The sequence below is a fragment of the Halorientalis regularis genome (genome assembly GCF_023698535.1).
GTDB classification, from domain to species: Archaea; Halobacteriota; Halobacteria; order Halobacteriales; family Haloarculaceae; genus Halorientalis; species Halorientalis regularis.
Genome location: NZ_JALJCL010000001.1, coordinates 166573 through 219523 on the forward strand (window position 1 = coordinate 166573; position 52951 = coordinate 219523).

68 protein-coding genes and 1 pseudogene (2 of these 69 running past the window's edge) are annotated in these 52951 nt (G+C 67.3%); 33 read left to right on the forward strand and 36 right to left on the reverse strand.

Annotation, left to right across the window (positions count from 1 at the left end):
• A protein-coding gene (locus MU521_RS00870; protein WP_092686979.1) for an ABC transporter ATP-binding protein crosses the window boundary here: on the forward strand, nt 1-106 show its 3' end. 875 nt of this gene lie to the left of the window's left edge; only the last 106 of its 981 coding nucleotides appear in the window; its start codon lies beyond the left edge, outside the window; its stop codon occupies nt 104-106.
• A complete protein-coding gene (locus MU521_RS00875; protein ID WP_092686976.1) occupies nt 103-876 on the forward strand; it encodes an ABC transporter permease in 774 nt (257 codons plus the stop codon). Before MU521_RS00870 ends, MU521_RS00875 begins: the two co-directional genes overlap by 4 nt.
• Before the next feature lie 22 nt (nt 877-898).
• On the opposite strand, the gene MU521_RS00880 is transcribed toward MU521_RS00875, so the two are convergent.
• Genes MU521_RS00880 through MU521_RS00890 form a run of 3 tightly spaced genes read right to left on the reverse strand, consistent with a single transcriptional unit; the run spans nt 899 to nt 2484 of the window.
• Complete coding sequence (locus tag MU521_RS00880) at nt 899-1252, reverse strand: DUF7522 family protein (RefSeq protein WP_092686973.1); 354 nt, start codon at nt 1250-1252, stop codon at nt 899-901.
• Between the two features lie 56 nt (nt 1253-1308).
• The gene (locus tag MU521_RS00885; protein ID WP_092686970.1) at nt 1309-1968 is read right to left on the reverse strand and encodes a DUF420 domain-containing protein; all 660 of its coding nucleotides are present in this window, start codon (nt 1966-1968) and stop codon (nt 1309-1311) included.
• A 45-nt stretch (nt 1969-2013) separates the two neighbouring features.
• The gene (locus MU521_RS00890; protein WP_092686967.1) at nt 2014-2484 is read right to left on the reverse strand and encodes a DUF3592 domain-containing protein; all 471 of its coding nucleotides are present in this window, start codon (nt 2482-2484) and stop codon (nt 2014-2016) included.
• 120 nt (nt 2485-2604) lie between these two features.
• Here MU521_RS00890 and MU521_RS00895 point away from each other — a divergent pair, with 120 nt between their 5' ends.
• The 8 genes from MU521_RS00895 to MU521_RS00930 all read left to right on the forward strand — a co-directional run bounded on the left by MU521_RS00895 (nt 2605) and on the right by MU521_RS00930 (nt 9902).
• Nucleotides 2605-3024 (forward strand): cobalamin B12-binding domain-containing protein, encoded by a 420-nt coding sequence (locus MU521_RS00895; RefSeq protein WP_092686964.1) that lies wholly within the window; start codon nt 2605-2607, stop codon nt 3022-3024.
• Nucleotides 3025-3100: 76 nt separating this feature from the next.
• Nucleotides 3101-4147: a methylmalonyl Co-A mutase-associated GTPase MeaB gene (meaB, locus tag MU521_RS00900; protein WP_092686961.1), complete on the forward strand. Its 1047-nt coding sequence runs from the start codon at nt 3101-3103 to the stop codon at nt 4145-4147.
• Nucleotides 4148-4282: 135 nt separating this feature from the next.
• Nucleotides 4283-4903, forward strand: coding sequence for a nitrous oxide reductase accessory protein NosL (locus MU521_RS00905; protein ID WP_092686958.1), 621 nt, complete (start codon nt 4283-4285; stop codon nt 4901-4903).
• On the forward strand, nt 4903-6798 hold the full coding sequence (locus tag MU521_RS00910) for a NosD domain-containing protein (RefSeq protein WP_092686955.1): 1896 nt from the start codon (nt 4903-4905) through the stop codon (nt 6796-6798). Before MU521_RS00905 ends, MU521_RS00910 begins: the two co-directional genes overlap by 1 nt.
• Nucleotides 6795-7646, forward strand: a complete 852-nt coding sequence (locus tag MU521_RS00915; RefSeq protein ID WP_092686952.1) for an ABC transporter ATP-binding protein — start codon at nt 6795-6797, stop codon at nt 7644-7646. Before MU521_RS00910 ends, MU521_RS00915 begins: the two co-directional genes overlap by 4 nt.
• Nucleotides 7643-8452: an ABC transporter permease subunit gene (locus tag MU521_RS00920; protein ID WP_092686949.1), complete on the forward strand. Its 810-nt coding sequence runs from the start codon at nt 7643-7645 to the stop codon at nt 8450-8452. Before MU521_RS00915 ends, MU521_RS00920 begins: the two co-directional genes overlap by 4 nt.
• A gap of 60 nt (nt 8453-8512) precedes the next feature.
• Nucleotides 8513-9502, forward strand: a complete 990-nt coding sequence (locus tag MU521_RS00925) for an alpha/beta fold hydrolase (protein ID WP_092686947.1) — start codon at nt 8513-8515, stop codon at nt 9500-9502.
• Nucleotide 9503: 1 nt separating this feature from the next.
• Entirely contained in the window at nt 9504-9902 is a 399-nt protein-coding gene (locus MU521_RS00930; RefSeq protein WP_092686944.1) for a hypothetical protein, read from the forward strand.
• Here the strand turns inward: MU521_RS00930 and MU521_RS00935 are convergent.
• The 5 genes from MU521_RS00935 to MU521_RS00955 all read right to left on the reverse strand — a co-directional run bounded on the left by MU521_RS00935 (nt 9899) and on the right by MU521_RS00955 (nt 12578).
• The gene (locus MU521_RS00935; protein ID WP_092686941.1) at nt 9899-10285 is read right to left on the reverse strand and encodes a Zn-ribbon domain-containing OB-fold protein; all 387 of its coding nucleotides are present in this window, start codon (nt 10283-10285) and stop codon (nt 9899-9901) included. The genes MU521_RS00930 and MU521_RS00935 overlap by 4 nt on opposite strands.
• Nucleotides 10282-11451, reverse strand: a complete 1170-nt coding sequence (locus MU521_RS00940; RefSeq protein WP_092686938.1) for a thiolase C-terminal domain-containing protein — start codon at nt 11449-11451, stop codon at nt 10282-10284. The genes MU521_RS00935 and MU521_RS00940 overlap by 4 nt, the downstream gene beginning before the upstream one ends.
• A 112-nt stretch (nt 11452-11563) precedes the next feature.
• Nucleotides 11564-11782 carry a hypothetical protein gene (locus MU521_RS00945; RefSeq protein ID WP_092686935.1) on the reverse strand — a complete coding sequence of 73 codons (219 nt, stop codon included), beginning with the start codon at nt 11780-11782 and terminating at the stop codon, nt 11564-11566.
• 99 nt (nt 11783-11881) lie between these two features.
• Nucleotides 11882-12112 (reverse strand): hypothetical protein, encoded by a 231-nt coding sequence (locus MU521_RS00950; RefSeq protein WP_092686932.1) that lies wholly within the window; start codon nt 12110-12112, stop codon nt 11882-11884.
• Nucleotides 12105-12578, reverse strand: a complete 474-nt coding sequence (locus MU521_RS00955; protein ID WP_250864783.1) for a hypothetical protein — start codon at nt 12576-12578, stop codon at nt 12105-12107. The genes MU521_RS00950 and MU521_RS00955 overlap by 8 nt, the downstream gene beginning before the upstream one ends.
• 276 nt (nt 12579-12854) lie before the next feature.
• On the opposite strand from MU521_RS00955, the pseudogene MU521_RS21570 reads away from it, so the two are divergent.
• Nucleotides 12855-13382 (forward strand): annotated as a pseudogene (locus MU521_RS21570) (transposase); the annotation flags it as partial.
• A gap of 329 nt (nt 13383-13711) precedes the next feature.
• Nucleotides 13712-13897 carry a helix-turn-helix domain-containing protein gene (locus tag MU521_RS21780; RefSeq protein ID WP_432613030.1) on the forward strand — a complete coding sequence of 62 codons (186 nt, stop codon included), beginning with the start codon at nt 13712-13714 and terminating at the stop codon, nt 13895-13897.
• A 1-nt stretch (nt 13898) separates the two neighbouring features.
• Here the strand turns inward: MU521_RS21780 and MU521_RS00965 are convergent, their stop codons facing one another.
• Both MU521_RS00965 and MU521_RS00970 read right to left on the reverse strand, forming a co-directional pair.
• Nucleotides 13899-14180: a DUF7111 family protein gene (locus MU521_RS00965; RefSeq protein ID WP_092686929.1), complete on the reverse strand. Its 282-nt coding sequence runs from the start codon at nt 14178-14180 to the stop codon at nt 13899-13901.
• A gap of 123 nt (nt 14181-14303) precedes the next feature.
• Nucleotides 14304-14630, reverse strand: coding sequence for a hypothetical protein (locus tag MU521_RS00970; RefSeq protein ID WP_092686926.1), 327 nt, complete (start codon nt 14628-14630; stop codon nt 14304-14306).
• Nucleotides 14631-14818: 188 nt separating this feature from the next.
• Between MU521_RS00970 and MU521_RS00975 the strand changes: the two genes are divergently transcribed.
• Nucleotides 14819-15097, forward strand: coding sequence for a PadR family transcriptional regulator (locus tag MU521_RS00975; protein ID WP_092686923.1), 279 nt, complete (start codon nt 14819-14821; stop codon nt 15095-15097).
• A gap of 1 nt (nt 15098) precedes the next feature.
• Here MU521_RS00975 and MU521_RS00980 read toward each other — a convergent pair whose 3' ends face one another.
• The 9 genes from MU521_RS00980 to MU521_RS01020 form a co-directional block, all read right to left on the reverse strand.
• On the reverse strand, nt 15099-15434 hold the full coding sequence (locus tag MU521_RS00980; RefSeq protein ID WP_092686920.1) for a hypothetical protein: 336 nt from the start codon (nt 15432-15434) through the stop codon (nt 15099-15101).
• Nucleotides 15435-15515: 81 nt separating this feature from the next.
• Nucleotides 15516-16181 (reverse strand): helix-turn-helix domain-containing protein, encoded by a 666-nt coding sequence (locus tag MU521_RS00985; RefSeq protein ID WP_139171022.1) that lies wholly within the window; start codon nt 16179-16181, stop codon nt 15516-15518.
• Between the two features lie 103 nt (nt 16182-16284).
• Complete coding sequence (locus MU521_RS00990; protein WP_139171021.1) at nt 16285-16611, reverse strand: hypothetical protein; 327 nt, start codon at nt 16609-16611, stop codon at nt 16285-16287.
• Nucleotides 16612-16786: 175 nt separating this feature from the next.
• Entirely contained in the window at nt 16787-17002 is a 216-nt protein-coding gene (locus tag MU521_RS00995; RefSeq protein ID WP_092686914.1) for a hypothetical protein, read from the reverse strand.
• A 136-nt stretch (nt 17003-17138) separates the two neighbouring features.
• Complete coding sequence (locus MU521_RS01000; RefSeq protein ID WP_092686911.1) at nt 17139-18281, reverse strand: acyl-CoA dehydrogenase; 1143 nt, start codon at nt 18279-18281, stop codon at nt 17139-17141.
• Nucleotides 18282-18327: 46 nt separating this feature from the next.
• Nucleotides 18328-19233: an alpha/beta hydrolase gene (locus MU521_RS01005; RefSeq protein WP_092686908.1), complete on the reverse strand. Its 906-nt coding sequence runs from the start codon at nt 19231-19233 to the stop codon at nt 18328-18330.
• A gap of 71 nt (nt 19234-19304) precedes the next feature.
• Nucleotides 19305-20417, reverse strand: a complete 1113-nt coding sequence (locus MU521_RS01010; protein ID WP_092686905.1) for an ABC transporter ATP-binding protein — start codon at nt 20415-20417, stop codon at nt 19305-19307.
• A complete protein-coding gene (locus tag MU521_RS01015) occupies nt 20414-21391 on the reverse strand; it encodes an ABC transporter permease (protein ID WP_092686902.1) in 978 nt (325 codons plus the stop codon). Before MU521_RS01015 ends, MU521_RS01010 begins: the two co-directional genes overlap by 4 nt.
• A gap of 47 nt (nt 21392-21438) precedes the next feature.
• Complete coding sequence (locus tag MU521_RS01020) at nt 21439-22488, reverse strand: extracellular solute-binding protein (RefSeq protein WP_092686899.1); 1050 nt, start codon at nt 22486-22488, stop codon at nt 21439-21441.
• Nucleotides 22489-22555: 67 nt separating this feature from the next.
• Here MU521_RS01020 and MU521_RS01025 point away from each other — a divergent pair, with 67 nt between their 5' ends.
• A complete protein-coding gene (locus MU521_RS01025; protein ID WP_092686896.1) occupies nt 22556-23251 on the forward strand; it encodes a TOBE domain-containing protein in 696 nt (231 codons plus the stop codon).
• 32 nt (nt 23252-23283) lie between these two features.
• A complete protein-coding gene (locus MU521_RS01030; RefSeq protein ID WP_092686893.1) occupies nt 23284-23766 on the forward strand; it encodes a hypothetical protein in 483 nt (160 codons plus the stop codon).
• Between the two features lie 8 nt (nt 23767-23774).
• Here MU521_RS01030 and MU521_RS01035 read toward each other — a convergent pair whose 3' ends face one another.
• Both MU521_RS01035 and MU521_RS01040 read right to left on the reverse strand, forming a co-directional pair.
• A complete protein-coding gene (locus MU521_RS01035; protein WP_175452734.1) occupies nt 23775-23918 on the reverse strand; it encodes a hypothetical protein in 144 nt (47 codons plus the stop codon).
• A 76-nt stretch (nt 23919-23994) separates the two neighbouring features.
• The gene (locus MU521_RS01040) at nt 23995-24858 is read right to left on the reverse strand and encodes a 3-hydroxyacyl-CoA dehydrogenase family protein (RefSeq protein WP_092686890.1); all 864 of its coding nucleotides are present in this window, start codon (nt 24856-24858) and stop codon (nt 23995-23997) included.
• Between the two features lie 155 nt (nt 24859-25013).
• Here MU521_RS01040 and MU521_RS01045 point away from each other — a divergent pair, with 155 nt between their 5' ends.
• The gene (locus tag MU521_RS01045) at nt 25014-25832 is read left to right on the forward strand and encodes a class I fructose-bisphosphate aldolase (RefSeq protein WP_092686887.1); all 819 of its coding nucleotides are present in this window, start codon (nt 25014-25016) and stop codon (nt 25830-25832) included.
• Entirely contained in the window at nt 25833-26696 is an 864-nt protein-coding gene (locus tag MU521_RS01050; protein ID WP_092686884.1) for a class 1 fructose-bisphosphatase, read from the forward strand.
• Between the two features lie 13 nt (nt 26697-26709).
• On the opposite strand, the gene MU521_RS01055 is transcribed toward MU521_RS01050, so the two are convergent.
• The 3 genes from MU521_RS01055 to MU521_RS01065 form a co-directional block, all read right to left on the reverse strand.
• Nucleotides 26710-27342 (reverse strand): hypothetical protein, encoded by a 633-nt coding sequence (locus MU521_RS01055; RefSeq protein WP_092686880.1) that lies wholly within the window; start codon nt 27340-27342, stop codon nt 26710-26712.
• An 88-nt stretch (nt 27343-27430) separates the two neighbouring features.
• Complete coding sequence (scpC, locus tag MU521_RS01060) at nt 27431-28879, reverse strand: succinyl-CoA:acetate CoA-transferase ScpC (protein ID WP_245681122.1); 1449 nt, start codon at nt 28877-28879, stop codon at nt 27431-27433.
• Nucleotides 28876-29442: a MaoC family dehydratase gene (locus MU521_RS01065; protein WP_092686877.1), complete on the reverse strand. Its 567-nt coding sequence runs from the start codon at nt 29440-29442 to the stop codon at nt 28876-28878. Before MU521_RS01065 ends, scpC begins: the two co-directional genes overlap by 4 nt.
• 255 nt (nt 29443-29697) lie before the next feature.
• On the opposite strand from MU521_RS01065, the gene MU521_RS01070 reads away from it, so the two are divergent.
• A complete protein-coding gene (locus tag MU521_RS01070; protein ID WP_092686874.1) occupies nt 29698-30120 on the forward strand; it encodes a universal stress protein in 423 nt (140 codons plus the stop codon).
• 4 nt (nt 30121-30124) lie between these two features.
• On the opposite strand, the gene MU521_RS21575 is transcribed toward MU521_RS01070, so the two are convergent.
• The 3 genes from MU521_RS21575 to btuC form a co-directional block, all read right to left on the reverse strand.
• A complete protein-coding gene (locus tag MU521_RS21575; protein ID WP_342670334.1) occupies nt 30125-30829 on the reverse strand; it encodes a DUF5518 domain-containing protein in 705 nt (234 codons plus the stop codon).
• 80 nt (nt 30830-30909) lie between these two features.
• A complete protein-coding gene (locus MU521_RS01080; RefSeq protein ID WP_092686871.1) occupies nt 30910-32139 on the reverse strand; it encodes an ATP-binding cassette domain-containing protein in 1230 nt (409 codons plus the stop codon).
• A complete protein-coding gene (gene btuC / locus MU521_RS01085) occupies nt 32136-33236 on the reverse strand; it encodes a vitamin B12 ABC transporter permease BtuC (protein WP_092686868.1) in 1101 nt (366 codons plus the stop codon). The genes MU521_RS01080 and btuC overlap by 4 nt, the downstream gene beginning before the upstream one ends.
• 61 nt (nt 33237-33297) lie before the next feature.
• Between btuC and MU521_RS01090 the strand changes: the two genes are divergently transcribed.
• The 6 genes from MU521_RS01090 to MU521_RS01115 all read left to right on the forward strand — a co-directional run bounded on the left by MU521_RS01090 (nt 33298) and on the right by MU521_RS01115 (nt 38254).
• Nucleotides 33298-34422, forward strand: a complete 1125-nt coding sequence (locus tag MU521_RS01090) for a PGF-CTERM-anchored ABC transporter substrate-binding protein (RefSeq protein ID WP_175452733.1) — start codon at nt 33298-33300, stop codon at nt 34420-34422.
• 46 nt (nt 34423-34468) lie between these two features.
• Nucleotides 34469-34747, forward strand: coding sequence for a signal recognition particle subunit SRP19 (srp19, locus tag MU521_RS01095; RefSeq protein WP_092686862.1), 279 nt, complete (start codon nt 34469-34471; stop codon nt 34745-34747).
• A gap of 2 nt (nt 34748-34749) precedes the next feature.
• Nucleotides 34750-34977 (forward strand): H/ACA ribonucleoprotein complex subunit GAR1, encoded by a 228-nt coding sequence (locus tag MU521_RS01100; RefSeq protein WP_092686859.1) that lies wholly within the window; start codon nt 34750-34752, stop codon nt 34975-34977.
• A 198-nt stretch (nt 34978-35175) separates the two neighbouring features.
• On the forward strand, nt 35176-35466 hold the full coding sequence (locus MU521_RS01105) for a helix-turn-helix transcriptional regulator (protein WP_092686856.1): 291 nt from the start codon (nt 35176-35178) through the stop codon (nt 35464-35466).
• Between the two features lie 45 nt (nt 35467-35511).
• A complete protein-coding gene (locus MU521_RS01110; RefSeq protein ID WP_092686853.1) occupies nt 35512-36894 on the forward strand; it encodes a hypothetical protein in 1383 nt (460 codons plus the stop codon).
• Nucleotides 36895-37201: 307 nt separating this feature from the next.
• On the forward strand, nt 37202-38254 hold the full coding sequence (locus MU521_RS01115) for a presenilin family intramembrane aspartyl protease PSH (protein WP_092686850.1): 1053 nt from the start codon (nt 37202-37204) through the stop codon (nt 38252-38254).
• Here the strand turns inward: MU521_RS01115 and MU521_RS01120 are convergent.
• The gene (locus tag MU521_RS01120; RefSeq protein ID WP_092686846.1) at nt 38251-38448 is read right to left on the reverse strand and encodes a hypothetical protein; all 198 of its coding nucleotides are present in this window, start codon (nt 38446-38448) and stop codon (nt 38251-38253) included. The genes MU521_RS01115 and MU521_RS01120 overlap by 4 nt on opposite strands.
• A gap of 135 nt (nt 38449-38583) precedes the next feature.
• Here MU521_RS01120 and MU521_RS01125 point away from each other — a divergent pair, with 135 nt between their 5' ends.
• Nucleotides 38584-38781: a hypothetical protein gene (locus tag MU521_RS01125; protein WP_092686843.1), complete on the forward strand. Its 198-nt coding sequence runs from the start codon at nt 38584-38586 to the stop codon at nt 38779-38781.
• Here MU521_RS01125 and MU521_RS01130 read toward each other — a convergent pair whose 3' ends face one another.
• Nucleotides 38782-39789 carry an ornithine cyclodeaminase family protein gene (locus tag MU521_RS01130; RefSeq protein WP_092687478.1) on the reverse strand — a complete coding sequence of 336 codons (1008 nt, stop codon included), beginning with the start codon at nt 39787-39789 and terminating at the stop codon, nt 38782-38784. It lies immediately after the preceding gene.
• A gap of 108 nt (nt 39790-39897) precedes the next feature.
• A complete protein-coding gene (locus tag MU521_RS01135) occupies nt 39898-40125 on the reverse strand; it encodes a DUF8015 family protein (RefSeq protein WP_092686840.1) in 228 nt (75 codons plus the stop codon).
• Nucleotides 40126-40597: 472 nt separating this feature from the next.
• Between MU521_RS01135 and MU521_RS01140 the strand changes: the two genes are divergently transcribed.
• Together MU521_RS01140 and MU521_RS01145 are read left to right on the forward strand one after the other, a co-directional pair.
• The gene (locus MU521_RS01140; protein WP_175452732.1) at nt 40598-40762 is read left to right on the forward strand and encodes a DUF7331 family protein; all 165 of its coding nucleotides are present in this window, start codon (nt 40598-40600) and stop codon (nt 40760-40762) included.
• Between the two features lie 130 nt (nt 40763-40892).
• Entirely contained in the window at nt 40893-42188 is a 1296-nt protein-coding gene (locus tag MU521_RS01145) for an MFS transporter (RefSeq protein WP_245681121.1), read from the forward strand.
• Here the strand turns inward: MU521_RS01145 and MU521_RS01150 are convergent.
• Together MU521_RS01150 and MU521_RS01155 are read right to left on the reverse strand one after the other, a co-directional pair.
• Nucleotides 42154-42588, reverse strand: a complete 435-nt coding sequence (locus tag MU521_RS01150) for a DUF3054 domain-containing protein (RefSeq protein WP_092686837.1) — start codon at nt 42586-42588, stop codon at nt 42154-42156. The genes MU521_RS01145 and MU521_RS01150 overlap by 35 nt on opposite strands.
• 47 nt (nt 42589-42635) lie before the next feature.
• Entirely contained in the window at nt 42636-43217 is a 582-nt protein-coding gene (locus tag MU521_RS01155; protein WP_092686834.1) for a class I SAM-dependent methyltransferase, read from the reverse strand.
• 72 nt (nt 43218-43289) lie between these two features.
• On the opposite strand from MU521_RS01155, the gene MU521_RS01160 reads away from it, so the two are divergent.
• From MU521_RS01160 to MU521_RS01180, 5 genes are all read left to right on the forward strand, one after another.
• On the forward strand, nt 43290-43829 hold the full coding sequence (locus tag MU521_RS01160; protein ID WP_092686831.1) for a GNAT family N-acetyltransferase: 540 nt from the start codon (nt 43290-43292) through the stop codon (nt 43827-43829).
• Between the two features lie 45 nt (nt 43830-43874).
• A complete protein-coding gene (fen, locus tag MU521_RS01165; protein WP_092686828.1) occupies nt 43875-44855 on the forward strand; it encodes a flap endonuclease-1 in 981 nt (326 codons plus the stop codon).
• A 58-nt stretch (nt 44856-44913) separates the two neighbouring features.
• Nucleotides 44914-45375 carry a PH domain-containing protein gene (locus MU521_RS01170; RefSeq protein ID WP_092686825.1) on the forward strand — a complete coding sequence of 154 codons (462 nt, stop codon included), beginning with the start codon at nt 44914-44916 and terminating at the stop codon, nt 45373-45375.
• Nucleotides 45372-46976: a PH domain-containing protein gene (locus tag MU521_RS01175; RefSeq protein WP_092686823.1), complete on the forward strand. Its 1605-nt coding sequence runs from the start codon at nt 45372-45374 to the stop codon at nt 46974-46976. The genes MU521_RS01170 and MU521_RS01175 overlap by 4 nt, the downstream gene beginning before the upstream one ends.
• Before the next feature lie 63 nt (nt 46977-47039).
• On the forward strand, nt 47040-48452 hold the full coding sequence (locus MU521_RS01180) for a class II fumarate hydratase (RefSeq protein ID WP_092686820.1): 1413 nt from the start codon (nt 47040-47042) through the stop codon (nt 48450-48452).
• A gap of 18 nt (nt 48453-48470) precedes the next feature.
• Here the strand turns inward: MU521_RS01180 and MU521_RS01185 are convergent, their stop codons facing one another.
• A complete protein-coding gene (locus tag MU521_RS01185) occupies nt 48471-49025 on the reverse strand; it encodes a hypothetical protein (RefSeq protein ID WP_092686817.1) in 555 nt (184 codons plus the stop codon).
• Between the two features lie 253 nt (nt 49026-49278).
• On the reverse strand, nt 49279-49851 hold the full coding sequence (locus MU521_RS01190) for an SCP2 sterol-binding domain-containing protein (RefSeq protein ID WP_092686814.1): 573 nt from the start codon (nt 49849-49851) through the stop codon (nt 49279-49281).
• 145 nt (nt 49852-49996) lie between these two features.
• Between MU521_RS01190 and gatE the strand changes: the two genes are divergently transcribed.
• Entirely contained in the window at nt 49997-51874 is a 1878-nt protein-coding gene (gene gatE, locus MU521_RS01195) for a Glu-tRNA(Gln) amidotransferase subunit GatE (protein WP_092686811.1), read from the forward strand.
• On the opposite strand, the gene MU521_RS01200 is transcribed toward gatE, so the two are convergent.
• Both MU521_RS01200 and MU521_RS01205 read right to left on the reverse strand, forming a co-directional pair.
• Nucleotides 51875-52609, reverse strand: coding sequence for an RNA methyltransferase (locus MU521_RS01200; protein ID WP_092686808.1), 735 nt, complete (start codon nt 52607-52609; stop codon nt 51875-51877). It abuts the gene before it with no gap.
• A protein-coding gene (locus tag MU521_RS01205) for a DUF8114 family protein (RefSeq protein ID WP_092686805.1) crosses the window boundary here: on the reverse strand, nt 52609-52951 show its 3' portion. Its footprint extends 182 nt past the window's final position; 343 of the gene's 525 nt are visible here — the last part of the coding sequence; the start codon falls outside the window, past its right edge — the gene reads right to left on this strand; its stop codon occupies nt 52609-52611. Before MU521_RS01205 ends, MU521_RS01200 begins: the two co-directional genes overlap by 1 nt.

The following is a 52951-nucleotide window of genomic DNA, read 5'->3' on the forward strand; positions in this document are numbered from 1 at the left end:
GGCGGTCACGGCGAGCGGCGAGACGGTCAGCCGCGGGGAGACGCCGCTGGCAGACGGCGGGCGGCAGGACGGTGACGGCAGTGAGACTGGCGGTGATCGGCCATGACGGCAGTCGGCCGGATCGGTGCAGCCACCGTCGCGGCCGGGAAGTCGTTCCTGCGCCGGCGGACGGCCGTGTTCTTCACTTTCTTTTTTCCGGTCATAATCATCCTGATCTTCGGGGCGCTGGTCCAGACCGGCGGCGGTGGGACGGGGCTGTTCACCGAACCGGCGGCGTACTACGTGCCCGGCTATCTGGCCGTTGTCGTCCTGTTCACCCCGCTCTCGCGGGTGGGGAGCGAGGTCGCGCGTCACCGCGAGGGCAACCAGTTCGAGAAACTGGCGACGACGCCGCTCTCGCGGTCGGAGTGGCTGCTCGCCCAGACGCTGGTCAACGTCGTCGTCATCGGCCTCGCGGGACTGCTCTTGCTCGGCCTGATCGTCGTCGTCACCGGCGCGGACATCTCGTTCTCACCACTCCTGATCCCGTTCGTCTTCCTCGGCGTCGCGCTGTTCTGTGGCGGGGGTGCGCTGATCGGCAGTTTCGCCGGCTCACAGGACGGCGTCATCGCCGCGAGCAACGGCATCGCACTCCCCTTGCTCTTTCTCTCGGAGACGTTCGTCCCGCCGTCGATGCTCCCCGAGTGGTTCCGGCCCGCCATCCTACTGTCACCATTGACCTACTTCTCGCGTGGCGTGCGGGCGGCGACCTACGGTCCCGGGATCGAACCGCTGGCCGGGTTGCCGACGGGGTGGCCGTTCTACCTGGGCGTGCTGGCCGGGCTGACGCTGGTCTTTTTCGCCGGCGGTGCCGCGGCACTCCCGCGGACGGATTGAGACGGTCCGGCCGGCCAGCGATTCACATGTCCGCGTTTTTCGCGACCTCGAACACGTCTGCGATCGGGGCTGTCTCGTCCCAGTCGTACGAGACGACGACGGCCTCGTGACGGGTGGACGGGAACTGGAAGACGACGATATCCTCGAAGAAGTACATCTCACCGTGGTACTCGCCGCCGTCGATGGTCTGGCGGAGGTTACTGGCCGAGATTCGGTTTCCCATGTGCTCGCGGTACGTCGCCTCGAAATCCGACTCGGAATACGTGTCTGCCACGTCGTCCCTGACGTACAACAGATCCCACGAGACTTCCGAGAGTGCGAAGACGAGACGTAGGTTCGCGTCCACATCCTGAAACGCCCGAACGAGTTCGTCCATGCTATAGAACATTGACGGACAGATACATCAAATTGTCTCCAGATTCGGCCCCGGAATCACTCGCGGTCGAAGATCGGACGGGCAGCCGAGGAGGGCCGCGTGGAGAGCAGCAACAGGAGCAGACCGGCGCTGTGGCCCCGTGGCGTCCAGCCGTAGACGTGGTTCAGGAGGATGTAGGTCACGATGCCGAGCGCGAGCGAGAGGCCCCACGCGGCGACGGCGACCCGGCCGACCCTGGCGTGTATCGTATCCCGCAACTCGGCGGGCGAGTGCGTCAACCCGAGGACGACCGCGTGGAGGACGACTGGCACGGCCAGCGCCGACAGCAGGATGTGGATCGCGAGCATGACGATGTAGGCGATCCAGACCGCGCCCTGGGCGTCGATGGCCTTCTCGAATCCACCGCCGACTTTCAGGAGGTAGAGGACGAGGAAGAACATGATGAGGGTGAAGGCCGTCAGCATCGCCGCGCGGTGTTTCCGGACCTGGTCGTTCCGGATGAAGTAGACGCCGGCGACGATGGCGGTGAGTGCGAGCGTGTTCACGACGGCGATGGCATCACCCAGGAAGATGACCGTCCCCCGACTGAACTCCGGGAGCGGGAGGAAACCGCCGAACGCGCCGATCACGAGGGCGTATCCGATGATCGAGAGGATCGTCGTGACGGCGCGCGGGTGCGCCTTCGGCCAGCGCTGGAGGTCGTCTGCGACTGCCATATCCGGTCGTGAGGACGCCTCGGGCATCAGTCCGTCGGAACCCGCTCACTCGCCGGTCGAGCGCAGGCCCGAGACGGTCAGTTTCCCGCCGCCGACGAGAAGCGGTGCGCCGATCAGGATGCCGACGGCGTACCCGCCGAGGCTGACGATCCGCTCGCCGAGTGGCTGACGCTCCAGAAACGCCCGATCAGGGTCGTCTAAATCGACGAACATCGTGACGGTCTCGCCGGATTCGTACCCCGATATCCGATCCCGGGCTTTCGCTTCGGTGTACGGTGGGTAGGTGGACCCGGGGTAGAAGTTGTCGCTCCGGTATGTCTCGCCGTCGATCTCGTACTCGTAGACGACGACTGGCCGGTACTCCTCGTCGTCGTCGAACTCCTCGATCCCGGTTTCGACCACGGTCGCCTGCACTCTGTCGTGCCCCGACGCCCCGGTGACGGCCGGGACGATTCCGCCCACGCTGGCCGCCAGCATGGCGAACCCCAGAATCGCCAGTGCGATGCCACCCTTCACCGGACCCCCTCAGACATGTCAGTTCGAAATGCATTTCGACACATCAGTATTCCGTTCGCGACCGACGTGGACCGTTCCGTAACGGCAAGAGTGAAAGTGACCAACGTGTTACGAGGTGGCATGAGCGAAGCGCAGGAACAGCGGACGATCCGGTGTCTCGTCGGAAAGGTCGGGCTGGACGGTCACGACCGGGGCGCTCACGTCATCGCGCGGGCGTTCCGCGACGCCGGCTTCGAGGTTATCTACTCGGGCCTGCACAAAGCCCCAGACGAAATCGTTCAGGCGACGGTCCAGGAGGACGTGGACGTGCTGGGCCTCTCGATTCTCTCGGGCGCGCACAGCACACTCATCCCGAAGATAATGGATGGACTCGAGGAGTACGGGGCGAAAGAGGACACGCTGATCCTCGTCGGCGGGATCATCCCCGAGGAGGACCGCGACGAACTGCTCGATCTCGGTGTCGCGCACATCTTCGGCCCCGGAGCGTCCATGGACGAGATCGTCGAGTTCGTCCAGGAGAACGTGCCCGAGCGACGATGAGTTCCGTCAGACGTTCCGAGCCATGGGCACGGACTGCGACTGACGACGTCACGGTCGATCCACGGGGTGGTCTCCCGTGACTTCGCTCGTCGACAACTTACTCGACGGCGACCACCGTGCGCTGGCCCGCACGATCACCAAGATCGAGGACCGCGCGCCGGGCTACCGCGATCTGGTCTCGCAACTCCACGAGCACACCGGCCACGCCGACGTGATCGGCATCACCGGCAGTCCCGGCGCGGGCAAGTCGACACTGGTCGACAAGATGGCCGAGGAGTACCGCAACCGCGGGCTCACCGTTGGCGTGATCGCCATCGACCCGTCCTCGCCCTTCACCGGCGGCGCGGTGCTGGGCGACCGCATCCGGATGGCCTCGAATACGGGCGACATGGACGTGTTCTTCCGCTCGATGTCTGCCCGGGGGACGCTGGGCGGACTCTCGACGGCCACCACGGACGCGGTCAAGGCGCTGGACGCTTTCGGGAAGGACAAGATCATCATCGAGACCGTCGGGGCCGGGCAGAACGAGATCGACATCGTCCGGACGGCCGACACCGTCGCCGTGCTGGTCCCGCCGGCCAGCGGCGACGACGTGCAGATGCTCAAGGCCGGCATCCTCGAAATAGCCGACCTGTTCGTCGTCAACAAGGCCGATCTGGACGGGGCCAACAGGACGGTCCAGGAACTCCGGGAGATGATCGAGATGCGCCGGGACGAACTCGCCGTCGCCACGGGCCACCACGGAACGGTCGAGAAGACTCGCGACGAGGACGCGACGGGTGACGCGACCGACGAGGACGGACCCTCCTGGTCGCCGTCCATCGTCGAGACGGTGGCCAAGCGCGGCGACGGCCTGGACGAACTCCTCTCGGTGCTGGACGACCACCGCGAGTACCTGGTCGAGTCGGGCCAACTGGAGGTCAAGGCCCGGAACCGGTACGCCGCGGAGATCAGGCGGCTCCTGCGGGAAGACACCGCCGACCTCCTGGCCGAGGAGATCGAGGAACGCGGTGGGCTCGATCAGTTCGTCGACCGCGTCCTCGACCGCGAGACCGACCCCTACGCGGTCGCCGACGAACTCCTGGAGCCTATCGAGGAGTGCGTGGAAGAAAAGAGAGAGTGACCGTATTCTCACACTCCGGGAACCGTCGGCGGACTTTAGTCCCACCTACTTGTAACGATGTAACAAGACCATCCCGGCCACCGGACAGCGTATTCGGCAACGATATGGCTGTCCGTCGGGGTCAGGTGATACCACATGTGTGATAAGCACGCACACTCCAAGCGTTCGAACCGGCACGATCTGTGCCGCCGACGGACGGTCCTCGGCAGCCTGGGTGCGGTCGGTGTGGCCGCGCTCGCGGGCTGCTCGGAGCAACAGAACTCGGGGAACGGGACGGCGGACGTGCCCGCGGCGGTGACCTTGACGGAGGGTGACACCTGCGACGTGTGTGGCATGAACATCGTGAACCACCCGGGACCGTCGGCGGAGGTCTTCTACCCCGACCACCAGCCGTCTGGCCACGAGAACCCCGCGCGGTTCGACAGCACCTGGGAGGCGTTCCAGTACGACTTCGAGCGGGATGACCGGGGCTGGGAGCGGTCGGTGATGTACGTCACCGACTACTCGGCGGTGGAGTACGATCTGTTCGAGTTCAGGGACACCACTGGCATCTCGACACACCCGAAGGCGTCGGCGTTCGCGCCGGCCAGCGACGTGACCTTCGTCGCCAACTCCGAGGTCGTCGGCGCGATGGGCAGGGACCTGATCGGATTCGGTGACGGGGGTGACGCCTCGTCGTTCCGGGACGAGCATGGCGGGAAGCTCGTCACGGTCGACGAGGTGACCCCACAGCTGATCGCGCAACTCGGCCGATAATGGACGTCAAGTACGTCCTCGCCGGACTCGCGTTCGTCGTCCTCCTGACGGCGACGGGGTTCACGGTCGATCCCCACGGCGAGCGCGAGGTCGAGCCGGTATCGTTCGACTCGACGCTCACCATGGGGATGACCGGCGTGGACATCGAGGAAGCCGAGGAGCGAAACCTCTCGATCCCGAAGGCCGAGGTGTTCTTCTCCCAGTACGAGTACGTCGTCGGCTACTACGGCATCGAAGCCGTCGCGACCCACCTCCGCGGCCCCCGGACGACCGAACAGTTCGGCGAACCGGTCGGCGTCCTCGTGACCGATTACGCCGGGACCGACCCAGCACTGAACGAGAACGGCTTTCTAATCGAACGGAACAGCCTCGGCGGGGGCTGGGTGTCGGCCCGCGAAGCGTCGTTCGTCGTCGACAGCCCCGCCAAAACTCCGGGCGGACCCACGGTCGTCCCGTTCGGCGAGCGATCGGCCGCAGAGTCGTTCGCCGACCGGTACGGCGGGCGGGTCGTCGACTGGGCGGCGATCCAGTCCGGGAGCGCCGACCGAACCCCGCCGGAGACCCGGATGGAGCGGATCACGACGAACCGGAGCCAGTGGGCCGACCGGCAGGTGACGGCGACCGCTCGACTCCGGGACCGTCCCGTGTCGGTCGTCGTGGGCGAGGACGCGCCGACGCTGGCCGCGGCCATCGACCGCGCCCCCGCTAACACGACCGTCCGGCTCCCGCCAGGCACCTACGAGGGCAACGTCACGGTCGACAAACCCCTGACGCTGGTCGGTGCGGGGCCGGAGACACACGTTCGAGGCGACCGCGATGGGACCGTACTCTCGGTCACGGCCGAGCAGGTGGCCGTCACCGACCTGCGGATCAGCGACGTCGGGTCGACCGGCGCGCGGTCGTTCGGCGATACGTCGGGCGGCGACTGGGACCAGTTCGTCCGCCTGGCCTACGGCCGCGGCGACTCGGCGATTCGGTTCGTCAACGGCACCGGCTCGCTCGTGGCGAACGTCCGCATCGAGACGCGCGCCAACGGCGTCCTCGTGCGCGGCGGGCGGGGACTCGTCGTCCGTGACTCTCGCATCGAGGGCCCGCCGGAGTGGGAGGACGGCTTCATGGGCGTGCTGGCGATGTTCGACCCCGTCGTGGTCCAGAACGTCACGTTCGAGGGCGGCCGCGACGGCGTCTACACCCACCGGGCGAACGGTATCGTGGTCCGAGACTCCCGGATGACCGGCCTCCGGTTCGGCGTCCACGAGATGTACACGTCGGGCGCGCTGATCCGGAACAACACGGTCCGCCGGGCCTCGACCGGCGTGATCGTGATGACTCGGCCGCGGGGGAACGTCCTCCGAGGCAACGACGTGCGGGCGAGTGAGGCGGGGCTGATCGTCGCCGGGAGCGCCTCCTTCGTCGCCGAGAACGTCGTCGCAAACAACGAGGTCGGACTCGGCATGGCGGCCGCGCGGTCCTACGTCGCCCACAACGTCGTCGTCGACAACGGAATCGGCATCAGGGCGGACCTCCTCCTGCCCTCGCTGACGGTCACCGAGAACGACGTGGTGGGCAACGACCAGCAGGCCGAGGCCGACATGGGCCCGGTCCGGATCTGGACGGCCGACGGCCGCGGAAACTACTGGGGACGGCTCCCGGGCACCGACGCCGACGGTGACGGAACGCTGGACGAATCCTACCGGCCCACCGGACCCGTCGACGCCGCGCTCCTCACGGCCGAAGGGAGTCTCGCCCTCCGGGAGTCACCCGCGGTAACGCTGTTGCGGTCCGTCCGGGACCGTCTGCCGGGGCTCCGATCCAGCGGCGTCGTCGACACTGCACCGCTGACCGAACCGACGCGACCGGACGCGCTCGCGCGAGTGAACGGGAGCCAACCATGACCGACGAATCAGCCGACACCACGACCGACGGGACAGCCCAGACGGCGACAACCGACGACGGGGCGAACGACACCAGAGCGACGGAGACGGCCGACACAGCGGCGCCGGGAGAGACGGACGCCGCCGATCCGGCGCTCGTCGTCGAGGATCTGACGGTGGCCTTCGGGGACCTGATCGCGGTCGACGACGTGTCGTTCGCCGTCGCACCGGACACCGTGACCTGCCTCGTCGGCCCGAACGGGAGCGGCAAGACCACGTTGATCCGCGCAATCGCGGACCTGGTGGGGACCGATCACGGCTCCGTCGAGCGCCCCGAGAGCGCGACCCGGCCGGTCGGCTACCTGCCGCAGGCACCGGCGTTCCGGCCGCAGTTCACGGTCGCCGAGACCCTGCAGTTCTACGCCGACCTCACCGGCGAGGCGGTCGACGTGGACGCGACCGTCGAGCGCGTGGGACTGGGCGGCGTCCCCGACCGGCGAGTCGACGCGCTCTCCGGCGGGATGACGCGATTACTCGGCATCGCGCAGGCGACGGTCGGTGACCCGCCGCTGGTCCTGCTCGACGAACCGTCGAGCGGGCTCGACCCGATGATGACCCGGCACGTCTCGGACGTGATCACCGACCTCGCCGCGGGCGCAGCGGTACTGGTGACGAGCCACGACCTCTCGGCCGTCGAGCGAATCGCCGATCAGGTCCTCGTACTGGATCGGGGCCGGATCGTCGCGGCCGACAGCCCGGCGGGGCTGATGGCGTCGACGGACACCGACGACCTGGCGTCGGCCATGAGCGAACTGGTCGCCATCGAGTCCGGCCAGGTCGCGACCCGCGGCGAGGGGGTGGACGGATGAGTCGCGCCCGAACCGCGCTGGTCGTCGCCCAGCGGGAGTTCACCACGCTCCTCCGGACGCCGACGATCCTCGTCCTCGCGCTCGGGTTCGTGGTCGTCGTCGCCGGGTTCGTCGTCGCCGCGGGGACCGGGGGCTACCTCCCGTTGATCCTCGATCTCGTCGCGCCGATGGAGATTCTGGTACCCCTGCTCGCGTTCGCCTTCGGCTATCGGGCGATCCAGTCGGACGCGGATCGGGGGGAGCTGGAGACGATCCAGACCTACCCGGTGAGACGTCTCTCGTTCGTCGGTGGCGTCTTCCTCGGGCGACTGGCCGGGCTCTTGCCCGTCGTGCTGGTCTCGCTGGGGCTGTCGGCCGCCGCAGTCGTGTTCGCGCCTGGCGACGCCGTCTCCGTCGTCGTCAGGCACGGCACCGTCGACGCGCCCGTCCTCTTCCTGCGGTTCGCGACGCTCACCGTCCTGTTCACGGCGGTCGCGTTGGCCGTGGCGGTGGCCGTCTCGGCGGCCGCCCGGTCGGCCCGCGAGGCGCTGGCGATCGCCGTCGTCCTCGTGATCGCGCTCGTGCTGGGGTTCGACGCCACGATCGTCGCGGCGCTGTCGGGCGGGCTGATCGGCCCCGACGCGCTCGGGACGCTGACGGCGCTCAGCCCGAACAGCGCCTACCGCGGGCTCGTCTACACGCTCGCTGTCGGGGACGTGTATACCCGGAGCGCGCCGACACCATCGCTGGTCGCGGGCGTGGCCGGGTTGACCCTCTGGTTCGTCGGCGCGCTGGTTGTGGCCGTCGTCCGTGTCTGGCGCGGGTAACTCGGCGTGATCGCCACCTGCCCCATCACGTATAAACGCCTGTCGCCCCTTGATTCCCGTATGAAGCTCCGCAACGTCGCACTGGGGGCGCTGGGTACCGCCGGACTGATCGGCGCGGCCAATCGACTGCTCGGCCGGCGCGCGGACGACCTCGACTCGCCGCTGGACGGCGAGACCGGGACGTACCGCTGGCGCGGGTTCGACGTGGCCTACGCCGAAGCCGGCGACCCCGATGACCCCGACATCTGCCTGTTCCACGGGATCAACGCCTCCGGCTCCAGCCACGAGTTCCGCGGTATCTTCGACGCCCTCGCGGAAGAGTACCACGTGATCGCACCCGACCTCCCCGGCTTCGGGCGCTCGGATCGCCCCCCGCTGCTGTACTCCGGATCGCTGTACACCACGTTCGTCGGGGACTTCCTCGACGACATGACCGAGGACGCGACCGTGATCGCCACCTCGCTGGCCGGCGCGTACACCGCCGTCGCGGCCGCGGACGCCGACATCGAGGAGCTGATCCTTGTCTGCCCGGACGCGACCACCTTCGAGGGGCAGCGACCGCTGGTCCGGTCGCTCGTCCGCACGCCGCTGCTCGGGACCGCACTCTACAACATCGCGACCTGCAAGCCCGCGATCCGCTACTTCAACGCCGATCACGGCTACCACGACGAGGCCAACGTCACCGACGAACTGGTCGACTACCAGTGGGCGACGGCCCACCAGCCCGGCGCGCGCTTCGCCCCCGCCTCCTTCTTCGGCGGCTTCCTCGACCTCGACGCCGACCTCGGGGACGTGCTGGCCGACCTCGACGTGCCCGTGACGCTCGTGTGGGGCCGCCAGGCCACCGTCTCACCGCTCGACGACGGCGAGACACTCGCGAAGCGTGCGAACGCCCGCCTGCTCGTGTTCGACGAGTCCGACGTGCAACCACACGTCGAACACGCCGATCAGTTCGTCCGCCGGGTCGTCCGCGACGAGGAGCCCGGCGGTGCGACCAGCATCGAGATCGAAGTGCCCGGCGAGGGCGACCCCGTCGAGACAGAGGAGTAGCATGCGGACCGGTCCCCGTGCCGTCCTCGCCGCGGTCGTCGGTCTCCTGGCGGGCGGCGGTGGCTACTGGCTCGCGGGCGACGCCCTCGTGGCCGTCCACGTGCTGGTCGTCTACGCGATCCTGACGTGGCTGTTCGTCGGGCACCGCACCGCGATCCCGAAAGGCGAGTCGTGGGCGACGAACCGCTGGAACGGGCTGTTCGTGGTAATTCTCACGCTGGGGACGATGCCGTATATTAACAATCGGCTCGGCGTGACGGTGCGAGAAGGCGCGGCCCTGGCGATTCTGGCGTACGGGATCGCCGCCGCCTCGTTCTTGGTCGGCGTCGTGATGGTCCGGTCGGCGGTCGCGGAGGGTGAGTCGGACGCCCAGTCCGCGGGTGCCGGGGAACCCAGTTAGCGCGGCTCGAAGACGAGCAGCCGCTCCTCGCGCGTGACGGTCTCGCCGACGCCGATGCCGACGACCTGCCCGGTCTCGACGTCCTCGGGGTCGACACCCCGGACCTGGCCGGTGATCGACACCGGACCGAAGTCGACGACGGCAGTGACGTACGGGGCGTCCTCCTCGAACTGCGGCGTCGGGACGGTGACGACCGTGTAGGTGCTGATCTCGCCGGAGTCGGGAAGCGGTTCCTCCGAGAGGTCCTGCGAGCCACACTGCGGGCAGGCGAGTCGCGGCGGGAGCGAGCCGTGGCCGTTCGCACACTCGACGTAGAAGCCCTCGCCGTCGGCGATGGCGTCGAGCAGGTCGTCGAAGCCCTCGTCGCGCGGTTCGTCACTCATTGCTCTACCTCCTGAAGCACGTGGACGGTCGCACTCGCAACGGTGCCACCCGCGTTGTGGGCGAGGGCGGTCGTCGCACCCTCGACGTCCTCGGCACGGGGGTGACGTTCCTCCAGCAGTTTCGTGATGGAGATGAGCTGGGCGACGCCCGTCGCGCCGACGGGATGGCCCTTGGCCTTCAGCCCGCCGGAGAGATTGACCGGGAGGTCACCCTCGCGGGTAGTTTCGCCCCGGCTCGCGGCCCCGATGGCCTCGCCGGGTTCGTACAGCCCCAGTCCCTCCAGTGCGAGCACTTCGGCGATGGTGAAACAGTCGTGGACCTCCAGGAAATCGACGGAATCGGGACCGATTCCGGCGTCGTCGTAGGCCTCGTCGGCGGCGTCCTCGGTCGCCGGTGTACGCGCGAAGTACTGGCGGTCGTGCAGGGCCATCTTGTCGCCGCCCTGTCCGGTGCCGGTGACCGCGACGCTGGTATCCAGATCGTGGTCGGCGGCGTACTCCTCGCTGACCAGCACGGCGGCGGTCGCGCCGTCGGTGATCGGACAGGAGTCGTACAGTCCGAGCGGGTCGGCGATGGTCGGCGCGTCCAGCGCGTCCTCGGCCGTGATCGCCTGTTGCATCTGGGCGTACTCGTTGGGGAGCGCGTGTTCGTGGTTCTTGACGGCGATCTCGGCGAGGTCTTCCGTCGACCCGCCGTACTCCTCGAAGTAAGCGCGTGCCATCAGCGCGTACGCGCCGGGGAAGGTCATGCCGGCGCGGATCTCGTAGAGGTCGTCGGCGGCGATAGAGAGCGCGTCGGTCGCGGCGGCCGTCCCGATGTTGGTCATTCGCTCGGAGCCACCGACCAGCACCACGTCGGCCTCGCCCGACCGGAGGCGGAACACGGCGTCCCGGATCGCCGCCCCGCTGGACGCGCAGGCGGACTCGTAGCGCGTCGCCGGCACGTCGAGTCCGACGGCTTCGGCCATCAGCGGTGCTTGGTGGCCCTGGTGTTCGGCCAGTTCGCCCATGAAGTTGCCGTAGAAGAGCGCCTCGACGTCGTCGGGGTCGATCCCGGCGTCGTCGAGCGCGGCCAGCCCCGCCTCGGCGAACATCGCACGCCCTGTCCGCTCGGGGTGCTTGCCGAAGTGGGTGAGGCCGACGCCGGCTACGCGTGGGTCAGACATCACAACGGCTTACGAGTCGTTCAGCATTTAGGCTTGCCGGTGTGGCCAGTTTTCGCACACGACCGCCGACAGGAAGGGGCCGAGAGACGGGATGGAAGTGGAGAGGAACCGATCAGTCGAACAGCCCCCCGAACAGGCCGTCGTCCGGGTCAGTGACTTTCTTGCCGGTCCCGAGGGCGGCCTCTGGCACGTCGGCGACCTGCGTGACCATCGGGAACTCCCCGGTCGGGATCGTCGCGACCTCATCGGCAGTCTCGTACTCGATCACCGAGATCTTCGCCTCGTTTTTCACCGAGACGAAGGCGTGGTCGCCGTCAGGGGCGTTCGACACGATGCTAGCGGAAGCCCACCCCTTCAGGGGTGGGTGCAAGCGATAGGCACAGGGCAACAGTCCACCGTCTCGATGCCCGGGCCGTGATTCCCACGCCGACTACCCCTCGTCAACCGGCCACCAGACGACGGCCTGTGCGCCGACCTTCCATCGCTCCACATCTCCACGCTCTTCCAACTCCTGCAACCGCCGCAACACCGTCCGCTTCCCACAATCCAGCTCCTCAGCCAACACCCGAGCGGTCGCCACCGGCCGCTCCACCCCATCAAACGCCGCCAACACCCCCTCACACGTCACTTCGCGCGGCCGCCCCATACCATCCTCAGCCATACCTCCACGTACTCGTCCCGTCACTGTAAACACCAGCCCTTCCGCAGCCCTTATGCTTCAGACGTACATACGACATAACACGACGATGGCGGCCCAAACCGAGGAAGAACGCACGCGCACCAACACCTTCCGACTCGCCCCCGATAGCGAGTGGAAGAAGGTGTGCCTGATCGAACTCCTCGACTCGGCGGCCGCCCTCGTCAACATCGTCACCTACCACCGCCGCCAAGCATACTTCAACCCCGACAAGACGCGGGACGACGTCTGGAACGCCATCACCAAAACCGAGATCCGCAACCGCTTCCGACCCACGATTGGTCGTGCCATCACCGACAAGCTGCTCGACAAGTGCGACGAAACATGGGACGCGTTCTTCACGCAACTCGACGACTACTATGATGGCAACCGGGAGGACAAGCCCAGTCCGCCCGGTTACTGGAAGGAGGACGACCAGCGGGTGTTGCAAACCGTCGTCCGCAACGACGCCTACACGGTGGAGTGGGGTGAGCGGTCGCGGATCGAACTCGCTCTTGGAAGTGAGCTAAAGGAGAAGTACGGCATTCCGTTGAATCAGCGTCTCCGCGTCCCCATCCGCGGCAACCCGCAGTACGAGGGGCACGGTGGTCGGTTGGAACTCGAGTACGACCGCAGCACCGAATCGTTCACGGCACACCAACCAGTCACCTTCCTGCACGATACAACACGGGTCTCGGACTCCAGCGACGAGGAGTGCGTGGCCGCCGTGGACGTCGGTGCCAACAACTTCGTCGCCGTCACCACAACCAACGGCCACCAACGGGTGTTCCACGCTCGCCCCCTCTTCGACCGCTTCCACCACATCACGGAACGCATCGCGGACTTGCAATCCCAACTCCCCGACGATGAACACTCGAGTCGGTTGATCGAGAAGCTGTACGACCGGCGTCGGCGGCAACGCGACCACGCCCAAGACGCACTCGTCCGCCACCTCGCCCGCCTCTTCGAGGAGCGGGGTGTTGGAGAGGTGTACGTCGGCAAACTGGATGATGTGCGCGAGGAACATTGGAGCGCGACGGTGAACGAGAAGACGGACTTGTTCTGGGCGCACGGCCGCTTCCGCCAGCGGATGCACGACGTCCTTGACGGTGAGTGTGGGATCAATGTTGAGGAGGAGTCGGAAGCCGGCACGTCGTCGCGGTGCCCGCGGTGTGGTGAGGAGGAACGTGTTGGACGGAACGGGGACGTGTTCCAGTGCGGTGGATGTGGGTTTGAGGGGCATAGCGATGTGGTGGGAAGCGAGAACTTCCTCCACGGGGTGGTGGATGGCGATGTTGAGTTCGACACCGAAAGGCCGATGGCTCGGCCTGCGGACTCCGGGCAGAACGGCCCCGAGTGGGGACACCGAGGGGTGCCCCGCCTCGAGTGGGACGACCACGAGTGGCGACGCTGTGATCGTTCGACCAAAGAGGAGCCCGCAAACCGGAGTACCCGTCAGGGGAATCTTGCCTTCGGGGTGTCCCGCTCACCGGAATTACCCACGGAGGAATCCCACCCGTTCACGGGTGGGAGGAAGTCAAGATCGACTGGCTGGGCGACTACGAGCCCGGCCACGACGGGCCACTGGCACAGCTCACCGACCGCCAGCGTGAGGCGCTGGAGACGGCCTACGAACTCGGCTTCTACCAGTCGCCACGGGCGACCAGTTACGAGGAGATCGCGGCGGAACTGGACTGCGTGCCCAGCGCCGCCAACGACCTCCTCCGACGGGCCGAGGCGGCGCTGGTCGCCACCGTCCTCGACGGCTGAGTCACATTCCCATGTCGGCCGCGGCGTCGGGCACGGGCAGAATCGAGGGCGCGACCCCGAGCAACTCCGCGGCGTGGTCGAGCGCCATGTCGAACCCGTAGTACCGTTCCAGTTCGTCGCCATCGGCCGTCGGCCGCACCTTCAGCATCGCGTACCCCTCGACGTTCTGGGCGACGGCGGCCGTCGCGCCGTCGCGGTCGAACGCGAGAACGCGCTCGGTGTCGGTCTCGTAGTAGCGTGCGGTGATCCCATCGGCCGTCACCTCGCTCTCTGCGTCTGGCATTACCCCCGCTAGAGCCGTGGGACAGTCGAAGCTGTCGGTTGCGACGCGTACTCACCGGTCACCGAACGACCTGCGGTGTCGGCCCAGACGGGGCCGGACGGAAGGCGCGTCGACGAGTGGTCGTCACAGGACCCGGATCCGGTACCGCTCGGCGGCGGCTTCGTCGGTGACGCGACCCGTCTCGATAGCGGTGTCGAGCAGTTCCGCGACGAACGGTTTCGGTACCTCGACACCGATGAAATCGTCCCCGTCGCGGCCCGTGGTCAGGCGTGCCATCGTCCGGTCGGTGCCGTCGTCGTTATAGATGCTGCCGACGCGGTCGTCCGCGCGAAAGAACCGGAGCGTCACGTCGGTCGGTTCGACCGTGTCGAAGTTCACCTCGAACACTCTGTCGTCACCCTCGATTCGTGCGAGCACCAGACCGTCCTGCTCCGTCACGATTGTCTCCATATCCGGGGTACGGGCTGGAAGGATATAACACCGGGAGCAGTTGCCACAGACCACCCCGGTCGCCCGCCGCTTCCGGGCTAGACACCGCCGATTGCCGGCCGTAAGCGTCGGGTGGGCCATCGTCCACCGTGGGACCGGCGGTGTGGCGTCCCGAAATTCACAAGCCGCTGGCCGACTCCCCTCCCGATATGCGCTGGTTCCAGAGCGGTACCCGGCGGGACATCTGTATCCTCCTCGGCGGGGCCGAGGACGGCGAGTTGCCCGCCCAGAAGCTCAAGACCCGACTCGAACGCCACTACGACGACCGCATCGAACCCCAGCAGTTCTACGGTTCCATCGAGGACCTCGAACGCAAGGGGTTCGTCGAGTCCCGGACGGACGGGCTGAGTGACGTGTACGCCCTGACCGGCGGTGGCGAACGGAGACTCCGGGACCACTACGAGTGGATGCGCGACCGACTCGAATAGCTCACTGCTCGCGGGCCATCGCCGACGGGTCGCGGGGAAGTCGGGTCCGCTCGACGGTCCCGGCGGTCATCACCCAGCGATAGACGTGTGTCTCCGAGTAGACGACGAGTTCCGTCCTGACGGGCGTAGTGTCGAACGCCTCGTCGGGAAGGTGATCCAGTGCGTCGAACCGCTCCCGGGTGACCGCGGGATTCGACGGCGACCCTTCGGTCCGACGGCGGAAGGCGGCGACGAACTGTTCGCCAGACAGCGCCGAGGCCACCCGGTCACGGATCGTCGACTCCGACGTGGTGTCGGGACCTACTGCCTCGGTCGTCGCGGTGGCAGGTTCCTGCATCGTTGTCAGGGGTTGGCACTGCACGGTCCCAAACTGTCGGCTTCGATATGCCACGTTTTAAGTCAGGTATCCCCTCGACCCTCAGACCCGGCGTTCCGGCGGTTCGTCGACGGAGAGTGCCCCGTCGATCAGCGCGGCGACGGCGCGGCGGACGCGCTGTGAGACCGCCGAGTCGGAGACGCCCAGTTCCGCGGCGAGTTCCGCCTGGCTGGTCGACCGTGGCACGTCGAAGTACCCCTCGCGAGCGGCGGTCAACAGCGTCTCCCGTTGCTGGTCGGTCAGACCGTGGTCGTCGCTCCGCGTGGGCTCGGTTCGGTAGAGGCGTTCGAGACGGTACTCGATCCCGCTGTCGATACAGAATTCGCGAAAGTCGGCCAGCGCGTCGCGGTCGGGGACCTGGAGTTTGACGAACCAGACGCCGCCGGTGCTGTGCATCTCTAGCACCATCCCACCGAGTTCGGTGACCATCGGCGTCACCGCGATCACGTCCTCGGTCAGCCCGAGCCGGTACATCCGCACGCCGTCCTGTTCGGCCAGGACGGTCGGCTCCGCGACGGTGTAGTCGTCGTCGAGCGCGTCGTCGAAGGCGTCGAAGTCCGGGCCCTCGACCAGGACGAAAAAGCGCCGCCGCTCGGGATCCATCGCTGGCTGAAACTGAATGCGGACCTGTGCCGACGGATTCGCCTCGATGGTGGGCGTCAGCACGAGGGTCGGTGAGGAGAGCGCGAGCTCGGCGATAACGAACACTACACGCAATAGCAGGTTCGAACGTTTGACCGTTGCGGCTCCGGATCGTCGGGTCACTCGGGTCCGCCGGCTGCAGTCGGCCGTTCGAAGCCGAAACGTGCAGTCACTCCCCGTCCGGAAGCGACTCGGGGTCGCGGGGCACCCGTTCGGGCCCCTGGGCGAACCCGCCAGCGACCCAGTGGTAGACGTGGGTCTCGGTGTAGACGTACAGTTCGTCCCAGCCGTCGAAGGCCCGGTCGGGCAGTTCGGCCACCGTCTCGTAGCGGTGCCACTGCTCCTCGGGTGCGTCGAGCGTGCCGACGTTCTCGCGGTAGGCGATCTGTTCCGGCGCTGTGTCCACTGCGTCCCCAACCACGTCGCGCACTGTCGGTTCACCGTCGGACGCCACTGGCTCCCGCCCGTCGGCGACGTTGTCAGCTGCTGCCGTCATGTGTATCCATCACAAGTGACTCGATAGCACAAAGCCTGTGCCTTCGATTATCCGTGGTTTAAGTGGGGGCGAGAGATTTCACTGGCAGCGGGACTGGCTGGTCACGTCCGAGCTCCGGGGAGTCATAGAACGGTTGTTACACCAGGATTTCAGCATTCAGTCGCTCGGGTGATTCCTACAGAGCCGAAGTCCGCTGATACCGAAGATACGCTCCGCTGACGATACAGGTCGTGGCGATGAGCAACAGTCCACCGCTGATGAGGTCCTCGAGCGTGCCTGAAACTCCGGGGTTTTCGACGATGTCGAACGCTCGCTGAAACACGATCAATTGAAATACTAATAGCAGGCTTCCCCCGGATACCAACAGCCGACTCTTCGAGATCTCGCTCATGCGTCGGCTAACGTCCGTCCGTTATAATAGGTTACACCCGAGCTCTCCGGTTCGGAAACAGGTGAAAAGGTGTGTTCCGTCTGCGCCAGATACGAGGGAGTCATCCGACCGAGTTCGGAAAAGAGAGGGCGGTCGGTTACTCCAGAATCTCCTGGCCGATAGTGTTGCGCAGGACTTCGCTGGTGCCCTCGTAGATCTCGTTGAGTTTGGCGTCGCGGTAGAACCGCTCCATCGGGAAGTCCTTGGTGTAGCCGTAGCCACCGTGGATCTGGATGCCCTCGTTGGCGACCTCGCGTGAGACCTCCGAGGCGTAGAGCTTGGCCTGGGCGGCCTCCTTGATGAACTTCTCGCCGCGGATCTTCTTGTCGGCGGCGTCGTGCATCAGCAGTCGGGCCGCGCGGGTCTTGGTGTCCATGTCGGCGAGTTTGTGCTGGATGGCCTGGAAGTCGCCGATGGCCTGGCCGAACTGCTCGCGGTCGCCGGCGTACTCGGCGGCCTCGTCGAGGGCAGCCTGTGCGATCCCGACCGAGCGCGCGGCGATGGTGATGCGCCCGCCGTTGAGCGTCTTCAGTGCGTGGACGAAGCCCGCCCCCTCCTCTTGCAGGAGGCGATCCTCGGGAATTCGCATGTCGTCGAAGCGCAGTTCGGCGGTGGGACAGCCCTTGTCGCCGAGTTTGTCCTCCGTGCCCTCGACGATGAAGCCGTCGTCTTCCTCGGGGCGGACGATAAAGGAGGAAATCCCCTTGTTGCCGGCGTCGGGGTCGGTCTTGGCGAACACCGTGACCGTATCGGCGACCGAGCCGTTGGAGATCCAGAGCTTGTTGCCGTTGACGACGTACTCGTCGCCGTCTTTCTCGGCGGTCGTCTCCATGGCCGGCACGTCCGAGCCAGCACCGGGTTCAGAGAGAGCAAAGGCACCGACGTCGTGACCCTCGGCCAGCGGTGTCAGGTACTCCTCTTTTTGTGCCTCGTCCCCGAACTCGTAGATCATGTTGCCCGCCAGCGAGATGTGGGCGGCGACGATGGTGCCCAGTCCGCCCGAGCCCCGTGAGATTTCCTCCAGCGCCATGGGGTAGGCGTGGTAGTCGAGGCCGGCCCCGCCATACTCCTCGGGGAAGGGCATACCCATCAGCCCGAGTTCGGCGAGTTCGTCCACCAGATCCCAGGGGAACTCGTCTTCCTTGTCGATCTCTGCGGCTCGCGGCACGACCTCCTCGTCCACGAAGTCCGAGACCATCTCCTTGATCTGGCGCTGTTCCTGCGTGAGACTCAGATCCATACCGAAACCCTAGGCCAGTCAATCCTTTACTTTTCCCATCTTCCGTTCAGTTCCGAAGCGTCCGGTCGAAGAAGGCCTGCTGACGCGCGACGACCCGCTCGAACGCCGGTGGTTTGTAGGGCCCGAAATGACCGAGGTCGTAGCGCACTCGCTCTACGTCGTTCAGTTCGTCGACCAGCGTGTCCACCGAGTCCGAGGGGATGATCGAGTCCTCCGTGGCCTCGGCGACGAACGCCGGACAGTCCACGTCGCTTGCCGAGGTCACGGGCCGGTACAGGCCGACGGTGGCGAGAATCCGTGCGGCACACTCGTTGTCCCACTCTTCGACCCTGCCGCCGGGGATCAGGGACAGATAGCCCGGTTTCGCGTCGGGTGTGTTGAGAACGCCGAACTCGTCGGGTTCGGCCGCGATGGGCACGTAGTGGGGGTCCCGAAACGTGACCATTCGGCCGAGGTCGCGGGCTATCGCCGTCACGGCCCCTGCCACGTACTCCAGCCCACCCGTCCGGACGAGATGGAGCGCGTTGCGGAGGCCGTCGGTAAACGGGACCTGGGAGACGATGGCGTCGACGTCGCCGTCCCTGGCCGCCGCTTCGATCACGTGGCCGCCGCTGAACGAGGTGCCCCACAGGGCGAGACGATCAGCGTCGACCACGGCGAGCGACCGAGCGTGGTCGATCGCCGCCAGGTAGTCCGCGACGTGGCGCGGGCCGGAGACGATGTGGGGCGGGTCGCCGTCGCTGTCACCGAAGCCACGGTAGTCGAAGAGCAAGACGGCGTAGCCAGCCTCGGCGAACGCCTCGGCGAACGCGGGCAGGCGTGCCTCGCGTTCCCCGCCGAATCCGTGCGCCATCACGATGACGGGCGGGTTCTCGACTGCTGGTTCGTAGAGCCACGCTGCACAGCGAGTGCCGTCGCTTTCGAAGTCGGCGTCTCGTCGCTCGAAATCCATACCTGATCATTTCCGCGAAAGGGGCGTAGCTTTTCGGCCGCGATTGGGAGGCCTATTATTACGGGCGCTCGTCAGTCCCGACAGGTCGCCACGCGCTCGCGGGGGAAGCGAAGAGTGACGGTAGTCCCCGGCGTCGGTGGGTCGGCGCTGAAGACCGTGACGGGTGAGTCGATCCCGTCCACGGCGACGGTCACGCGACTGGTAGCGTCTTCCCGGGTGACGCGCTCGACGGTCCCCGTGAGGTCCGGATCGTTCGCCCCCAGTTCCACGGCCTCCGGTCTGACGGTGAGGTGGGTCGCGTCGCGGTCGCCGTCGAGCAGTCGGTCCGCCCGGTCGCCAAGCGCCGAAAGCGGGACGACGTTGCTCCCCGTGAATCGGGCCACGAGGGGGGAGGCGGGCCGCTCGAACACGTCCTCGGGCGTGCCGGTCTGGACCACCTGCCCGTCGTTCATCACGACGATCCGGTCGGCCAGCGCCCGCGCCGTCGTCCGGTCGTGGGTGACGTAGATCGACGTCACGTCCGCCAGCACGTCCTGCAGATCGTCCCGGAGGGCCTGGCGGGTCGGCACGTCCAGCGACGAGAGCGGTTCGTCCAGCAACAGGACTGCGGGGTCGACCGCTAGCGCGCGCGCGAGCGCCACGCGCTGGGCCTCACCGCCCGAGAGCGTCGGCGGGTAGCGCTCGGCCAGGTCCGCGACGCCCAGGTCCGCGAGCAGGCGCAGTCCGGGCGGTTCCGGGGCTGGACCCGTGCCGCCACGGAGGCGTCGCCACAGTTTCGAGACCGTCGAGCGTGGTCGACTGATGGCCGACCCGAATCGCCCGAGAGCCGACCGAAATCGGTCGGCGAGCGATGCGACCCAGCCGTCGTCGGTCCACTCGTATCGCGTCCCGAACCCTACGTTCTCGCTGACGGTCATGTGCGGAAAGAGCGCGTAGTCCTGGAAGACGAACGCGAAGTCCCGGCCCTCCGGCGGGCGGTCCGAGAGGACGAGTTCGTCGTTATCGACGGTGCCCTCGTGGTCGTGAAAGCCCGCGACGGTCTCCAGCAGGAGGGTCTTGCCGCTCCCGCTCGGGCCGAGGATGACGACCGTCTCGCCGTCCCGCACCGAGAAGTCCGCGGCGACGTGGAATGCGTCGGCCCCGTCGGCCGAGAACGTCGCCTCGACGTCGACTTCGAGGGTCATGCCACACCCTGCGTCGTCGTCGCGTCGGTCGTGAGCCAGCGCACCAGCAGGAAGATCGCGGCGGAGACCGCGAGCAACAGGGCCGCGACCGCGCCGCTCTCGTCGAGGCCGCCCTGCAGGTAGGTGTTGTAGACGAACACGGGCGCGTGCTGGGCGATCACCCGCTCGCCTGCCGGCGGATAGAAGAACTCGACGCTGTAGGCGACGACCGCGACCGCCCCGAATTCCGAAACCGACCGCGCCCACGCGAGGACACCCCCGGTGACCATCCCTCGGACCGCGAGCGGCCCGGTCACCCGGCGGAAGGCTTGCCACGGGCTCGCACCGTGGACGCGTGCGGCGTACTCCAGCCGGTCGTCCACCGACTCGAACGCTTCGCGGGCCGCGTTGACCGCGTAGGGGGCACTGACGAACGTGAGCGCCAGCACCATCCCGGGAAGCGTCCCCAGCACGGAGAGTCCCGGGAGGGCCCCACCCTGGCCGAACCCGAAGAGGATAATGATGCCCGCGACGCTGTGGGGCACGACGAGCGGGAGGTCCACCAGACTCTCGACCAGCGGTTGCCCAGTGAAGCCCCGCGAAAGATGGTAGGCCAGCGGGACGCCGAGCGCCAGGCTCGCGACGGCGGCGAGCAGCGGCGCGTAGACACCCAGGTACAGCACGCGGTGGACGCCCGGGTCCAGAGCTTTCTCGGCGATCAGCGAGGGGGACTGGCGGGCGGCGAAGAGGAGCAGTGGGAGCCCGAGCGCGACCAGCAGGACGCTCCCGAGGGTCGCCATCGCGACGCCGAACAGGCCGCGCCGGGATGCAAACCCGAGGCCAGCGGCGCTCAGGACGACGAAGACGGCGTAGAGGGTGGGCCGGCCCAGCGAGTAGGCGGCGGCAAAGGCCACGAGCTGGACGGCAACGACCGCCAGGGCGACCGAGCCGCGGCCGAGGGCGTGCAACGGGAGCGGCGGCGTTCGTGTTGCCATCTAGTTGGGGGTGCCGGTGGGAGCGTAGTGAGCCTTCCGCTCGGTCGTCACGCGTCCAGCTGGAGCGGGCCGAGCGTCTCCTTGGCCTCGGCGTGTTGCATGACCCGGTCGGGAACGCTCCCCTCGCCACTGGCGTTGACGGCGGGCGTCTCGACCGGCTGGAGACCCTTGTCCCGCAGGATCTGCCTGCCGGGTTCGGTGATCATGTACTCCACCCAGCGCGCCCCGTTCTCGGGATCCCGGGCAACGCTCGGAACCGTCATCCCGTAGGCGATGGGTGCGCCGACGTAGGTCGTGTCCTCGGTCTCGACCTGGGCTTTCGCGTAGTGTTCGGCGTACTTGTCGTTGGCCTTCGAGAGGTCGACCTGTGGCTGAAGGTCGACGTAGGGCAGGTCCGAGGACGTGCTGATCGACTGGTAGTAGAATACGTAGTCGAGTTCGCCACTCTTGAGCTGGCTCTCAAGGTTCGTCTCGGTCCCCGTCGGCACCGTCGAGTTGTCCCGCATCGCCTGGTAGGTCGACTCGTCGTAGAGTCGGCTCCCCTCGAACTTCTCTTTCCCGAGTTGCTGGGCCATCACCGCGCGATAGCCACCGGGGTCGACGGCGGGGTCGCTGTGGCCGATAGTCACGTCGTCGCGCGAGAGGACGTCCCACCAGTTGTCCGTCCCGATCTCGTCGGCTCCAGGCGAGTCCTCACGGTACTGAATCGACATGGCGTTGGTCGTGAACACGATGAGCCACTCGCCGTACTCCCCGAGTACCATGTCCCGGATGAGTCGGAAGTCCGAGACGCCCAGCACGTCCGCCCGGCGGCCCTGTTCGGTGATCTTCTTCGTCGAGCCGACCGAGCCCTTCGCCTCCCGGGTCACGTCGATTCCAGTCTTCTCCTCGAACTGCGGTTCGGCCGCACTGAACGGCGGCGCGAGGCTCCCGGCGTGGAACGCCAGTATCGACCCCGGCGAGTCGCCGCTTCCGCCTCCACCGCCGATACACCCGGCCAGCGCCGCTGCACCCGTCGCGCCCGCCGCCGCCAGGAATCCCCGTCGTGTCCGGTCCGTCGCTCCCGTCTTCCCCTGCGATCCGTTGCGTTGTGCCATAGTCGATACAACGCTGTTGTGCGGCCCCTGACATAACAGTTTTGTCAGTGCTTGGCAACCATCGGCCATGGACGTGTCCCCGGATTTCGACGTGCAACTCGGTCGCGACGGCATCGCGCTGACGGTTCGAGACCGGGAGTTACTGGCCGCCATCGACGAGGCGGGTTCGCTGAACGCCGCGGCGGACTCGCTGGGCCGCTCGTACGCCCACGCGCAGCGTCGCGTGGTCGAACTCGAAGACGCGTTCGGCTCGCTGGTCGACCGGAGTCGCGGCGGCGGGGGCGGCGGCGGGAGCGAACTCACCGACCGCGCCCGGGAGTTGCTGGCGACGTTCGACCGCGTTCGCGCGGAGTTCGCGGGCGTCGCCGAGGCCGACGAGACGGTCCTGACGGGCCGCGTCGTCGAGCGTGACGGCGAACTCGCCACCGTCGAGACCGAGGCGGGTCGAATTCGGGCCGTGACGCCGCCGGACTGCACCGCAGTCGTCGTCACGATCCGCGCCGACGCGGTGACGCTGAACCGGCCGGCCGATGCCCCCGAACCCGGCGGGACGAGCGCGCGCAACCGGTTCGAGGGGGAGGTGGTCGGCGTCGACCGCGGGGAGACGCTGGCCCGCGTGTCGGTCGCGGTCGATCCGGACCTGCCCCTGGCTGCGCTCGTGACTGTCGAGAGCGTCGAGCGATTGGGACTGGCGGCCGGAACGCCGGTCGTCGCGACGTTCAAGGCGACCGCGACGCGTGCCGTCGCGCGAGCGGAGTCTTAAGGCTTACCCGGGCGGCCTGCCTGGGACGCCATATGCCGACGATCTCCGAACTCTCCGACGTTCTCGACTGGGAGGCGGTCACGGTGATGCGCGCCATCGACGAACACGAGGGGGCCGGCGTCGACGTACTGGTCGAGGCGACAGGCCTCGATCGGTCGCAGGTCGAGAACCGCTGTCAGCAACTCTCGACGCTCGGACTGGCCACCGAAACCGAGACCGACGGCGGCGTGATCCACGAGTTGACCGGCTCCGGCCACGGTGCTGTGGGCTCGGGGCTCTACGACGAGTACGATATGCTCGGCGACGCCAACCTCGACGAACTCGCCGAGCAAGTCGCCGACCTACTCGACCGACGCGACGAACTCCAGGCGCGGGTCCGGCAACTCGGCGACGACGCGACGGAACTCAAGACCCGCGCCGAACGCCAGTTCGGCGACCGCGAGGACGTGAGCGATGAGTTCGAGTCGCTAATGGACGACGTGGAGGCACTGGAGCGGGCACTGAGCGAGGAGTAGGCAGGCACTCACGTTTCGCTCCCGGTTCGATGGCCGCCCCGTGCGATGGAGACGCCGAACCAGAGCGCCGAGACGCCGAGGACTCCGACGGCGACCCGGGCCAGCGGTCGGTCGAGGTAGAAGACGGCTCCGAGACAGACGACGCCGACCATCCACACGTAGCCGGCACCTCAGTTTTCGAGACCCATGGAGGTTCGTTCGAGTCAACGAGCCAGATGTTTTGGGTTATCACTCCCCGTACTCGTAGAACCCCTTCCCGGACTTCTTCCCGAGGTCGCCGGCCTCGACTTTCCGCTTGAGCAGGTACGGCGGCTGGTACCGGTCACCGAGTTCCTCGTGGAGCGTCTCCATCGCGTCGAGACAGATGTCGAGACCGATGTGGTCGGCCAGTTCCAGCGGGCCCATCGGGACGTTCGTGCCGAGTTTCATCCCGCGGTCCATGTCGGCTTTCGTGGCGACACCCTCGTCGTAAGCGCGGATGCCTTCGGCGATCCAGGGCATCAGGACGCGGTTGGTGACGAACCCGGGCTTGTCGTCGGACTCCCAGGTCGTCTTGCCCACGTCCTCGGCGAGGTCGTGGGCGAGCTGGGCGACCGCGTCGCTCGTCCGTTCGCCGACGACCACTTCGACGCCCTCCATCAGCGGGACGGGGTTCATGAAGTGCAGGCCGACCACCTGCTCGGCGCGGTCGGTCGCGCTCGCGATGGCGGTGATCGAGAGGGTGCTGGTGTTCGTGGCGAGGACCACGTCAGCGTCGACCGTCCCGTCCAGGTCGGCGAACACGTCGCGTTTGATGTCCATGTTCTCGACGATGGCCTCGACGACGAAATCGCAGGCCGCCAGGTCTCCGAGGTCGGTCGTGCCGGTGACCCGTTCGCGGGCCGCGGTGGCCGCCTCGCTGGTGAGCTTGTCTTTCTCCTCGAACCGCGAGAGGCTGGACTCGATGCCCTGCAGTCCCTCCTCGACCAGATCCGCCTCGACGTCCCGCATCACCACGTCGTAGCCGCTGGTCGCCGCGGCCTGTGCGATGCCGTGGCCCATGGTTCCCGCGCCGACGACGCCCCAGGTCTCGATTTCGTCGAATCCGCGCATGGCGGGTGAGACCACGCCGACCTGCGTAAGTGTGTCGACGGTTCCTGTTCCGAGAGCACTGATCACTGCTGAGAAAATTTACTCGCACACGGAGCAGTATTTCGCTGCCCGTCTCCAACAACTTAATTAGCGAACGTGGGGCAGAGAAAGGTGAGATGATCCCTATCGACGACAGCCCCCTGACCCGGGACGGGAAGGTGCTGATCCTGGCGTACGACCACGGCCTGGAACACGGCCCGGTCGACTTCGAGGACGTACCGGAGAGCGCAGACCCCGCACACGTCTTCGACGTGGCGACCCACGACGCCGTGACCTCCCTCGCGGTCCAGAAGGGCGTCGCGGAAGCGTACTACCCCTCCTACGAGGACGACGTGGACCTGCTGGCCAAGCTCAACGGCACGTCGAACCTCTGGCGGGGCGAGCCCAACTCCGCGGTCAACTGGACGGTCGACTACGCACACGAGATCGGTGCCGACTCCATCGGGTTCACCGTCTACGGCGGCTCCAATCACGAGATCGAGATGGTCGAGGAGTTCCGTGAGGCGCAGGAACGCGCCCATCAGGAGTACGACATGCCGGTCGTCATGTGGTCCTACCCGCGGGGTCAGGGCCTGCGCAACGCCAAGACGCCCGAGAGCATCGCCTACTCGGCCCGGCTGGGCCTCGAACTCGGCGCGGACGTGGCCAAGGTGAAGTATCCCGGCAGTCAAGACGCGATGGAAGAGACCGTCCGGATGGCCGGCAAGACGAAGGTCGTCATGTCCGGCGGCTCGAAGCGCTCCGACGAAGAGTTCCTCAGCAACGTCAAGAGCGTCATCGACGCGGGTGGCGCGGGACTGGCGGTCGGCCGGAACGTCTTCCAGCGCGAGAACCCCGAACGCATCCTCGACGCTCTGGAGAAAGTCATCTTCGAGGAGTCCTCCGTCGAGGAGGCCCTGGCCGCCGCCGAGGGCGCGGCCCCCGAAGCCGAATAGATGAGCGAGGTAGTGTCGGCAATCGTCGACGTGGTCACCGAGACCGCACCCGACGTGCGGGCGGGCCTGACTGGTCGGCGCGAGTACGAGACCAGCGAGAACCCGTCGGGCGAGCAGATGCTGGCGGCCGACCGCCACGCCGACGAGTTGCTCGAAGACCGCCTGCTCGCAATCGACGGCGTCGCCAGCTACGCCAGCGAGGAGCGCGAAGGGATCGTCGAAGACGAGGAATCCGACGGCGGTCTCCACGTCGCCTGTGACCCACTCGACGGCTCGTCGAACCTGAAGTCCAACAACGTCATGGGGACGATCCTGGCGGTGTACGACGAGCCACTCCCCGCACCGGGCCGAGCGCTCGTCGCCGCGGGCTACGTTCTTTACGGCCCGATCACGACCCTCGTGCTGGCCCGGGACGACGCGGTGACCGAGTACGTGATCGACGACACCGACGAGGGCGTCGAGCGCCGCGTGGTCGAAGAGGACGTGACGATCCCGTCCGACCCCGTGGTCTACGGGTTCGGCGGCCGCGTCCCGGACTGGCACGCCGACTTCGAGGCGTTCGTCCGCGAGATCGAGGACGAACTAAAACTCCGCTACGGCGGCGCGATGATCGGCGACGTGAGCCAGGTCATGGAGTACGGCGGTATCTTCGCGTACCCCTCGCTGGAGTCCGCCGAGAACGGCAAACTCCGCCTCCAGTTCGAGGGGAATCCCATCGGCTACATCGTCGAGTCGGCCGGCGGCCGCTCCTCGGACGGCGAGCGGTCGCTGCTGGATGTCGAACCCGACCGACTTCACCAGCGCGTCCCGGTCCACGTCGGGAACACCGAGCTGATCGAGCGACTGGAAGGCGCGCTGGATTGACTGACGACTCGTTCTAGAACCGCCCGCTGGGCACCGAGCGCTCGCTCGTCGATGCGCCCATGTGTCGCCGAGCGGCCCCGCCCATGCCGAGCGAGACGATCAGGAACAGCGGGACGACGCCGAACGGGATGATCTGGAACGCCACGACGAGGACGGCCCCGACCAGGAGACCGAGCCAGGGGCCGCCACTGGTGAACCGGTTCAGGACGAACCGGCCGACCGAGATCACGCCGAGGATGCCCCAAGCGACGTAGAACACGACCAGCGCGATCCAGACTGGGATCGTGAGAAGTCCCATCAAGGGGATGACCGATACGAACCCGACGGCGAACGCCAGTGTCACGAAGGCGAGTTGCACGGCGATGCCGATGGCCAGCGAGACGGGCACGTTGGCCCGAATCGCATCCAGCGACTCGTGCGTGTAGGTCTGAAACAGCGCCAGCATGCAGATGCCGACGAAGACCGTGGCGGCGAGGCCCACAGCGATCCGAGTCTCGAGCGGGACCACCGGAGCCGTCCGTCCCACCGGCATCGGCTGTGCCGCCCCGACGCCACTGGTGCCGACCGACAGCCCCAGCGCGACCAGCGTCGACCTGATTCCCGCCCGCTGCATCGACCGCCCACCGTCCCACACCCGTGCCAACATCGTGTACGCCTCTGTTCGGGCTCCCCGGATTAATTGTTGGGTTTCTCACACGACGGCGCGGCGGGTGCCAGTCTCGGGGCTCCGAGACTCACTCGTGCCAGGAGAGCGCCGCGTCGAGGTCGTGGGGTTCGTGACCGCCGCTATCGAGCGCGCGGTCGAGATACGCCCGCAATCGCTCGCGGTAGTCGGGACGGGCACAGCGGTCGACGAGCAGGCGAGCGCGCTCCCGCGGGGCGGTGCCGCGCAGGTCGGCGACGCCGTGTTCGGTGACGACGGCGTCCACGTCGTGTTCGGTGTGGTCGACGTGGGGCACCATCGGGACGATTCGCGAGCGGTCGCCGTCACCGACCGTCGAGGGAAGCGCGATGATCGACAGCGCGGCGTTGCGGGTGAAGTCGGCACTGCCGCCGATGCCGTTGAGGACGCGCGAGCCGTCGACGTGCGTGGAGTTGGCGTGGCCGTACAGGTCGACTTCGAGGGCGCTGTTGACCGCGACGACGCCGACGCGGTCGATGAGTGCGGGCCGGTTCGACACGTCGGCGGGGCGCAACACCACGTCCTCGGCGTAGCGCTCGGCGTCGGCGAACAGCCGATCCTGTCCCTCCGCCGAGAGCGCGAGCGATGTCGCGCTGGCGGCCTCCAGCCGTCCGGAATCGAGCAGGTCGAGCAGGCCGTCCTGGATTACCTCGCCGAAGTAGATCAGGTCCCGGTCGCCGAAGTCGGCGTCCGCGAGCGCGCCCATCAGGGCGTTGCCGAGGCTCCCGACGCCGAACTGGACGCGCACGGAGTCGGCGAACAGCGGCGAGCGCTCGACCTCGTCGGTCAGGAACGAGCGCAGATTCCCCGCAATGGCCCGGTCGGTCTCGGTCGGCTCGCGGAACTCGTACGGCTCGTCGCGGCGGTCAGTCTCGACCACGGCGGCCAGGGCGTCGGCGTCGAACTCGATCCGCGGGCCGCCGATGCGCTCGTCCGGCGTGGACAGCGGCACGGGTTCTCTGTCGGGCGGCAGGGCAGGGCGATAGATGTCGTGGAACTCCGCGAGCGATCGCGGCTGTGCGTGGTTGACCTCGACGATCAACTCGTCGGCACGTTCGACGTAGGCCGGCGTGTGGCCGACCGACCCCGAGGGGATCAGCCAGTCCTCGCCGACGGCGACGGCCTCGACCACGGCCACGTCCGGGTCGACCAGCCCGCCGAACTGCACGTCGTCGCCGAGCGTCGAGATGTGGCGGTCGGCGAAGGCCATCCGGCCGTCGTTGGCCGCCGCCCGGGCCGGCGAGCGAGCCTGGTAGGGATAGCGGCGGGCGATGGCGTCGGCCTCCACGAGCGCCACGTCGATCTCCTCGCCGACGCTCCCGCCGCTGACGACAGTGAGCGAGAGGTCTCGATCCGACTCGGCCAGCGCGAGCGGGACGGCCTTCGGGTAGCCGACGCTCCCGAAGCCGCTGACCAGCATCGTCGCGTCCGCGGGCACGTCGGCGGCCGCACTGGCGGCGTCGGTGACGGGAAGCTCGCCCTCGATCCGCTGGTCGGTCACGACAGGTCCTCCGGCTGAGTGCCAACGCCGTCGGGCCAGCCCGTTGGCGCGGCGGCCGAGGGCTCGGCGGCCTCGCGTTTCAGCACCATCGGCGTCCGTTCGAGCGTGAGGACGAGCTCGTCGTCCTGGTTGTACGTTCGGAGTTCGGTCGTGACGATGCCGACGTGGTCCCGGGAGTCCGATTCCCGCTTCTCGATGACTTCGCTCTCGGCGAACAGCGTGTCGCCGTGAAACACGGGCGCGTGGTGACGGATCTCGTCGTAGCCGAGGTTCGCCGTCGCGTTGGCCGACACGTCCACGACGCTCATACCGACCGCGAGCGCGATGACGAAGGTGCCGTCGACGAGGCGCTCGCCGAACTCGGTCTCGGCGGCGTAGGCCTCGTTGAAGTGCATCGGGTTGGCGTTCATCGTCAGGTTCGTGAACCAGACGTTGTCCGTCTCCGTGACGGTCCGGCCGTAGGGGTGTTTGTAAATGTCGCCGACCGCGAAGTCCTCGAAAAAGCGGCCCTGCCAGCCCTCGACGAGTCGGCGGTCGGAACCGTCCGTGTCCTCAGATGGCATAGCCCCTGCCTCGAACGCCGGGATTGTGTCAGTGTCGGTCGGGAACCGAGACAGAAGAAAACGGTTTCACACTCCTGGGCCCAGTCGTGGGCGATGAAAGTCCGCGTTCCCGGGGGCAGACGAGGAGGAACTGGCCGCCCGCTTTGCCTTCTACGAGGACGTGGAGAAAGAGCGCCCGAACAAGAAACACGGGACCGTCGTCTGACCCGACCCGCAACCGAAAGGCGTGTGTACACCGCGGGGTGAGATTTTGCTATGTACGACGACATTCTGATCCCGACCGACGGCGGCGAGGGGTTCGGTGCCGTCCTGGACCGCGCCGTCGAAATCGCACCGGACGAGGCGACCGTCCACGTCCTCTACGTCGTCGACGACCGTGCGTTCCTGACCCTCGACGACGAGATGAAGTCGGAGGTCCTCGAGGACCTCCAGGCCGAAGGGACCGACGCCGTGGGCACCGTCGCCGACGAAGTCGAAGCCGCCGGCCTGGATGCCGTCACCGCGATCCGACGGGGCACGCCGGCCGACGAGATCGTCGCCTACGCCGAGCAGGAGGGCGTCGACGTGGTGACCATGGGAACACGGGGCGACGACTACACGCAGAACATCCTCGGCAGTACGGCGGAAAAAGTCGTCGCCGACGCGTCGATCCCGGTGTTGACCGTCGATCTGTCCTGACGTCTCAGGCCGACCGCTCGGCCAGTTCGACGCCGAGGTACCCGCCCAGCGCCGACAGTCCGACGACGGTGAGGACGGTCACGACGAGCGCGAACACCAAGACGAGCGCGATAGCGACGGCCCCGAGGCCGACGCCGATCTCGGCACCGACGACCGCGGCCCCGCCGATCAGAAACGCGAAGAGGACGGTCGCGGGAATCGACGTGACCAGTCCCGAGTACGCGCCGACGCGGACGCCGTTGCTCCCGTCACCGCGGCCGAGGTAGCCCGCGACCGCTCCGCCCAACACGGGTGAGAACGGGACGAACGAGCTGACGACGGTGACGACCGCGCCGATCACGGCGTTGGTGGTCGTGTCCGGGCCGGCCTCGCCGGTCTCGGCGCGGCGGCGGTGCCAGCGGGTACGGTAGGCCATGAACGCGACACCAGCGACCACGAACAGCAGGCCCGTGACGGCGAGGCCGATACCGCCCCACCAGGCGAGCCCGTAGAGCGCGTCCACGAGTTGCGCTTCGGTCAGTCCGTCCGAGCGGACGGTGCCCTCGGCGACGGCGGCGGCGATCCAACTGCGGTCGGCCGCGCTGTAGAGCGCGGCTCCGCCCGCCGCGAACAGCAGGCCAGCGAGGATCGTCACGAGGGTGACAGCCCAGTCGACGGTGCGGCTGACGGCCCCAGAGTCGATGCCCTGTGCGTTGGATACTGAAGACATACCTGACTGTACGTCCAGTATGGATATAAACTAGCAGTGACGGTTGCTGACACTGAAACTGCGACCGGCGGTGCGCCCGCTCAGTCGTCGGCGGGCAGTTCCCGCTCGGGCGCGACGGTGACGACGGCTTCCAGTACGTCCGCCGGCGACGCGACTCGTATCATCTGCTCGGGTCGGTTCGGAGCGGTTCGGTCCGCCGATCCGCTGTCTGCTGGCCTCGCTCCGTCGACCGTCACGACCGGGAGTCGGGCGTCGAGTACGGCCGCGATGCCGTCGGCCGCTGGCGGGTCGGCCGCGACGAGCGCGGTCGCGGCGTCCCGGAGCGTACTCACGCGGTCCCGGACCGCGGGGCCGAGCGAGCCGAACGCCGGGGCCGTCACAGTCTCCAGGTCCCGGGCGCGGGCGGTCTCGGCGGCGAGGTCACCCTCTGGAAGCGGGCCCGCCGTGACGGTCGCGCCGGCATCGTGGAGCCGGGCGATCACCCGCGCGGCGGTCCGGCCGGTCCCGACGACGTGGACGGTCAGGTCGCGGTCGCGACGCTCGCCGAGGGCCGTCACCGACGGTGTTCCTGTGGTGGGGTGGGTCGTCACGGCGGCGTCGGCGTCGAAGGCCGCGCCGAGTGCGGGGGCGTCCAGTACCTCGGCTGGTGGGCCGTTCGCCAGCACCCGGCCGTCCGCGAGCAGGACGATGCGATCACAGAACCGCGCGGCCAGGTCGAGGTCGTGGATCGCCGCGAGCGCGGCCTTGCCCGAGGCGCCCAGATCCGAGACGAGCGACAGCGTCTCGACCTGGTGATTCACGTCGAGGCTCGCCGTCGGTTCGTCGAGCAAGAGCGCGGGCGTGTCCTGTGCGAGGGCGCGGGCGAGCAGGACGCGCTGGCGCTCGCCGCCGCTCACTTCGTCGACCGGGCGGTCGGCGAATCGGGCCGTGTCGGTCCGGTCCAGCGCGCGCCGAACCGCCCGGTCGTCGGCCTCGCGGTCGGACCGCCCGAAGCGCGTGTGGTAGGGCGTCCGTCCCATCGCCACGATGTCCTCGACGGAGAAGTCGAAGCCGACGTGGGTGTCCTGGGGGACGGTCGCGACCAGTCGGCCGCGCTCCCGGGCCGAACAGTCGATGACGCGGCGGCCGTCGATTTCCACCGTGCCGGATTCGGGTTCGAGGACGCCGTTTATCGCCTGCAAGAGCGTCGTCTTGCCCGCGCCGTTGGGCCCGACGAGCGCGACGAACTCGTCCTCGTCGACGGTCAGTGATACGCCCTCGAAGACGGTGACGCCGCCGCGGGCGACCGTCAGGTCCTCGACCTCGATCACAGCGCGTGCACCTCCCGGTTCCGGAGCAGGTAGAGGAAGAAGGGTGCGCCCAGCGCGGCGGTGACGATTCCTACGGGGACCTCCGCGGGCCCGGCGCGGGCGAACGTGTCGGCGGCGACGAGGAAGGCCGCACCCGCGAGCGCGCTCGTCGGGAGCAGGATGCGGTGGTCCGGACCGACCAGCAACCGCATGACGTGGGGAACGATCAGGCCGACGAAGCCGATGACGCCGGCGACCGACACCGCCGCGGCGGTGATGACGCTCGAAACCGCGAGCAGGATTCGCTTGGTGCGTTCGACCTCGATGCCGAGCGTGTGCGCGTCGGTCTCCCCGAGCAGGAGGACGTTCAGGTCGCGGGCGTAGGCGTAGAGGACGCCGAACGCGAGCAGGGCGAGCGGCAGGGTCACCTCCACCTCGGCCCACGACGAGCCGGAGAGCTGGCCCATCAGCCAGTAGACGGCTTCCCGGAGGCTCTGGCCGGCCTGCAACAACATGTAGGAGACGGCCGCCCCGAGCAACGTCTGGACGGCGACGCCCGCCAGGAGCAGGGTGGCGACCGGCGTGCGACCGCCCTCGCTGGCGATGGCGTAGACGCCGAAGGCGGCCACCAGCGCTCCGACGAAGGCGGCGGTCTGGAGGCCGAAGGGGATCGCGAGCGGAAAGGCGATGGTCGCGACCGCGCCGACGGCCGCGCCGGAGGAGACGCCGATGATCGACGGGTCGGCCATCGGATTCCGGAAGAAGCCCTGCATGACGGCGCCGGCCGAGGCCAGCGAGAAGCCGACGACGGCCGCCAGCGCGATCCGGGGGAGCCGCACCTGCCGGACGATGATCTCGGCGGTCGTCGGGACCGACAGCGAGAGCGGGTAGTAGTAGGACAGGTCCGGCACCGGGACGGGGACCGACGCGCCGAACGCGCTGGCGGACTCGACGCTCACCGAGACGCCGACGGGAATCGCCACCGCGTTGAGCGTCGCTTTGGCGACGGTGACGGGGTCGATGGCGACCGGCCCGATGGTCGCGCTCGCGAGGACGACCGCCACGAGGAGGACGGACAGTCCGACCGACCACCAGACGGTCCGGACGCCCGTGTGCATAGTCTTCAAGCTGGATTGGAGTAGGCAAATACTTATTGGATACCGACAGAGGCTGACGCAGATGAACACACGAACACTCGTTCTCGCGGCGGTCGTACTCGTCGCCGGGGGACTCGCGGCGACCGGCGCGGTGGCCGGTGGGTCGGCCGACGGTGCTTCAGACGCCCGATCAGCCCTGGGGCCGTCCGTCGGTGATCGGGCGGCGTCGGTCGCACAGAGCAGTTGTGCGTTCCCGGTCACGCGGACGGACGTGACGGGGACCGAGGTCGCGGTCGAGGAGCGGCCCGAGCGGATCGTCACGCTCCAGCCGAGTGACGCCCAGATCCTCTGGGAGATCGGCGCGCAGGATCGGGTCGTCGGGATGCCGGTGAACCAGTACACGTCGTATCTGGACGACCGATCCGGCAAGGCCGACGTGAGCGGTGAGGGCGTCGTCGAGAGAGTCGTCGGCACCAACCCCGATCTCGTGCTGGCGGCGAACGTCTCCGACCCCGAAACCGTCGAATCGCTCCGCGACGCCGGGCTGACGGTGTATCACTTCGCCGGCGTGCGATCGCTGGAGGAGATCGCGCGGAACGTCGAGACTGTCGGCCAGCTGGTCGGGTCCTGCGAGTCCGCACGCGAGGAGGCCAGCGAGTTTCGACTCACGGTCGAGCGCGCAGAGGCCGCCCACGCGAATGCCGAGGACCGGCCGTCCGTGCTCTACACCTTCTTCGGCTTCACGACCGGCACGGGTACGCATATCCACGACGCCATCGAAACCGCCGGTGGGGAGAACGTCGCCGCCGAGGCCGGGCTGGAGGGGTACAAGGAACTCAACGACGAGATCGTGATCGACCGGAACCCCGAGTGGATCGTCTTCCCCGACGACTACACCGTTCCCGAGGGGACGCCGTACAACGAGACGACCGCGTTCCAGCGAAACCAGACCATCGCACTCGACTACAGTTACATCAACCAGCCCGGGCCCAGGGTGGCGATTCCGCTGACTCAGCTCGCCAAGACCTGGTACCCCGAGGGCCTGGCCGAGGCCAACCGCACGGTGAACGCCTCTGACGTGGACACGCCGAACCGGACGGCGGCCGAGACGACCGCGGTGAACGGGCCGGGCTTCGGTGTCGCGGTGGCGGGACTCGCCGTGCTGGCCCTGATCGCGGCGGCGCTTCTGGTCGGGCGGCGGCCCTGAAAGCTGGACGGAAAAGTCCTTACCGACGGCCCGGCCAGAGGCGAGTATGGTCGAAAACGTCATCTGGCCCGCATACCTCGACGCGGAGTTGACACGCGCCGAGGGTCGGCGGGTCAATCTGGAGCAGGCGGTCCCCGAGCCGACCGTCGACGAGATCGCACAGGCGGTCCAGCAGGTGGGCTACGACGCCGTCATCGAACGGGACAAAGAGTACTCCCGGGAGTTCGAGCCACGGGGGCGCGTCCTCGTGAAAGACGCCGACGACGCGAGCAAGAGCGACCTGCTGGGTGCCGTGGCGGCTTACCTGGACGTGATCCGCTCGTGAGCATGCAACGCGTCGGCGAGGTCGTCCGCACCGCGCAGGGCCTCGCGGTCGTCCGCTCACCCGACGACGGTCACCCCGACTTCGGCACGACCGTCGTCGACGAGAACCTGGACGAGATCGGTCGGGTCGTGGACGTGTTCGGCTCCGTCGAGCAGCCGTACGTGGCCGTCTCGACCGACGAGGACGTTCGGTTGCCCACGCTTCTGGGGACGGCGCTGTACGCCCGGTGAGCCGGGGACGTCGAAACGGGACGGAATATCGGTTCGGTGAACTATCAAAAATATTCCGGAGAGTTGTGAGTCGAGCAACGCTCCGTCCCCGTTTATCGGGACTGCACTGCACAGTGAAACCGATGCCACAGAGACACTGCCCCACCCGAGAACGGTCCGGGCGAGAACGACCGGCCGGCGGCCATCGCTGACCGAACGATGGACGAGCTCACTGGATTCCAGCGTGACCTCCTGTACGTCGTTGCCGGGCTCGACGACCCGCACGGGCTCGCGGTCACAGACGAGTTCGACGAGTACTACGAGCGAGACATTCAGCACGGTCGTCTCTATCCGAACCTCGACACACTTCTCGAGAAGGCCCTGATAGAAAAACGCGCGACGGATCGCCGGACCAACGCCTACTCGCTAACCGGGCGTGCGAAACGCGAGATCGAGGCCCGCCGCGAGTGGGAGAACGGCTACCTCGAGGACGACAGACTCATCCCCTGAGGTCCGTGAGCAATATTGCACGCGGAGAGTCAGGGCCCAACTAGCATGACCGACCGTCACCCTTCACGATTGCTGGAATTCGACCGTCGCCAGGTTCTGCACCTCGCCACCGCAGCGACGACGGCGGCACTCGGTGGCTGTTTCGGGCTCGGAGCCGCCGATTATCCGTCGTACACCGACTGGATTCCACCAGAAGGCGATGGGATGGTCCTCGCGTACGTCGATTTCCGGATCACAGAAGAGTCACAGGAAGCGGACCAGATGCTTCCGCTGCTCCTGCCATCGAGGAGGGATACCGCAGATAGCGAACTCGTCCCCGACCTGCCGACTCTGGATGCTATCGACGACCCGTTTCTCGCGTGGCCGCTCGACGTCTGGCGGCGGCTCCTCGCGGGCATGGGTATCGGGCTCGGGGGTGGGTTAGGGTATCTCGTCGACTCGGATCGGCCGTCAGAAACGATCGACGAGCTATTCATCGCCAACGACATCGTCGTCTCGACGGGCGAATTCGACACGAGCAGGGCAGACGAGAAGCTCCGTTCCGGTCCCGACGACCCGCCCGGCGATATCGAACACGAGGTCGTTGGCGACCACGGCGAGTTTACCCTCTACGAAGCGACGAGAGAGGGACTGGACGCCGTCACCGCAGTCAGCGAGACGGCCATCGTGTTCGGCGACACCAGCGACCACGTTCGGACGGTGATCGATACACGGCGGGGCACCGACGACCGAGCAGTCGACGACTCCGAACCGTTCGGCTGGTCGATCGAGACCGCGGGCGAGGGCGACTTCGTGGCCGGGTGGACGGGGCCGATCGACCTCGACCGGCACACACTGGGCGAACCAGCTGTCCAGTTGACCGGTGATCTCCTGTCCCAGCGTGAGCATCTGGTTGCCTCGATTTCGTTTGCCCCCGACGACGGCGAGATCGCGGCCGATCTCGCGATCGAAGACCCGGAACTCGACGGGAAGACACGGGATCGCATCGAATCCCGGCTGGGTACCTCGGCTACCGAGATGTCGGTCAGTACAGACGCCGACCGACTCTCCGCCACTGCGACGTATCCGGACGACGTGCTCGACCTCTCGTTCACCGAACCACAGGGGACCGACACCGCCACCGACACTGAGGAGCCGATCCCACCCGAGGGCGACACGCCACCCGAGGTTGCAAACGCGGTGCCGGATGGGGCACTCGAACTGTCTCACGACGCCGCGGAGAACCACCTGACGGTCACGTTCGAGCGTGAACTCGCTGTAGACAAGGTGACCCTGCGGGCGAGCGAACGGGACTATCGAGTCTGGACGAATTCGCCGAACGAGACCGACGACCTTACCATATCCGTCGACCCCGACGGCGACGTCGTGATCGTCACCGCGACCGTCGACGGTGTCTCGGGCGAGATCGCCCGCCGGAAGGTCCCCTGAGCAGGGGGTCAACCGCCCCGGGGTCGAGACCCTGCGCGTCGCATCCGTACGATTTGAGGGGGAGGAACTCGACACCGACGGAGACGGAATCACGCACCGGCCTCGCGTTCCTGGTTGTCCCCGTTCCCATCGGCACGATAACTCAGTGGCTCGTGTTCTGAACAGCAACCGTTCTTCCAGCGGCGGTGATCTCGCCCCACTCCTCGAGAACACGGCTCCGGAGATCGGGAACGCCCCGGCGATCACACGCTCCGGAGGTTGGCACCGTCTTCGCAATCCTGAAACGGGAGACGGGCGAGAAGGCGGTATGGAGCAGCGAACGCGGGCGCTCGTCGCGAGCGCATTCATCGGACTGATCTTTCTGCTCGTGCAGCTGGGGGCGCTGGCGCTGGTCCAGCCGTTCGAGGCGGCCGGCTACCAGGCGGTCGAGGATCCGAGCGACCCGACGAACACCGTCGTCTACGTCGCGGCGATCCTGATCGCCACCGGCCTGATGTTGCTGGCGATCAAACTCGATGTGGACCAGCTCATCCGGGCGTTCGTCGTCTTCGCCGGCGTCTACCTCTCGTGGTACGTGTTCAGCGTCGTCGTCCCGAGCGTCGTCACCTACGCGGGATTCAACGTGCTGGCGGTGGCGGCGGCGCTCGCGCTCGGGGCCGCACTCCTGCTGTATCCGGAGTGGTACGTCATCGACGCCACCGGGGTCGTCATGGGAGCCGGCGCGGCCGGCCTGTTCGGGATCAGTTTCGGCCTCCTGCCGGCCATCCTGTTGCTGGCCGTGCTAGCCATCTACGACGCCATCAGCGTCTACGGCACCGAACACATGCTGACGCTGGCGTCGGGCGTGATGGATCTGAAAGTTCCAGTGGTGCTGGTCGTCCCGCTCACGCTCTCGTACTCGTTCCTGTCGGCCGAGACGCCCGATCCCACTGGCGAGGTCGAAGGCGAGGCGGCGGCCAACGGCGGCGCTCCCGAGAGCGAGGAGGAGACGGTATCGAACGAAGCCGATGACGGGGAAGACGACGAGGCCGCGGAAGCAGAACCCATGGACCGGGACGCGCTGTTCATCGGGCTCGGCGACGCGGTGATTCCCACCGTCCTCGTGGCCAGCGCGGCCTTCTTCGCGCCGGCGTCGGTCCCGACCGTCGGCGCGCTGGGGCTGGTCGTTCCGGTCACGGCGCTCGGTGCGATGGTCGGCACCTTCCTCGGACTGGCGCTGTTGTTGCGGATGGTGCTGGCGGGGCGCGCTCACGCGGGCCTCCCGCTGCTCAACGGGGGCGTGATCGGGGGCTACCTCGTCGGCGCTCTCGTCAGCGGGATTCCGCTCCTGGAGGCGCTCGGACTCGCGGGCTTCCTCTAATAGCCGCCGGCGTCGTCGAAACACCGACCGCACTTACTGACGTTCGCCCCGTCGAGTTCGGACTCGACCGCACGGAAAACCCGGAGGTCCTCCTCGGAAAGATTGTACGTGACGCCACACTCCGTCTGGAACTTCGATTTGCCGGTCTCCTGTTTGTGCACCGTGTTCGTGACTTCGTTCAGCACGCCACCCATAGAATACGATATGCCGTGCCACAGTATTGGTCTGTGGCTTGTCATACCATGCCATGGATGAGTAGTCGGGAGGCGCGTTCGGACTCGCCCGTGACTCGACGGTATCTTTTTTACGCAGCGGGGGGTCCGGCCGCTATGTCCGGCGAGTTTCCGAGTTCCTGGACCGATCCCACATACGTCTCCACGGTCGTGATGGTGCTGGCGGCCGGCGCGCTTCTGTTTTACGCGGCGCTGACGCCTGGAAATCCAGCACCCGAGACGGTCGGATTCGTCCTGCTGTGGATTTCGGCCCCGGCGACGGTCGCGTACGAACTGGCGCGGCGGTTCGGGTAGTCACTTCCCGGTCAGCGCCTGACTGGCCGGGGCGAACTCCAGCGGTTCTCCGAGGTCACGCTCGAGGGCCCGCTCGTAGAGCATGTGTGCCGCGGCGACGGTCTCGATGGCCGTTCCGCCGCTGTCGAACAGGGTAATCTCGTCGTCGCTCGTGCGGCCGGGTTCGACGCCGGCGATCACCTCACCGAGTTCGGCGTGGACCCGATCCTCGGAAATCGCGCCCTCCTCGACGGCCTGGATGAACGCGCCCGCGTCGGTCTCGGTGCGGGCGCGCAGATCCGGGACGTACGTCGCCGTCGAGACGGTCTCGGCGTCCACCTCGCGTACGTCGGGATCGTACTGGCCCATCGCGGTGACGTGGGTCCCGTCGTCCAGCAGGTCTCCGTCGAACACCGGTTCGGTAGCTCTGGTGGCCGTGATCACCACGTCGGCCCCTTCGACCGCGGCCGCGCTGGAGGCGACGGCGGCGACGGTCGGTTCGAGCGCGTCGTTCATCTCCGCCGCGAAGTTCTCGCGGTGTTCCTTGGTCGGGGAGTACACGTCGATGCGGTCGAAGTCACGCACGGTCGTCGCGGCACGCAACTGGCCGCGCGCCTGCGAACCGCTCCCGATGATCGACAGCGTCGAAGCGTCGTCCCGGGCCAGCGCGTCGATGCCGACCGCACCGACCGCACCGGTCTTGAACGGGTTCATGCTCGCGCCGTCCATGAGCGCCAGCGGCTCACCACTCTCGGAATCGAACAGCGAGAGCATGAAGTGGGCGTCCTGCGCACCGAAGCCAGCGCCGTACGTGTACGTTCCCATCGCGCCAGTGTCGGGCAGGATGGCGAGGTAACCAGTAAAAAAGCCCGGCGGGTCGGCGTTCGGGAGTTTCGTTCGCGGTTCGGCGGGTGCGCCCTCACCCCGCTGGCGGTACCCCTCCCGAACGGCGTCGACGTATTCGGCCGGGTCGGCGAGGCCGGCGAGTTCGTCGCTCCGCAGGAACAGCGCTTCCTTGTGTGTCGTCATGCCCGCCCGTTCGGACGACCCACTCATAGGTGTGCTGGAAGGGTAGTCGCAAAACCGACAGGAGAACGGAACCGGAGAGCGCAGAACTGAGAGGGAACGAACCCGTCCTCAGTCGGCAGAGAACTGCGGCGTGTCCCGCGGGGCCGCCGGCGTGGTCGAGGTCGCGTCGTCGACCGGACCGTTGACGAACATCGCGTGGCCGATCAGACCGATAGCGAACAGCAGCGCGACCGGAACGGCGACCGTGAACGCCAGTCCCGCACCGAGAAGCGCAGCGCTGATTCCTGCAACGGACACCGGAATGAGACCGAGAACGTAGTCGTAGTAACCCGTCATAACTTACGCTAATATAGAGCAGGTGGGGTCATAAATGTTTTCTTGTAGCCACTGGATAACATCTACTATAGGCATCTAATAATTACTTTGAACTTTTCGAGTGATTCAACATATCCAACCCATAACTTACAGAGACGGAATCCCACGACTGCAGTCGTCCCCCATCGTTACCCATTTTATCTACGGTCAGGAATTCGGGGTCCCCCTCCGGACTGGTCCGCGAGGAATCCAACGGTCGTGGAACCGTTCCGATTCTTGCATCGCATCGTCGGAGAAACACAGCGTTCGAGGAGACAGAGTGTTACACCTACGATATCGGTTCTGTTTTTACTACTGAGAATATCGCTGCTTTTCCAGCTTTGTCGAGTATATAGCATTATATTGAGTGATAATCTGGAGCAAGCCCTTATGAGGACGTGCGGGAAATTTCGGATCGAGGCGGACGGAGGCGGCACAGCCGCCGAGGTCACACATGAGCATCCACAACACGGACACCGACGACGAAGCAGGCAACTCCCAGCAGCCACAGTACGCCGAACTCAACATCGGCGAGGACGAGTTCGTCATCTACGACCGGGAGAACCACCAGGCCTGGATCCAGTCCAGCGTGTCGATCCCGGTCGACGAGAAGTGCTGAGGCCGACCGTAGGGGGGGAAGGCCTATACACACGTTTCTCTCGATACCACCAGCGATAGCCGCACGTGACCGATACCCAGATTGCGCGGAACCGACGCGTTGAAGCGGGTCAACGTCGAAGACGTGCCGCGTGAACAGTAACGACCGATCGATCGTCGGTCTCGTGACGGTCGCACACGCGATGGTCCACACCTACGAGCTGTCGATCCCGGTTTTGATCCCCATCTGGCTCACGGAGTTTTCCGTCATCGACGTGGGGTTCGCGCAGTTCCCGGTCAACGAGGCGACCGTCGGCGCGCTCGTGACCGTCGGGTTCGCGTTGTTCGGTCTCGGTGCACTCCCCAGCGGCGTCCTCGTCGACCGCGTCGACGCCCGCGTCCTCATCACGGCCTGTCTGGTCGGGATGGGTGCCTCGTTCCTCCTGCTGGCCGTCTCGCCGACGCCCGCGGTGATCGGCCTCGCGATGGCCGTCTGGGGCGTCGCCGCCAGCGTCTATCACCCCTCCGGGCTCTCGCTGATCAGCCGCGGCGTCGAACAGCGCGGGAGCGCCTTCGCCTACCACGGGATGGCCGGCAACGTCGGTATCGCCGTCGGCCCGCTCCTGACGATCCTCCTCCTGCTCGCGTTCGACTGGCGCGTCGTCGTCGCCATCCTCGCCGTGCCGGCCGCCCTCGCCGCCCTCTACGCCTTCCGGGCGGATATCGACGAGCGTGCGGCCGTGGCGGCCGCCGACGGCGGTGATGGGAGTACGGACGGCAACAGCCGCGCCGGGGGCGGCGTCGACTCGCTCGGTGACTTCCTCTCCCAGTCGCGGCACCTGTTCGCGGGCGCGTTCGTCGTCGTCTTCGCCGTGACGCTCTGCTCGGGCCTGTACTACCGCGGCGTGCTGACCTTCCTGCCCGAACTGCTCGACAACCTGGAGATCGCCGCGCTCGCTCCGGTCGAGTTCGGCGGGCGCACGCTCCAGCCCAGCCGGTACGTCTACGTCGGACTCCTGATGGTCGGCGTCGGCGGGCAGTTCGTCGCCGGCAAGCTCACGGATCGAGGGCGCCCCGAATTCGGTATCCTCGCGGGCTTCGGTGCCCTGGCAGTCGTCGCCGTGCTATTCCTGCCCGCAGCTGCGCTCGGTCTCCCGGCCCTGCTGGTCGTCTCGGCACTGCTCGGCTTCTTTCTGTTTTTCGTCCAGCCGTTCTACCAGGCCAGCGTCGCCGAGTACACGCCGGCGGGGACCCGGGGTCTGTCCTACGGGTTCACCTACCTCGGCGTGTTCGGCGTCGGCGCGCTGGGCGCGACGCTGGCGGGGGCGATGCTGACCTACTTCGCTCCCCAGCAGTTGTTCCTCGCCCTCGCGGGGCTGGCGGTGGTCGCCGCCGGTCTCGGGACGTACCTCGTCACGCAGGCGCCGTCGACTGCCGTCGGGACGTGACGAGGGCGACGGTCAACCGCCAGGCCACCAGCAGGATCCCCCCCACCAGAAACGCGACGATGGCGAAAGTTAGCGCCGCGTTGCCCGGGAAGACCGACGTGGAGCGCAGGCCCTGAGCCACCACGTCTGCCCCGAGCCACGCCCCCAGCACCAGCGCCGTCGAGCGCGTCAGGTTGCGGCGATAGTCGGTCGCGTACACGCCCGCCGGAACCGCCACGACCAGCCACCCGACCGCGAACTGGGCGTAGGTTCCGAGAACCCGCACGGAGAGCAGCGGGTACTCGTGGCTGATCTCGCCCATCACGATGAACACGGCGATGGCCAGCAGGTCACCGAGGAGAAAGAGTGCCGTCGCCGTGGACGGATCGACGCGACTCCGAACCCAGTCGAGCGCAGTCATGGGCAGCCGTTCGGACCGAGAAGACTTGGGTGTCCCGACTTCGACACTCAGAACCGTTTTCCCCCCGCAACGGTGTACTCGAAGCCGGCCCGCGGAATCGACGCGGAGAGGCCCGCCGCCCGAACCATCGCCGCCAGATCGCCGGCAGTGAAAAACCGCGACTCGAACCCGAACAGGTGTTCGGCGGTGACGAGTGCCCGGCCACGAATCGTCGTCGGATCGAACTCGAGACAGATCAGCACGCCCCCGGGTCGGAGGACGCGGGCCGCCTCCCCGAGGACCGCCTCGGGCCGAGCCATGTGGTGCAACGCGTCGAGGATCAATACGGCGTCGACCGACTCCTCGGCGACCGGCAGTCGGGCCGCGTCGCCCCGGACTCCCTCGACACCGCGCTCCTGGGCCTTGGCGAGCATCCCCGGGGCCGCGTCGACGACGACGCCCTCGGGCACGTCCAGCGACCGAACGCCCTGCCCGGTGCCACCACCCACGTCGAGGACGCGCTCGACGTCACGGTCGGCCAGCGCGAGCGCGGGTGCGAGTTTCCTCCGGCGAGTCGCCGGTTTCAGGTCGTACAACCGGGCGACCCGATCGAAGATTCCCACGTCGCCGGTCCGAGTGTCTGATGCCATACCGCGACTATTCACCGCGACCCCTTCAGGAGTTCCCCCGAACTAAAGCGGCTCCCGGCCGAAACGCCTGGCATGGAGTACGCGCTGCTGGGGTGGCCCCCGGACGGCCCGACGTTCCAGCTGGACTACCGGCGGTTCAGCTACGCCGGGAAGTTCGTCATGTCCGCGACCGGCAAGGCGGTGGTCCGCGACGACGACGCCATCGTCGCCGCCGTCGCGTTCAACGAGGACCGCACCGACGCCGACACGCTCTGGCTGCGCTACGTCACCGTCCGCGAGGACCACCGCGGCGAGGGGATTGGCCCGCGACTCTGCCGGTTCGCCGCCGAACACGCACGCGACCGAGGGTACGAACGAGTCCGGATCGCCGTCAACAACCCCTTCGCCTTCGAGGCCCTCTCGAAGGCCGGGTTCGCCTTCACCGGCGAGGAGACCGGCATCGCCGAACTCGTGATGGTCTGGCCCGGCGAGCGAACGCGCGAGTCCTACCAGTCCGGCCTCGACGTGTACCGTGAGCGCGACCTCTCGGCGGCCGAACGTGAGTTCCTGCGAGAACGCGAGGACGAGGACCCCCCGGCGACGATCACGTCGGTCCCTGCCGGCGACGCCTGACCCGGGTCGGGAGATTCAAGCGGCGGCCGCGGCTAGCAGGCGGTAATGGGAAACGCAGATCTCCGCGACCTCGCGGTCATCGAAGACGTGGCCTACGACGACCTCGCGGGGTCCGTCGTGGCCGTCGACGCTCACAACTGGCTGTACCGCTACCTGACGACGACGGTCAAGTTCACCCGTGACTCGGCCTACACGACCGAGGAGGGCGAGGAAGTCGCCAACCTCATCGGCGTCGTACAGGGCCTCCCGAAGTTCCTCGAACACGACGTGACGCCCGTGTTCGTCTTCGACGGCGGCGTCACCGATCTCAAGGAAGCCGAGGTCCAGAAGCGCCGCGAACAGCGAGAGAAGTACGAGGAGCAACTGGAAGAAGCCCGCGAGGCGGGCGACTCGGTCGAAGTGGCCAAACTGGATTCCCGAACCCAGCGGCTCACCGACACCATCGTGGACACGACGCGGGAACTGCTGGCCCTGCTCGACGTGCCCGTCGTCGACGCCCCCGCCGAGGGCGAGGCACAGGCCGCTCGCATGGCCCGCTCGGGAACCGTCGACTACGCCGGCACCGAGGACTACGATGCCCTGCTCTTTGGCTCGCCGCTGACCCTCCGGCAACTCACCTCGAAGGGTGACCCCGAGTGCATGGACCTCGACGCTACCCTCGAGGAACACGACCTCACCTGGGAGCAACTGGTCGACGTGGGCATCCTCTGTGGGACGGACTTCAACGAGGGCGTCTCCGGCATCGGTCCCAAGACCGCGGTGAAGACGGTCAGCGAACACGGGGACGTCTGGGGTGTCTTCGAGGCCCGCGACGTGTACGTCGAGAACGTCGACCGCATCAGAAGCCTCTTTCTGGACCCGCCAGTGACAGACGAGGTGACCTTCGACACGGAGATCGAGCCGGACATCGAGGCGGCCGAGGCGTTCGTCACAGATGAGTGGGGTGTCGCCGCCGACGAGGTCGAACGCGGCTTCGAGCGGATCGCGGACGCCACGGTCCAGACCGGACTGGACCGGTGGACGTGACCGGCGAGGCGTGTCGGCTTCCGGAACGCTTTCGGAGACGCCGCCGAACTGACGGGATATGAACGCCCTCCAGTCGCGTGTCAGAGTCCGGTGGGGAATCGTCGCCCTCGTCGTCGTCGCGATTCTCGGGGCGATCGTCTACGCCATCGACCGGTTCGTCCTCGAGTTCTCGCCGTTGCTCGGGCCGGGTTTCGCGGTTGTTCTGGCCCTCCTCGCGGCGGCGTACATCCAGGCGCTGTACCGCAGTTGGGGCTACCGACTCGACGACGATGCCCTGGAACTGGAACGTGGCGTCATCACGAACGTCGAGACCGCCGTGCCCTATGTCCGGGTCCAGCACGTCGACACCCAGCGCGGGCCGCTCGACCGCCTGCTCGGGCTCGGGCAGGTCGTCGTCTACACCGCCGGCTCCCGGGGGGCCGACGTGACGATTCCGGGACTGAAACCCGATCAGGCCCGCGACCTCCGGAATCGGCTCCGGGACCTGGCCATCGAGAGCGAACCGGAGGACGGCGTATGAAACTTCACCCGCTGAGTGCGGTCACGCGAAGTCTCCAGCGGGGGCTGGTCGCGGCGTCGATGGCCTTCGTCCTGACCGGCATCGGGCGGTTCGTGGCTCCGGAACTGCTCGGCTCGTTCGCCCTCATCGCGGGGCTGTTCGTCCTCCTGTTCGTCGTCGGTGTTGCGTACGGCGTCGCCTACTACTACCGCTTCGAGTACGCGCTGACGCCGGACACGTTCGACGTGTACTCCGGTGTGATCGGCCGACAGGAACGGGAGATTCCCTATCGGCGCATCCAGAACGTCGACGTAACCGAGAGCATCTTCCACCGGATCGTCGGCGTCGCCATCGTCCAGATCGAGACCGCCGGCGGTTCGGAGACCGAGGCGACGCTGAACTTCGTCGCCGCCGACGAGGCCCGTCGCCTCCAGCGCGAGGTCCGTGATCGCAGGGCCCGCGCTCGCGAAGACGACACAGCGGATACAGACGAGGCCGAGCCCGCCGAGACAGAGAGGGGGGCGACGGCGGCGGCGACCGACAGTCCGTCCGAGACACGCCACACCGATCCCGAGGCTGTCGCCGACCGGCTCTCGCGGGAGGGCGACCTCGAACCCGAGACGACGCTGTTCGAGCTCGGGTCGACCGAACTGCTCGTCCTCGCGCTCACCTCCTTCCAGCTCGCATCCGTCGCCTTCCTCCTCTTTGGCTTTCCTATCGTGGAGGACCTGCTCGTCGGCCTGTTCGCGAGCGTCACCGGAATCGAGGCACCGGTCGACGCGCTGACCAGCACGCCGGATCTGGCGATTCTGATCGGTCTGCTGGCCGTCGCCTTCGCCGCCGTGACGATGTGGGCGGTGAGCACCGTCGTCACGTTCCTGCAGTACTACGGGTTCACGCTCGGTCGGCAGGGCGAGGATCTGGTGTACGAGCGGGGCCTGCTCCAGCGCTACAGCGGGTCGATCCCGACCGACAAGATTCAGACCCTGACGATCCAGGAGAACGTCCTGATGCGCGCGCTCGGCTACGCCGGGTTCGCCGTCGAGACGGCCGGCTACAGCCCCGGCCAGAGCGACCAGGGACCACAGTCCGCGATTCCGCTGGCCGACCGGGAGCACACGCTCGCACTGGCGCGGGAACTCGAACCGTTCGACGAGCTGTCCTTCACCCGCTCGCCCAAACGAGCGCGGCGACGCTACGCGGTTCGGTACGGACTGGTCGTCCTCGGCCTGTCGGCGCTGACGTTCGGGCTCTCCGTCGCCGTCCCTGCGTTCGGTCTCTGGTACCTGCCGCTGTTCCTGTTGATCGGGGTCCCGCCGGCCGCGCACCTGAAGTGGAAACACCGCGGCTACTGTGTCGGCGAGGACCACTTCGTCGTCCGGGACGGCTTCTGGAACCGGAAGACGCGGATCGTGCCCTACTACCGGCTCCAGACGGTGATCCGCCAGCGGACCGTCTTCCAGCGTCGGCTGGACCTCGCACACCTGACTGCCGACACCGCTACCGCGTCCCTGCTGGGCCGCCAGGACGCCACCGCCTACGACATCGAGGCCGACGTGGCGAGCGATCTCTACGAGTTGAACCGCGAGCGGTTGCAGGCGAGTCTGCACGGCGGGACCTGACCGGCGGTGCTCGGTCCGGACCGTGTGCTTTTAGGACCGTTCCGGACGGAGATTCGGACGATCATGACTGACGAGGACTACCGTACGGAGCGGGACAGTCTCGGCGAGATGCAGGTGCCGGCGGACGCCTACTGGGGCGCACAGACCCAGCGCGCCGTCGAGAACTTCCCCATCTCCGACGTGACCTTCGGCCGTCGGTTCGTTCGCGCACTCGGGATCGTCAAGAAAGCCGCCGCACAGGCCAACGAGGAGCTCGGCACGATTCCCGAGGACAAGGCCGACTGCATCGTCGAGGCCGCCGACGAAGTCATCACCGGCGAGCACGACGACCAGTTCCCCGTCGACGTGTTCCAGACCGGTTCCGGGACCTCCTCGAACATGAACGCGAACGAGGTCATCGCCAACCGCGCGACCGAGCTCTACGGCGGCGAGATCGGTACCCGCGAGATTCACCCCAACGACCACGTCAACTTCGGCCAGTCCAGCAACGACGTGATCCCCACCGCGATGCACGTCGCGTCGATGGAGGCCGTCCAGAAGGACCTCATCCCCGCGCTGGAGGTCCTGCGTGACGAACTCGAAGCCAAAGAGGCGGAGTTCGCCGACGTGGTCAAGACCGGGCGGACCCACCTCCAGGACGCCACGCCCGTCACGCTGGGCCAGGAGTTCGGCGGCTACCGCGCGCAGGTCGAGAAGGGCATCACCCGCGCCGAGGACACCCGGCATCACCTGAGCGAACTCGCGCTCGGCGGCACCGCCGTCGGGACGGGTCTGAACACCCACCCGGACTTCCCCGAACTCGCCGCCGAGTACATGAGCGAGGAGACGGGCCTGGAGCTCCGCGAGGCCGACAACCACTTCGAGGCCCAGGCCGCTCACGACGCGATGAGCGAGGCCCACGGCGCGCTTCGGACCATCGCGGGCTCGCTGAACAAGATCGCCAACGACCTGCGGCTGCTGGCCTCCGGCCCGCGCAACGGGCTCGGTGAGATCGACCAGCCCGAGAACCAGCCCGGGTCGTCGATCATGCCCGGCAAGATCAACCCGGTCGTCGCCGAGGCTGTCAACCAGGTTCACAAGCAGGTCGTCGGCAACGACGCCGCGGTGTCGGCCGGCGCGGCCGAGGGCCAGATCGACCTGAACCTCTACAAGCCCGTCCTCGCGCACAACTTCCTCCAGTCGGCGAAGCTACTGGCCAACGCCAGCGAGACCTTCGGCGAGAAGTTCGTCCACAAGCTGGAAGCCGACGCCGAGCACTGCGAGGAGCGCGTCCAGCAGAGCATGGCGCTGGCGACCGCGCTCAACCCTGCCATCGGCTACGACAAGGCCAGCAAAGTCGCGAAGAAGGCACTCGCCGACGGCAAGACGATCCGCGAGGTCGTCCTCGAAGAGGGCTACCTCGACGCCGAGGAGGTCGACGACGTGCTCGACCCGATGAAGATGACCGAGACTGGCATCCTGTCGGCCGACGACTGAGCGCCACAGACCGTCGACTCACTTCTCTCGGCGACTGGGGGTCAACATCTCGTCACGGAGTTTGACGCTCCACTGACCGTCGCCCCGGTCCCAGCCTTTCGGCGTCGCGCTCGTCCGGAGCCGTCGAGGCAGGTCCGGGTGTGGCGTGATCCAGACGATACAGCTGGCCTCGCCCTTCGAGAACGGATAGCCGACGTGAGTGCCGACGTACCCCTTCCTGTGACCGTGATCGGTCGGGCCCCAGTCCTTGGGGTCCCATTCCCGGACGAAGGCGGCGTCTGGGTTCGATTCGTTCCACCCCGCCCGGAGGAACGTCTCGTTTGTCCAGAAGCGAACGTCTTGGTGGAGCGTGTCGCTGTTGAACTCCGGCGACGACTCGGTGTCCGGTCGATACCAAGTCGCGTCGTCCTCGTGGATTGTCTTCGTGTACGTGTCGTACCAGAACCCTTCGTGGACGCCGGCCCAGACCAGCCAGTCCGCGGCCGAGTTGTAGGACGACGGGGTCCCCAGGGCCGTCTCGATCTCGGATTTCGTGATGTCGACCCCGGCAAACGTCGCGTTCGACCTGGCCATCTTGCGCGCGGCGGCGTGTGACCGCGCCAGTTTCGTCGCCAGTTGCGCTCGCGTGTACGTGACGTGTCCGATCTCCGATCTTTGGTCACCGGGTCTACCACAGTGATTTCAGCTATATTTCTGCGTAAGAATAGCTACTGGCGACCGATCACACGCCTGGCAAGCGTCCGAGCGACGGCGAAAACCGTGGCTGTCCGGAGTGGCCCGGCGAGAAATACCGTGACTGTCCGGTCCGGCTCTACCGCGCGCAGAATTAGTTGTCCGGCAGTTTCTCGGCGAGTTTCCCCATCGTCGTCGCCAGCTGGTCACCGGTCGCCTCGGAGCCGTCCATCTCGAACTGGCCGTCATCGTAGCCCGAGACCGGATCGAGCTGGCCAGTCGTCAGCGCCGTCAGCGTGTTGGCCGGCCCGCGGATTTCGAGGTCCGGGGTCTCGGCCAGCCCCGCGCCGCCCGAGACGGCCCCCGCGTCGGCGTCGAGTTCCAGGTGACTGGCCATCGGGGCGTCCGTCGCCTCGAAGTTCACCGTGGTGTCCTCCTCGATTGACTGTTGCACGTCGGGGCTGAACTGGGCCAGCAGTTCGACGCCCTGCCACTGGAGTTCCTGGAACTGGTCGACCGTCTCGGGGTTCTCGGCGGCGAATTCGGCCACGTCCACGTCGCCGACGCGGTCGATCACGTCGGACAGAAGCAGGGGGTTCTCCAGGGCCAGCACTTCGACCTCGCCTTCGAGATCCGCCAGTAGCTCGGGCAGTTCCTCGGTGAGTTCGTCGGTCGGCAGTTCGAGCACGCGCGCGACCTCTTCGGCGAGTTTCTCGGTGTCGGTCATGGTCTTCGTTCACGACCGACCCAAAAGTGCCTGTCTCGTCGGTTCCGAGGCGATTTATGCCTGGGCCGTCGCCGCGGTCGACGGTCTGGCGACGAACTGACCGGAAGGGTGCGTTTTTTGACCGCCGGCCTCGCAGGTTCGGGCAATGACTGACGCGGACGCCTTCGACTACGAGGAACTGGGGCTGGTGGCCGGCCTGGAGATCCACCAGCAACTCGACACCGAGACGAAGCTGTTCTGTGCGTGTCCGACCGAGTTACGCGAACCGGAAGAGTCGACGCGACGGTTCACCCGCTATCTCCACCCCACCAGATCCGAACTCGGCGAGATCGACGAGGCCGCGCTCGAAGAGAGCCAGATCGAACGCGAGTTCGAGTATCTGGCCTACGACACGACCTGTCTGGTCGAGGAAGACGACGAGCCGCCACACCGCGTCGACGAGGAGGCGCTCGCGACGAGCCTGGAGATCGCCCAGCTCCTCGACATGCAGGTCGTCGATCAGGTCAACGTCATGCGCAAGATCGTCGTCGACGGCTCCAACACCACGGGCTTCCAGCGGTCGATGCTGGTGGCAAACGACGGGCGGATCGAGACCTCCGAGGGGCCGGTCGGCATCGAGGACATGCTGCTGGAGGAGGAGTCCTGCCAGCGCGTCGAAGAGACCGATAGCGGGGTGCGGTTCAGCCTCGACCGGCTCGGGATTCCGCTGGTCGAGATCGGCACGAAACCCGACATCCGCTCGCCCGAGCAGGCCAAGGAGGCCGCCAAGCGGATCGGGATGCTCCTGCGCTCGACAGGACAGGTCAAGCGCGGCCTCGGCACCATCCGCCAGGACGTGAACGTCTCCATCGCCGACGGCGCACGCATCGAGATGAAAGGCGTCCAGAGCCTCGACGACATCGACGACCTCGTGCGCAACGAGGTCCGCCGGCAGGTCGAACTCGTCGATATCGCCGACGAGTTGGCCGAGCGCGACGCCGCCGTCGGCGAACCCGAGGACGTGACCGACGTGTTCGAGGAGACGGACTCGGGTGTCATCGGCGGCGCGCTCTCCTCGGGCGGCGTCGTGCAGGCGGTCCTGCTGGAGGGGTTCGACGGCATCGTAGGCCGGGAAATCCAGCCAGACCGCCGGCTCGGCACGGAGTTCTCCGACCACGCCAAGCGCCACGGCGCGGGCGGCATCTTCCACACTGACGAACTCCCGGCCTACGGCGTCACCGAGCCCGAAGTCGAGGCGCTCCGGGAGGCAGTCGGTGCCGAGCCAGACGACGCGGTGGCCATCGTCGCCGACGACCCCGAGACGGCCGAGTTGGCCGTCGAGGCCGTCGCCGAGCGCGCCGAGACGGCGATGGACGGCGTGCCCGAGGAGACCCGGGACGCCAACGAGGACGGCACCTCCCGATACCTCCGTCCGCTTCCGGGGGCGGCGCGGATGTATCCGGAGACGGACGTACCACCCGTCGAACCCGATCCCACGACAGTCGAGACGCCCGAGTTGCTCACCGAGAAGGTCGAGCGCTACACCGAGGAGTTCGGTCTCGGGGAGGGCGTGGCTGAACAGGTGGCCTACGGTCGCCGCTGGGAACTGTTCGAGGAGGGCGTCGAGACGGGCGTCGACCCGAACCTCGCGGCCCGCACGGTCGAATCGGACGTGACCGAACTCCGGCGGGACGACGTGCCCGTCGAGAACCTCACCGACGACCACTTCCGGGGCGTGTTCGACCTGCTGGCCGACGACGAGGTCGCGAAAGAGGGCGTCCCGGACCTGTTGACCGCGCTGGCGGAGAACCCCGAACTGTCCGCGGCTGAAGCAGCCGAGCAGGAGGACCTCGGCAGTGCCGGCGAGGACGAGGTCCGCGAGGCCGTCGTCGAGGTCGTCGAGCGCAACGCGGACCAGGTCGAAGAGGAGGGAATGGGTGCGTTCTCGGGACTCATGGGCGAGTGCATGGGAGCCCTTCGCGGACAGGCCGACGGCGACCTCGTGAGCGAAGTATTACGCGAGGAGATCCAGAAGCGGGCGTAATCAGTCCTCGTCGCCGTTCTCGGCCCGGTCGATCCGCTGGCCGGCCTGCCGAAAGATCCCGCGTAGCGTTCTCGCTTCACGGCCAGTGGGATGCGCGCGGCCGACGAACCGCCGCCAGAGCCGCGTTGCCTTGGCACGCTTCTCCTCGGGGTGGCCGATATCCTCCAGAAACGCCCCGAACTGCTCGTGGAGGCCCTCGACCGACTGCTGATCGGCGCGCTCGTGGCGCTCGTCGGGGTGTTGAGTCTCCTCGACGGTCGAATCCCGCAACTCGTACAGCACGACGGTCGCGGCCTGCCCGAGGTTCAGGACCGGGTACTCGGCGCTGGCGGGGATCGAACAGACCTGATCCATCCGGGCCAGTTCGTCGTTGGTGAGACCGACGCGCTCCCGGCCGAAGACGACGGCGGTGTCGGCCGCGATGCCAGCGAGTTCCTCGGCCAGATCGGCGGGCCGCAGGAACGGATAGCGGACGTGTTTCGTCGCGTCCTCGTTGGTCACCGCGGTCGTGCCGACGGTGTGGTACCCGCTGACGAGTTCGTCGAAGGAGAGTTCGCGGGCCTCGGGAAGCACGTCCTCGCGGGCCTGACCGGCGAAGCCGTAGGCCTCGCCCTCCGGGTCGAGTTCGGGCGGATCCACGAGGAGGAGGTCCGAGAGGCCGAAGTTCTTCATCGAGCGGGCGATGGTGCCGACGTTCCCGGGTTCGGTCGCGTCGACGACGGCGACTGCAACCATCAGAGATCCAGTTCGCTGAGGTCGACGCCCAGGTCGTCCAGTTTCTCGTCGTCCAACTTCTCCAGTTCCTCTTCGAGGGTAGGGAGTTCCTCGGCAGGGTCGGGCGCGGGAATGTCGTCGGCGTCGGTGTCGACGTGGTCGATGCCGGCGTATCCGTCCGGGGCGCGGCCGCCGTCGTCGAACCAGGCGTGGAAGGCGTCTTCCAGCTCGGTCTCGCCGGCGTAGTCTTTGCCGCCCTCCTCGCGGAACCAGTAGAGGAAGTCGGCCTCGTGTTCCGGACAGAGGAGGACTTCCCCGAGTGGTTCGCCGTAGACGACGCGGGCGACGTTGCACTCCTGGATG

Excerpts from the sequence above, each read along its gene's own strand:
- btuC (WP_092686868.1), bottom strand. The coding sequence starts at position 33,236 with ATGCACACGGGCGTCCGGACCGTCTGGTGGTCGGTCGGACTGTCCGTC.
- MU521_RS00895 (WP_092686964.1), top strand. The coding sequence starts at position 2,605 with ATGAGCGAAGCGCAGGAACAGCGGACGATCCGGTGTCTCGTCGGAAAG.
- MU521_RS01050 (WP_092686884.1), top strand. The coding sequence starts at position 25,833 with ATGAGCGAGGTAGTGTCGGCAATCGTCGACGTGGTCACCGAGACCGCA.
- gatE (WP_092686811.1), top strand. The coding sequence starts at position 49,997 with ATGACTGACGCGGACGCCTTCGACTACGAGGAACTGGGGCTGGTGGCC.
- MU521_RS01200 (WP_092686808.1), bottom strand. The coding sequence starts at position 52,609 with ATGGTTGCAGTCGCCGTCGTCGACGCGACCGAACCCGGGAACGTCGGC.
- MU521_RS01120 (WP_092686846.1), bottom strand. The coding sequence starts at position 38,448 with ATGGGTGGCGTGCTGAACGAAGTCACGAACACGGTGCACAAACAGGAG.
- MU521_RS00990 (WP_139171021.1), bottom strand. The coding sequence starts at position 16,611 with ATGACGGCAGCAGCTGACAACGTCGCCGACGGGCGGGAGCCAGTGGCG.
- MU521_RS01040 (WP_092686890.1), bottom strand. The coding sequence starts at position 24,858 with ATGCGCGGATTCGACGAAATCGAGACCTGGGGCGTCGTCGGCGCGGGA.
- MU521_RS00975 (WP_092686923.1), top strand. The coding sequence starts at position 14,819 with ATGCGCTGGTTCCAGAGCGGTACCCGGCGGGACATCTGTATCCTCCTC.
- MU521_RS01065 (WP_092686877.1), bottom strand. The coding sequence starts at position 29,442 with ATGCCATCTGAGGACACGGACGGTTCCGACCGCCGACTCGTCGAGGGC.
- MU521_RS00970 (WP_092686926.1), bottom strand. The coding sequence starts at position 14,630 with ATGGAGACAATCGTGACGGAGCAGGACGGTCTGGTGCTCGCACGAATC.
- MU521_RS00910 (WP_092686955.1), top strand. The coding sequence starts at position 4,903 with ATGGACGTCAAGTACGTCCTCGCCGGACTCGCGTTCGTCGTCCTCCTG.
- MU521_RS01015 (WP_092686902.1), bottom strand. The coding sequence starts at position 21,391 with ATGGCAACACGAACGCCGCCGCTCCCGTTGCACGCCCTCGGCCGCGGC.
- MU521_RS01000 (WP_092686911.1), bottom strand. The coding sequence starts at position 18,281 with ATGGATCTGAGTCTCACGCAGGAACAGCGCCAGATCAAGGAGATGGTC.
- MU521_RS00925 (WP_092686947.1), top strand. The coding sequence starts at position 8,513 with ATGAAGCTCCGCAACGTCGCACTGGGGGCGCTGGGTACCGCCGGACTG.
- MU521_RS01020 (WP_092686899.1), bottom strand. The coding sequence starts at position 22,488 with ATGGCACAACGCAACGGATCGCAGGGGAAGACGGGAGCGACGGACCGG.
- MU521_RS01105 (WP_092686856.1), top strand. The coding sequence starts at position 35,176 with ATGGACGAGCTCACTGGATTCCAGCGTGACCTCCTGTACGTCGTTGCC.
- MU521_RS00920 (WP_092686949.1), top strand. The coding sequence starts at position 7,643 with ATGAGTCGCGCCCGAACCGCGCTGGTCGTCGCCCAGCGGGAGTTCACC.
- MU521_RS01125 (WP_092686843.1), top strand. The coding sequence starts at position 38,584 with ATGTCCGGCGAGTTTCCGAGTTCCTGGACCGATCCCACATACGTCTCC.
- MU521_RS00965 (WP_092686929.1), bottom strand. The coding sequence starts at position 14,180 with ATGCCAGACGCAGAGAGCGAGGTGACGGCCGATGGGATCACCGCACGC.
- MU521_RS01135 (WP_092686840.1), bottom strand. The coding sequence starts at position 40,125 with ATGACGGGTTACTACGACTACGTTCTCGGTCTCATTCCGGTGTCCGTT.
- MU521_RS00980 (WP_092686920.1), bottom strand. The coding sequence starts at position 15,434 with ATGCAGGAACCTGCCACCGCGACGACCGAGGCAGTAGGTCCCGACACC.
- MU521_RS01150 (WP_092686837.1), bottom strand. The coding sequence starts at position 42,588 with ATGACTGCGCTCGACTGGGTTCGGAGTCGCGTCGATCCGTCCACGGCG.
- MU521_RS00880 (WP_092686973.1), bottom strand. The coding sequence starts at position 1,252 with ATGGACGAACTCGTTCGGGCGTTTCAGGATGTGGACGCGAACCTACGT.
- MU521_RS00875 (WP_092686976.1), top strand. The coding sequence starts at position 103 with ATGACGGCAGTCGGCCGGATCGGTGCAGCCACCGTCGCGGCCGGGAAG.
- MU521_RS00935 (WP_092686941.1), bottom strand. The coding sequence starts at position 10,285 with ATGAGTGACGAACCGCGCGACGAGGGCTTCGACGACCTGCTCGACGCC.
- MU521_RS01155 (WP_092686834.1), bottom strand. The coding sequence starts at position 43,217 with ATGGCATCAGACACTCGGACCGGCGACGTGGGAATCTTCGATCGGGTC.
- MU521_RS01005 (WP_092686908.1), bottom strand. The coding sequence starts at position 19,233 with ATGGATTTCGAGCGACGAGACGCCGACTTCGAAAGCGACGGCACTCGC.
- MU521_RS00915 (WP_092686952.1), top strand. The coding sequence starts at position 6,795 with ATGACCGACGAATCAGCCGACACCACGACCGACGGGACAGCCCAGACG.
- MU521_RS01140 (WP_175452732.1), top strand. The coding sequence starts at position 40,598 with ATGAGCATCCACAACACGGACACCGACGACGAAGCAGGCAACTCCCAG.
- MU521_RS01045 (WP_092686887.1), top strand. The coding sequence starts at position 25,014 with ATGATCCCTATCGACGACAGCCCCCTGACCCGGGACGGGAAGGTGCTG.
- MU521_RS01185 (WP_092686817.1), bottom strand. The coding sequence starts at position 49,025 with ATGGCCAGGTCGAACGCGACGTTTGCCGGGGTCGACATCACGAAATCC.
- MU521_RS00950 (WP_092686932.1), bottom strand. The coding sequence starts at position 12,112 with ATGGCTGAGGATGGTATGGGGCGGCCGCGCGAAGTGACGTGTGAGGGG.
- srp19 (WP_092686862.1), top strand. The coding sequence starts at position 34,469 with ATGGTCGAAAACGTCATCTGGCCCGCATACCTCGACGCGGAGTTGACA.
- MU521_RS01055 (WP_092686880.1), bottom strand. The coding sequence starts at position 27,342 with ATGTTGGCACGGGTGTGGGACGGTGGGCGGTCGATGCAGCGGGCGGGA.
- MU521_RS01100 (WP_092686859.1), top strand. The coding sequence starts at position 34,750 with ATGCAACGCGTCGGCGAGGTCGTCCGCACCGCGCAGGGCCTCGCGGTC.
- MU521_RS00995 (WP_092686914.1), bottom strand. The coding sequence starts at position 17,002 with ATGAGCGAGATCTCGAAGAGTCGGCTGTTGGTATCCGGGGGAAGCCTG.
- MU521_RS21575 (WP_342670334.1), bottom strand. The coding sequence starts at position 30,829 with ATGTCTTCAGTATCCAACGCACAGGGCATCGACTCTGGGGCCGTCAGC.
- MU521_RS00885 (WP_092686970.1), bottom strand. The coding sequence starts at position 1,968 with ATGGCAGTCGCAGACGACCTCCAGCGCTGGCCGAAGGCGCACCCGCGC.
- MU521_RS01180 (WP_092686820.1), top strand. The coding sequence starts at position 47,040 with ATGACTGACGAGGACTACCGTACGGAGCGGGACAGTCTCGGCGAGATG.
- MU521_RS01130 (WP_092687478.1), bottom strand. The coding sequence starts at position 39,789 with ATGACGACACACAAGGAAGCGCTGTTCCTGCGGAGCGACGAACTCGCC.
- fen (WP_092686828.1), top strand. The coding sequence starts at position 43,875 with ATGGGAAACGCAGATCTCCGCGACCTCGCGGTCATCGAAGACGTGGCC.
- MU521_RS01030 (WP_092686893.1), top strand. The coding sequence starts at position 23,284 with ATGCCGACGATCTCCGAACTCTCCGACGTTCTCGACTGGGAGGCGGTC.
- MU521_RS00940 (WP_092686938.1), bottom strand. The coding sequence starts at position 11,451 with ATGTCTGACCCACGCGTAGCCGGCGTCGGCCTCACCCACTTCGGCAAG.
- MU521_RS01035 (WP_175452734.1), bottom strand. The coding sequence starts at position 23,918 with ATGGTCGGCGTCGTCTGTCTCGGAGCCGTCTTCTACCTCGACCGACCG.
- MU521_RS01160 (WP_092686831.1), top strand. The coding sequence starts at position 43,290 with ATGGAGTACGCGCTGCTGGGGTGGCCCCCGGACGGCCCGACGTTCCAG.
- MU521_RS01025 (WP_092686896.1), top strand. The coding sequence starts at position 22,556 with ATGGACGTGTCCCCGGATTTCGACGTGCAACTCGGTCGCGACGGCATC.
- MU521_RS01190 (WP_092686814.1), bottom strand. The coding sequence starts at position 49,851 with ATGACCGACACCGAGAAACTCGCCGAAGAGGTCGCGCGCGTGCTCGAA.
- MU521_RS01110 (WP_092686853.1), top strand. The coding sequence starts at position 35,512 with ATGACCGACCGTCACCCTTCACGATTGCTGGAATTCGACCGTCGCCAG.
- MU521_RS01010 (WP_092686905.1), bottom strand. The coding sequence starts at position 20,417 with ATGACCCTCGAAGTCGACGTCGAGGCGACGTTCTCGGCCGACGGGGCC.
- MU521_RS01175 (WP_092686823.1), top strand. The coding sequence starts at position 45,372 with ATGAAACTTCACCCGCTGAGTGCGGTCACGCGAAGTCTCCAGCGGGGG.
- MU521_RS01115 (WP_092686850.1), top strand. The coding sequence starts at position 37,202 with ATGGAGCAGCGAACGCGGGCGCTCGTCGCGAGCGCATTCATCGGACTG.
- MU521_RS00930 (WP_092686944.1), top strand. The coding sequence starts at position 9,504 with ATGCGGACCGGTCCCCGTGCCGTCCTCGCCGCGGTCGTCGGTCTCCTG.
- MU521_RS01070 (WP_092686874.1), top strand. The coding sequence starts at position 29,698 with ATGTACGACGACATTCTGATCCCGACCGACGGCGGCGAGGGGTTCGGT.
- MU521_RS01170 (WP_092686825.1), top strand. The coding sequence starts at position 44,914 with ATGAACGCCCTCCAGTCGCGTGTCAGAGTCCGGTGGGGAATCGTCGCC.
- MU521_RS01090 (WP_175452733.1), top strand. The coding sequence starts at position 33,298 with ATGAACACACGAACACTCGTTCTCGCGGCGGTCGTACTCGTCGCCGGG.
- MU521_RS00905 (WP_092686958.1), top strand. The coding sequence starts at position 4,283 with ATGTGTGATAAGCACGCACACTCCAAGCGTTCGAACCGGCACGATCTG.